General features: G+C 71.9%; 51 protein-coding genes and 3 pseudogenes (2 of these 54 running past the window's edge). 28 read left to right on the forward strand and 26 right to left on the reverse strand.

The window, feature by feature from the left end; translation table 11 throughout:
• The 6 genes from ACFSL4_RS05700 to mftA all read right to left on the reverse strand — a co-directional run.
• On the reverse strand, positions 1-267 hold the 5' end (the start) of the coding sequence (locus ACFSL4_RS05700) for a mycofactocin-coupled SDR family oxidoreductase (RefSeq protein ID WP_381079166.1). It extends 519 nt beyond the left edge of the window; 267 of the gene's 786 nt are visible here — the first part of the coding sequence; the start codon lies at positions 265-267; its stop codon lies beyond the left edge, outside the window.
• A complete protein-coding gene (gene mftE, locus ACFSL4_RS05705) occupies positions 264-1022 on the reverse strand; it encodes a mycofactocin biosynthesis peptidyl-dipeptidase MftE (RefSeq protein ID WP_381079168.1) in 759 nt (252 codons plus the stop codon). Before mftE ends, ACFSL4_RS05700 begins: the two co-directional genes overlap by 4 nt.
• Before the next feature lie 33 nt (positions 1023-1055).
• Positions 1056-2249 carry a pre-mycofactocin synthase MftD gene (mftD, locus tag ACFSL4_RS05710; RefSeq protein ID WP_381079170.1) on the reverse strand — a complete coding sequence of 398 codons (1194 nt, stop codon included), beginning with the start codon at positions 2247-2249 and terminating at the stop codon, positions 1056-1058.
• Positions 2250-2318: 69 nt separating this feature from the next.
• A complete protein-coding gene (gene mftC, locus ACFSL4_RS05715; RefSeq protein ID WP_381079172.1) occupies positions 2319-3551 on the reverse strand; it encodes a mycofactocin radical SAM maturase in 1233 nt (410 codons plus the stop codon).
• A complete protein-coding gene (mftB, locus tag ACFSL4_RS05720) occupies positions 3548-3841 on the reverse strand; it encodes a mycofactocin biosynthesis chaperone MftB (protein WP_381079174.1) in 294 nt (97 codons plus the stop codon). Before mftB ends, mftC begins: the two co-directional genes overlap by 4 nt.
• A 10-nt stretch (positions 3842-3851) precedes the next feature.
• On the reverse strand, positions 3852-3980 hold the full coding sequence (gene mftA / locus ACFSL4_RS05725) for a mycofactocin precursor MftA (protein WP_381079176.1): 129 nt from the start codon (positions 3978-3980) through the stop codon (positions 3852-3854).
• Positions 3981-4362: 382 nt separating this feature from the next.
• On the opposite strand from mftA, the gene mdo reads away from it, so the two are divergent.
• From mdo to mftM, 4 genes are all read left to right on the forward strand, one after another.
• Entirely contained in the window at positions 4363-5655 is a 1293-nt protein-coding gene (gene mdo / locus ACFSL4_RS05730) for an NDMA-dependent methanol dehydrogenase (RefSeq protein WP_381079178.1), read from the forward strand.
• A gap of 73 nt (positions 5656-5728) precedes the next feature.
• Positions 5729-6955, forward strand: coding sequence for an AAA family ATPase (locus ACFSL4_RS05735; RefSeq protein WP_381079181.1), 1227 nt, complete (start codon positions 5729-5731; stop codon positions 6953-6955).
• A gap of 21 nt (positions 6956-6976) precedes the next feature.
• Positions 6977-8512: a VWA domain-containing protein gene (locus ACFSL4_RS05740; RefSeq protein WP_381079183.1), complete on the forward strand. Its 1536-nt coding sequence runs from the start codon at positions 6977-6979 to the stop codon at positions 8510-8512.
• Positions 8513-8555: 43 nt separating this feature from the next.
• Positions 8556-9494: a mycofactocin oligosaccharide methyltransferase MftM gene (gene mftM / locus ACFSL4_RS05745; RefSeq protein ID WP_381079185.1), complete on the forward strand. Its 939-nt coding sequence runs from the start codon at positions 8556-8558 to the stop codon at positions 9492-9494.
• Between the two features lie 39 nt (positions 9495-9533).
• On the opposite strand, the gene ACFSL4_RS05750 is transcribed toward mftM, so the two are convergent.
• Genes ACFSL4_RS05750 through ACFSL4_RS05760 form a run of 3 tightly spaced genes read right to left on the reverse strand, consistent with a single transcriptional unit; the run spans position 9534 to position 12874 of the window.
• Positions 9534-10202 (reverse strand): MadR family response regulator transcription factor, encoded by a 669-nt coding sequence (locus ACFSL4_RS05750; protein ID WP_381079187.1) that lies wholly within the window; start codon positions 10200-10202, stop codon positions 9534-9536.
• Positions 10192-11568 (reverse strand): MadS family sensor histidine kinase, encoded by a 1377-nt coding sequence (locus tag ACFSL4_RS05755; RefSeq protein ID WP_381079189.1) that lies wholly within the window; start codon positions 11566-11568, stop codon positions 10192-10194. The genes ACFSL4_RS05750 and ACFSL4_RS05755 overlap by 11 nt, the downstream gene beginning before the upstream one ends.
• Before the next feature lie 31 nt (positions 11569-11599).
• Positions 11600-12874 carry an iron-containing alcohol dehydrogenase gene (locus ACFSL4_RS05760; protein WP_381079191.1) on the reverse strand — a complete coding sequence of 425 codons (1275 nt, stop codon included), beginning with the start codon at positions 12872-12874 and terminating at the stop codon, positions 11600-11602.
• A 231-nt stretch (positions 12875-13105) separates the two neighbouring features.
• Here ACFSL4_RS05760 and ACFSL4_RS05765 point away from each other — a divergent pair, with 231 nt between their 5' ends.
• The 3 genes from ACFSL4_RS05765 to ACFSL4_RS05775 all read left to right on the forward strand — a co-directional run bounded on the left by ACFSL4_RS05765 (position 13106) and on the right by ACFSL4_RS05775 (position 16481).
• Entirely contained in the window at positions 13106-14341 is a 1236-nt protein-coding gene (locus tag ACFSL4_RS05765) for a transcriptional regulator (RefSeq protein ID WP_381079193.1), read from the forward strand.
• A 218-nt stretch (positions 14342-14559) separates the two neighbouring features.
• The gene (gene exaC, locus ACFSL4_RS05770; RefSeq protein WP_381079195.1) at positions 14560-16077 is read left to right on the forward strand and encodes an acetaldehyde dehydrogenase ExaC; all 1518 of its coding nucleotides are present in this window, start codon (positions 14560-14562) and stop codon (positions 16075-16077) included.
• Entirely contained in the window at positions 16077-16481 is a 405-nt protein-coding gene (locus tag ACFSL4_RS05775) for a DUF779 domain-containing protein (protein WP_381079197.1), read from the forward strand. Before exaC ends, ACFSL4_RS05775 begins: the two co-directional genes overlap by 1 nt.
• Before the next feature lie 187 nt (positions 16482-16668).
• Here the strand turns inward: ACFSL4_RS05775 and ACFSL4_RS05780 are convergent, their stop codons facing one another.
• From ACFSL4_RS05780 to ACFSL4_RS05795, 4 genes are read right to left on the reverse strand one after another with little or no spacing between them, the layout of a single operon-like run.
• Complete coding sequence (locus ACFSL4_RS05780; RefSeq protein WP_381079199.1) at positions 16669-17811, reverse strand: XdhC family protein; 1143 nt, start codon at positions 17809-17811, stop codon at positions 16669-16671.
• Entirely contained in the window at positions 17804-19942 is a 2139-nt protein-coding gene (locus ACFSL4_RS05785) for a xanthine dehydrogenase family protein molybdopterin-binding subunit (protein WP_381079201.1), read from the reverse strand. Before ACFSL4_RS05785 ends, ACFSL4_RS05780 begins: the two co-directional genes overlap by 8 nt.
• Complete coding sequence (locus ACFSL4_RS05790; protein ID WP_381079203.1) at positions 19939-20931, reverse strand: FAD binding domain-containing protein; 993 nt, start codon at positions 20929-20931, stop codon at positions 19939-19941. Before ACFSL4_RS05790 ends, ACFSL4_RS05785 begins: the two co-directional genes overlap by 4 nt.
• On the reverse strand, positions 20928-21482 hold the full coding sequence (locus tag ACFSL4_RS05795) for a (2Fe-2S)-binding protein (protein ID WP_381079205.1): 555 nt from the start codon (positions 21480-21482) through the stop codon (positions 20928-20930). Before ACFSL4_RS05795 ends, ACFSL4_RS05790 begins: the two co-directional genes overlap by 4 nt.
• Positions 21483-21763: 281 nt before the next feature.
• On the opposite strand from ACFSL4_RS05795, the gene ACFSL4_RS05800 reads away from it, so the two are divergent.
• Complete coding sequence (locus tag ACFSL4_RS05800) at positions 21764-22342, forward strand: TetR/AcrR family transcriptional regulator (RefSeq protein ID WP_381079207.1); 579 nt, start codon at positions 21764-21766, stop codon at positions 22340-22342.
• 170 nt (positions 22343-22512) lie between these two features.
• Positions 22513-23253, forward strand: a complete 741-nt coding sequence (locus tag ACFSL4_RS05805; protein WP_381079209.1) for a class I SAM-dependent DNA methyltransferase — start codon at positions 22513-22515, stop codon at positions 23251-23253.
• Positions 23254-23290: 37 nt separating this feature from the next.
• Here the strand turns inward: ACFSL4_RS05805 and ACFSL4_RS05810 are convergent, their stop codons facing one another.
• On the reverse strand, positions 23291-23713 hold the full coding sequence (locus ACFSL4_RS05810; RefSeq protein WP_381079211.1) for a secondary thiamine-phosphate synthase enzyme YjbQ: 423 nt from the start codon (positions 23711-23713) through the stop codon (positions 23291-23293).
• A 164-nt stretch (positions 23714-23877) separates the two neighbouring features.
• On the opposite strand from ACFSL4_RS05810, the gene ACFSL4_RS05815 reads away from it, so the two are divergent.
• On the forward strand, positions 23878-24963 hold the full coding sequence (locus ACFSL4_RS05815) for an NAD(P)-binding domain-containing protein (RefSeq protein WP_381079213.1): 1086 nt from the start codon (positions 23878-23880) through the stop codon (positions 24961-24963).
• Positions 24964-25021: 58 nt separating this feature from the next.
• On the opposite strand, the gene mltG is transcribed toward ACFSL4_RS05815, so the two are convergent.
• A complete protein-coding gene (gene mltG, locus ACFSL4_RS05820; RefSeq protein ID WP_381079215.1) occupies positions 25022-25849 on the reverse strand; it encodes an endolytic transglycosylase MltG in 828 nt (275 codons plus the stop codon).
• A 43-nt stretch (positions 25850-25892) separates the two neighbouring features.
• Complete coding sequence (locus ACFSL4_RS05825) at positions 25893-27698, reverse strand: ABC transporter ATP-binding protein (RefSeq protein WP_381079217.1); 1806 nt, start codon at positions 27696-27698, stop codon at positions 25893-25895.
• Between the two features lie 153 nt (positions 27699-27851).
• On the opposite strand from ACFSL4_RS05825, the gene ACFSL4_RS05830 reads away from it, so the two are divergent.
• From ACFSL4_RS05830 to ACFSL4_RS05845, 4 genes are all read left to right on the forward strand, one after another.
• Positions 27852-28322 carry a MarR family winged helix-turn-helix transcriptional regulator gene (locus tag ACFSL4_RS05830; RefSeq protein WP_381079219.1) on the forward strand — a complete coding sequence of 157 codons (471 nt, stop codon included), beginning with the start codon at positions 27852-27854 and terminating at the stop codon, positions 28320-28322.
• 340 nt (positions 28323-28662) lie between these two features.
• Positions 28663-30453 (forward strand): ABC transporter transmembrane domain-containing protein, encoded by a 1791-nt coding sequence (locus ACFSL4_RS05835; RefSeq protein WP_381079221.1) that lies wholly within the window; start codon positions 28663-28665, stop codon positions 30451-30453.
• Positions 30450-32273, forward strand: a complete 1824-nt coding sequence (locus ACFSL4_RS05840) for an ABC transporter ATP-binding protein (protein WP_381079223.1) — start codon at positions 30450-30452, stop codon at positions 32271-32273. The genes ACFSL4_RS05835 and ACFSL4_RS05840 overlap by 4 nt, the downstream gene beginning before the upstream one ends.
• 251 nt (positions 32274-32524) lie before the next feature.
• Entirely contained in the window at positions 32525-32995 is a 471-nt protein-coding gene (locus ACFSL4_RS05845) for a DUF5709 domain-containing protein (protein ID WP_381079225.1), read from the forward strand.
• A 103-nt stretch (positions 32996-33098) separates the two neighbouring features.
• On the opposite strand, the gene ACFSL4_RS05850 is transcribed toward ACFSL4_RS05845, so the two are convergent.
• Complete coding sequence (locus ACFSL4_RS05850; protein ID WP_381079227.1) at positions 33099-33893, reverse strand: metal-dependent hydrolase; 795 nt, start codon at positions 33891-33893, stop codon at positions 33099-33101.
• Between the two features lie 142 nt (positions 33894-34035).
• On the opposite strand from ACFSL4_RS05850, the gene ACFSL4_RS05855 reads away from it, so the two are divergent.
• Both ACFSL4_RS05855 and ACFSL4_RS05860 read left to right on the forward strand, forming a co-directional pair.
• Complete coding sequence (locus tag ACFSL4_RS05855) at positions 34036-36549, forward strand: DEAD/DEAH box helicase (RefSeq protein WP_381079229.1); 2514 nt, start codon at positions 34036-34038, stop codon at positions 36547-36549.
• Between the two features lie 19 nt (positions 36550-36568).
• On the forward strand, positions 36569-37441 hold the full coding sequence (locus ACFSL4_RS05860) for an acyl-CoA thioesterase (RefSeq protein ID WP_381079231.1): 873 nt from the start codon (positions 36569-36571) through the stop codon (positions 37439-37441).
• A gap of 621 nt (positions 37442-38062) precedes the next feature.
• Here ACFSL4_RS05860 and ACFSL4_RS05865 read toward each other — a convergent pair.
• Positions 38063-38476, reverse strand: coding sequence for a roadblock/LC7 domain-containing protein (locus ACFSL4_RS05865; RefSeq protein WP_381079233.1), 414 nt, complete (start codon positions 38474-38476; stop codon positions 38063-38065).
• Positions 38477-38572: 96 nt separating this feature from the next.
• Between ACFSL4_RS05865 and ACFSL4_RS05870 the strand changes: the two genes are divergently transcribed.
• Positions 38573-39013 (forward strand): PPOX class F420-dependent oxidoreductase, encoded by a 441-nt coding sequence (locus ACFSL4_RS05870; RefSeq protein WP_381079235.1) that lies wholly within the window; start codon positions 38573-38575, stop codon positions 39011-39013.
• A 42-nt stretch (positions 39014-39055) separates the two neighbouring features.
• On the opposite strand, the pseudogene ACFSL4_RS05875 reads toward ACFSL4_RS05870, so the two are convergent.
• Positions 39056-39148 (reverse strand): annotated as a pseudogene (locus ACFSL4_RS05875) (ATP-binding protein); the annotation flags it as partial.
• Positions 39149-39377: 229 nt separating this feature from the next.
• On the opposite strand from ACFSL4_RS05875, the gene ACFSL4_RS05880 reads away from it, so the two are divergent.
• Positions 39378-39977, forward strand: a complete 600-nt coding sequence (locus ACFSL4_RS05880; RefSeq protein WP_381079324.1) for a class I SAM-dependent methyltransferase — start codon at positions 39378-39380, stop codon at positions 39975-39977.
• Between the two features lie 3 nt (positions 39978-39980).
• Here ACFSL4_RS05880 and ACFSL4_RS05885 read toward each other — a convergent pair whose 3' ends face one another.
• Positions 39981-40739: an alpha/beta fold hydrolase gene (locus ACFSL4_RS05885; RefSeq protein ID WP_381079237.1), complete on the reverse strand. Its 759-nt coding sequence runs from the start codon at positions 40737-40739 to the stop codon at positions 39981-39983.
• A gap of 117 nt (positions 40740-40856) precedes the next feature.
• Here ACFSL4_RS05885 and ACFSL4_RS05890 point away from each other — a divergent pair, with 117 nt between their 5' ends.
• The gene (locus ACFSL4_RS05890; protein WP_381079239.1) at positions 40857-41390 is read left to right on the forward strand and encodes a PadR family transcriptional regulator; all 534 of its coding nucleotides are present in this window, start codon (positions 40857-40859) and stop codon (positions 41388-41390) included.
• Here the strand turns inward: ACFSL4_RS05890 and ACFSL4_RS05895 are convergent.
• The gene (locus tag ACFSL4_RS05895) at positions 41367-42272 is read right to left on the reverse strand and encodes an oxygenase MpaB family protein (protein ID WP_381079241.1); all 906 of its coding nucleotides are present in this window, start codon (positions 42270-42272) and stop codon (positions 41367-41369) included. The genes ACFSL4_RS05890 and ACFSL4_RS05895 overlap by 24 nt on opposite strands.
• Before the next feature lie 387 nt (positions 42273-42659).
• On the opposite strand from ACFSL4_RS05895, the gene ACFSL4_RS05900 reads away from it, so the two are divergent.
• Together ACFSL4_RS05900 and ACFSL4_RS05905 are read left to right on the forward strand one after the other, a co-directional pair.
• Positions 42660-43514: a hypothetical protein gene (locus tag ACFSL4_RS05900; protein ID WP_381079243.1), complete on the forward strand. Its 855-nt coding sequence runs from the start codon at positions 42660-42662 to the stop codon at positions 43512-43514.
• Positions 43515-43777: 263 nt separating this feature from the next.
• Positions 43778-44950, forward strand: a pseudogene (locus tag ACFSL4_RS05905) (tannase/feruloyl esterase family alpha/beta hydrolase); the annotation flags it as partial.
• Positions 44951-44972: 22 nt separating this feature from the next.
• Here ACFSL4_RS05905 and ACFSL4_RS05910 read toward each other — a convergent pair.
• Positions 44973-45155, reverse strand: a complete 183-nt coding sequence (locus ACFSL4_RS05910) for a hypothetical protein (protein ID WP_381079245.1) — start codon at positions 45153-45155, stop codon at positions 44973-44975.
• A 536-nt stretch (positions 45156-45691) separates the two neighbouring features.
• Between ACFSL4_RS05910 and ACFSL4_RS05915 the strand changes: the two genes are divergently transcribed.
• Positions 45692-46633, forward strand: coding sequence for a ferritin family protein (locus ACFSL4_RS05915; protein ID WP_381079247.1), 942 nt, complete (start codon positions 45692-45694; stop codon positions 46631-46633).
• A gap of 162 nt (positions 46634-46795) precedes the next feature.
• On the opposite strand, the gene ACFSL4_RS05920 is transcribed toward ACFSL4_RS05915, so the two are convergent.
• Both ACFSL4_RS05920 and ACFSL4_RS05925 read right to left on the reverse strand, forming a co-directional pair.
• Entirely contained in the window at positions 46796-47350 is a 555-nt protein-coding gene (locus tag ACFSL4_RS05920) for a hypothetical protein (RefSeq protein ID WP_381079249.1), read from the reverse strand.
• Between the two features lie 248 nt (positions 47351-47598).
• Positions 47599-48089 (reverse strand): annotated as a pseudogene (locus ACFSL4_RS05925) (LLM class flavin-dependent oxidoreductase); the annotation flags it as partial.
• Positions 48090-48344: 255 nt separating this feature from the next.
• Here ACFSL4_RS05925 and ACFSL4_RS05930 point away from each other — a divergent pair.
• Positions 48345-48701, forward strand: coding sequence for a DUF6233 domain-containing protein (locus ACFSL4_RS05930; RefSeq protein WP_381079250.1), 357 nt, complete (start codon positions 48345-48347; stop codon positions 48699-48701).
• A gap of 13 nt (positions 48702-48714) precedes the next feature.
• Here ACFSL4_RS05930 and arsM read toward each other — a convergent pair whose 3' ends face one another.
• Positions 48715-49506, reverse strand: a complete 792-nt coding sequence (arsM, locus tag ACFSL4_RS05935) for an arsenite methyltransferase (protein WP_381079252.1) — start codon at positions 49504-49506, stop codon at positions 48715-48717.
• Positions 49507-49783: 277 nt separating this feature from the next.
• On the opposite strand from arsM, the gene ACFSL4_RS05940 reads away from it, so the two are divergent.
• Positions 49784-50086, forward strand: a complete 303-nt coding sequence (locus ACFSL4_RS05940) for an SHOCT domain-containing protein (protein WP_381079254.1) — start codon at positions 49784-49786, stop codon at positions 50084-50086.
• Positions 50087-50310: 224 nt separating this feature from the next.
• Here the strand turns inward: ACFSL4_RS05940 and xylA are convergent, their stop codons facing one another.
• Positions 50311-51477 carry a xylose isomerase gene (gene xylA, locus ACFSL4_RS05945; protein WP_381079256.1) on the reverse strand — a complete coding sequence of 389 codons (1167 nt, stop codon included), beginning with the start codon at positions 51475-51477 and terminating at the stop codon, positions 50311-50313.
• A gap of 117 nt (positions 51478-51594) precedes the next feature.
• On the opposite strand from xylA, the gene xylB reads away from it, so the two are divergent.
• The 4 genes from xylB to ACFSL4_RS05965 all read left to right on the forward strand — a co-directional run.
• Complete coding sequence (gene xylB / locus ACFSL4_RS05950; protein WP_381079258.1) at positions 51595-53040, forward strand: xylulokinase; 1446 nt, start codon at positions 51595-51597, stop codon at positions 53038-53040.
• Between the two features lie 17 nt (positions 53041-53057).
• A complete protein-coding gene (locus tag ACFSL4_RS05955) occupies positions 53058-54266 on the forward strand; it encodes an ROK family protein (RefSeq protein WP_381079260.1) in 1209 nt (402 codons plus the stop codon).
• A gap of 281 nt (positions 54267-54547) precedes the next feature.
• Positions 54548-55099: a hypothetical protein gene (locus tag ACFSL4_RS05960; protein ID WP_381079262.1), complete on the forward strand. Its 552-nt coding sequence runs from the start codon at positions 54548-54550 to the stop codon at positions 55097-55099.
• A protein-coding gene (locus ACFSL4_RS05965; RefSeq protein WP_381079264.1) for an acetamidase/formamidase family protein crosses the window boundary here: on the forward strand, positions 55096-55564 show its beginning. The gene runs 545 nt beyond the window's last position; 469 of the gene's 1014 nt are visible here — the first part of the coding sequence; its start codon is at positions 55096-55098; its stop codon lies beyond the right edge, outside the window. Before ACFSL4_RS05960 ends, ACFSL4_RS05965 begins: the two co-directional genes overlap by 4 nt.

Below are 55564 nucleotides of genomic sequence, written 5' to 3' on the forward strand. Positions count from 1 at the left end.
TCCGCCGAACTCGCTCTCGGCCGACGCGACGGCCAGGCCCAGCGCGCCCGCGTCCCGGACGTCCGCCCGGACGCTTCGGACATCCTCGAACTCCTCGGCCAGCGCGTCGAGCCGGTGCGGCTCTGCGAGCGGATAGGGCACGTCGGGGTCGTCGGCGCAGCGGTCGACGGCGACGACGGCCCAGCCGTCACGGGCCAACTGCCGGACGGTCGCCGCGCCGATGCCGCCGGCGGCGCCGGTGATGACGGCGACCCGGCGCCCGGTCACCGTCCGCCCCCCGTCCGGGCGGTGACCGGGCGCCGCTCGGACATGCCGAGCCGGCCCTGCGGGGAGACCTGCCAGTCGCGGATGTCGCAGGCCAGCCGGTCGGCCATCCGGTCGAGGAGCCGTTCGCCCTCGGCGGGCCCGGCTCCCGCCGGATCGCCGAGGACTCCGGACGGGCTGACACTGCGTACGGTCTCGGCGACCAGCCGGTCCATCAGCAGGTGGACCGGCTCGGTGGGCCCGGCGGCGGCCCTGTCACCGCGCACGGCCGAAGGCCGCAGCCGCAGCATCAGGGAGGTCTCGGTGCGGGCCGCGTGGGCGTCGCCGTCCGGCGGCAGGCACGGCCACCAGGCCGCGTCGCGGCTCTCGCCGCGCAGTCCGCGCACGGCGCCGGCCAGGCCGGCCAGGTTGCCGCCGTGGCCGTTGACCACCAGCAGGCGGCCCGCCCAGCGCAGCAGCGAACGGCCGGTCTCGGTCAGCAGCAGTCGCAGCGCGGCGTGCCCGAGGGAGACCGTGCCGGGGAAGCCCTCGTGTTCGCCGCTGGCGCCGTAGGGCTGGGGCGGCGCGATCACCAGGTCCAGTTCGCCGGCCAGCCGGGCCGCGGCGCGCTCGGTCACGGCCGAGGCCACCGCCGAGTCGGTGTCCAGCGGAAGGTGCGGGCCGTGCTGCTCGCAGGAGCCGAGGGGCAGCAGCACCAGGGGGCTGCGGCCCTCCAGGTCGGGCCAGGCCAGGTCCGACAGGCGCGTCGCCGCCGTCATGGCGCACCGCCCGTCACGGCCTCGGGCCCCATGTCACACCGTCCCCGGTGCGCCGGAGGCCACGCCGAGAATACGGGTGAAGCCGGGCGGGACGACCACGTCGTCGGGGGTCAGTTCGTGGACGGACGAGTGCCCCAGGCCGAGCAGTGCGGAGTCGATGCCGCGGCTGAGGACGTCGAGGACGTTCTCCACTCCGCTCTGGCCTCCCGCCGCCAGTCCCCACAGGTAGGCGCGGCCGATCATCACCGCCCGGGCGCCGAGCGCCAGCGCCTTGACCACGTCGCTGCCGCGGCGGACGCCGCCGTCAAGCAGCACCTCGACCTGGTCGCCGACCGCGGCCGCGACGGCGGGCAGGGCACGAATCGGTGCCGGGGTCGCGTCGAGGTTGTTGCCGCCGTGGTTGGACACGGAGATCGCGGTGACGCCCGCGTCGGCCGCACGGCGGGCGTCGTCCACGCGGCAGATGCCCTTGAGCAGGAACGGTCCGTCCCACTGCTCGCGCAGCCAGCGCACATCGTCCCACGACGGCGGGGGCGTCTGCATCCACTCGCCGTAGGCGCCGAAGAACGTCGGCGCGTCCTGGCCGGCCTCGGCGAGGTTCGGTGTCGTCAGGTCCGGGAGGCTGCGGGACTTCACGAAGTCCCACAGCCAGCGCGGACGGGCCAGTGCCTCGGGGGCGAACCGCGCCATGGCCTTGAGGTCGAGCCGTTCGGGGATCGCGGGGCTGCCCCAGTCGCGGCCGTAGGAGAAGGACCAGTCGAGGGTGACGATCAGTCCCTTGGCCCCCGCTTCGCGGGCGTACTCGATCCGCCGCTCCATCGAGTCCTTGGAACCCATCCAGTACATCTGGAAGAAGGTCCGCGGGTTCGCGGCCGCGACGTCACGCAGCGACTTGCTGGCGAACGAGCTGAGGCCCATCGCGGTGCCCCGCGCCGCGGCGGCGCGCGCGACGGCCACCTCGCCGTCCGGGTGCACGGCCTGCACGCCGGTCGGGGAGATGATCACCGGCAGGTCGATCTGCTGCCCCATGACGGTCGTGGACTTCTCGCGCTTGGCCGACAGCCCCGCCACGTGCGGGGCGAAGCCCAGCTCGGTGAAGGCGGTGGTGTTGTCGTCGTAGGAGACGCCCTTCTCGGATCCGGCGAGCAGCGCACTGTAGACGGACTTCGGCAGCCGCTTCCTCGCTCGCCGCTGGGCCTCGGCGACCGTCTCGATCCACCCGCTCATGTTCGTCCTCTTTCGTGTCGTGGGCCGGCCGCACCGTGTGTGGGGCCGGCGGTGCGGTGGTACGGCCGGTCACATCGGTTCCAGGCCGGCCAGGGGGCTCTCGTCGCAGCAGCGGCCCGGGCTGGGGGCACCTCCCAGCGGTAGCCGGGGGAGACTGCGGACGGCGGGCATCCCCAAGGGCACGGTGCGGTGCGAGTGGTCGTTGCCCTGGCGGGGAAGCGCGGAGCGGTCGGTGTCCGCGAGCGCGGCGGCGCCATGACCATGGACGCACTCCGGGTCGGGTCCGTCGAGCGGCAGGCCGGTGAAGAACTTCGCGGCCATGCAGCCGCCCTGGCAGGCGTCGTACGCCGCGCAGCCGGCGCAGGCTCCCGCGGTGGAGGGCCGGCGCAGACCGCGGAACAGCTCGGAGTCCCGCCACACCCGCTCGAAGCCTCCCGGCGCGCGGACGGTGCCCGCCCTGAACGCGTCGTGGATGGCGAACGGGCAGGCGTACACGTCGCCCACCGGGTCGATCAGGCACACCACGCGCCCGGCTCCGCACAGGTTGAGTCCGGGCAGCGGCTGGGAGCCGAGCGCATTGAGGTGGAAGAAGGAGTCGCCGGTGAGCACCTTCTCGCCGTGGCCCACGAGCCAGGTGTAGATCTCGCGCTGCTGCTCCACGGTGGGGTGCAGCTCGTCCCACACGTCGGCGCCCCGTCCGGAAGGCCGCAGCCGGGTGATGCGCAGCTGGGCACCGTACCGGTCCGCCAGTGCCGCGAAGTCATCCAGCTGCGGCACGTTCTGACGGGTCATCACAACCGAGATCTTGAAGTCCCGGAAGTCGGCCGCCGCGAGGTTCTCCATCGCGCGCACCGCCATGTCGTAGGAACCCCGGCCGCGCACCGCGTCATTGACCTCGCGGGTCGCGCCGTCCAGGGAGATCTGCACATCGACGTAGTCGGTGCCGGCCAGCCGCCGGGCGCGTTCGGGCGTCAGCCGCAGTCCGTTGGTGGAGAACTTCACGCCGACCTGGTGGGCGATCGCGTAGTCGAGCAGTTCCCAGAAGTCGGGGCGGACGGTGGGCTCGCCGCCGCCGACGTTGACGTAGAACACCTGCATGCGCTGGAGTTCGTCGATCACGGACTTGATCTCGTCCGTGGACAGCTCGGCCGGGTCGCGCCGTCCGGACGAGGACAAGCAGTGCGCACAGGAGAGGTTGCACGCGTACGTCCATTCCCAGGTCAGGCAGATCGGGGCGTGCAGTCCGCCCTTGAACTGCTCGACGAGGGCGGGGACGGGCGTGGCTTCATGGGTGACGGTCACCGCTGCGGCTCCGCTTCACTGGGTTCACTGGGGATGATCATCTCGGCGGCGGCGAGCGAGGCCAGCGCGCACCGGAGGGCGTCCCGGCGTCCCTCCGGCACGCCCGCCAGCGCCTCGCGCACGCTGCCGTGACCGCCCAGGCCGCGCACCAGCTCGACGAGCTCGGGTGCCTTCAGGAACGACAGTCGGCGGTTGCCGAAGTGGTACGCCAGCGCCCCGAAGGGTTCGGGGCGCAACGCGACGTCGGGGCTGAGCCGGTAGGGCCGGGCGGCGTCGAAGGGCGAGGGCATGGCGGTACGCCTAGTAGACGCCGCACATGCCGTCGATGGAGACCTCCTCGACGAGGACCTCCTCGGTCATGTCGTCCGCGGTCGCCGCGACGCTGTCGTCCTGCTCGACGGTACGGGTGTCGTTCTGCACGGCGGGCATGGCAGTCCTCCTGGAGCGGGGGCGGGAAGGGCGGGGATTCCGGGCCGCGGCACACGGGCCGGACAGCACTCGACGCTAGGCCGGACGTCCCCGCGTCTCGCCCTGCTTTCGGCCGCCCTCGCCCTGTCCGGTCGGACAGGTGGCCCGCCCCGCGGCCGGTCACCGCGGGGCGCCCCCTCCGATCGGGCAGGGCACGTCCCCTCCGTCCGCGCCCGCCTGCCGCCCGAGCGGCCGGTATCGCCGTTGCGGTGCGCTCCCCGAGGGTGATGCACGCCGCCAACTTCCGGCGCGTCCGTGCTCCACCCCGGACCTCTGCGCCGCCGGCCACGGAGCAGCCGTCGCAGTACACGCGCTTCACCGCGCGGAGAGGACAGTCGCGATCATGCAGGTCGAAGAACTTCTCAAGCCGTTTCCCATCAAGGAGTTCCACCCCTTCCCCCGGGCGCTCCTCGGGCCGGGTGCGCACGAACTGATCGGCCCGGAGGCCAAGAAGCTGGGCTTCCGGCGCACGCTGGTGATGACCACGGGGCTGCGCGGCAGCGACACCGTGCACAAGATCGTCGAGTCGATGAAGTACCACGGTCTCGAAGTCGTCCTGTACGACAAGGTCGAGTCGAACCCCAAGGACTACAACGTCATGGACTCCGTGGCGCTGTACCAGGAGAACAAGTGCGACTCTTTCGTCACCATCGGGGGCGGCTCCTCGCACGACGCCTGCAAGGGCGCCCGCATCTCGGTCGCCCACGACGGCCGCAACGTCAATGACTTCGAGGGCTTCAACAAGTCCGAGAACCCCAAGAACCCGCCGCACATCGCCGTGTCCACCACGGCGGGCACGGGGTCGGAGACCTCGTGGGCGTACGTCATCACCGACACCACGACCGACCCCGACAACCCCCACAAGTACGTGGCGTTCGACGACGCGTCGGTGGCCACGCTCGCGATCGACGACCCGACGCTGTACTACGACTGCCCGCTCGACTACACCGCGCAGTGCGGTTTCGACGTGCTCGCGCACGCCTCCGAGCCGTATGTGTCGCGGCTGAACTTCCAGCCGTCGCTGGGCAACGCGCTGCACGCCATCCGGCTGACCGCACAGCATCTGCGGCAGGCGGTGTGGAACGGCCAGGACCTGGCCGGGCGCGAGGGGATGATGTACGCGCAGTACATCGCGGCGCAGGCCTTCAATTCCGGTGGCCTCGGCATCATCCACTCCATCTCGCACGCGGTCAGCGCCTTCTACGACACCCACCACGGACTCAACAACGCCATCGCGCTGCCGCGCGTGTGGGCGTTCAACATGCCGGCCCACTACGAGCGTTTCGCGGACATCGCCGAGGTGATGGGCGTGGACACGCACGGCATGTCGAAGGTCAAGGCCGCCGAGGCGGCGCTCGCGGCGGGCATCCGGCTGCTGCGCGACGTCGGCATCCCGGAGAGGTTCGTGGACGTCAGGCAGGACACGTACTCCAAGAACCGGCTCGGTCAGGGCCCGACGAAGTTCTACGAGCAGGCCAAGGTGATCACGGGCGACGCCGGTGACGTCGACCGCATCACCAACCACGTCCTCGGTGACGCCTGCACCCCGGGCAACGCCAAGGAGTGCACGTTCGACACCGTCCGGCCCGTCGTCGAGCACTGCATGACCGGCGACCTGGACGACCTGCTCAGCTGAGCCCTTCCCGCCCGGGGGCGGGGAACGGACCGAGGTCGCCGTTGCCCGCCCCCGTCTCCCCGACGGAGGACCCGTGCCCGCCACACCCGACCGCCCCGCCGCATTCACCTCGGTCGAGAACGTCACCGAGCGTTTCGCCGACCACGGCTACATCGCCGACCGCCGGCTGGCCACGACCGTGTTCCTGCTGACCCGGCTGGACAAGCCGGTGCTCCTGGAGGGCCCGGCCGGCGTCGGCAAGACCGAACTGGCCAAGACCCTCGCCGCCGCCACCGGGCGCAGGCTGCTGCGCCTGCAGTGCTACGAGGGCCAGGACGAGAGCCGCGCCCTGTACGAGTGGGACTACGGCAAGCAGTTGCTGTACACGCAGATGCTGCGGGACAAGATCGGCGACCTCACCGCCGACGCCCCCGACCTGGCCTCTGCGGTGCAGCGGATCGAGGAGGAGGACAGCGTCTTCTTCTCCGACCGGTTCCTCGCGCCGCGCCCGCTGCTGGACGCCGTCCGCGGGGAGGAGCCCGCCGTCCTGCTCATCGACGAGGTGGACCGGGCGGACGAGGCGCTGGAGGCGGTGCTGCTCGAGTGCCTGGCCGAGTACCAGGTGTCGGTGCCCGAGATCGGCACGTACGCCGCGAAGATCCCGCCGTACGTCGTGCTGACCTCCAACAACACCCGCGATCTGTCGGCCGCGCTCAAGCGCCGCTGTCTGCATCTCTTCCTCGACTACCCCGACGCCGAGCGGGAGCTGGAGATCCTGCGCTCCAAGGACACCGGTCTGCCCGAGGCCGCCGCCCGCCATCTGGTCGAGGTGGTGCGCGGGCTGCGCGAGCTGGAGCTGCGCAAGAACCCCAGCATCTCCGAGACCGTGGACTGGGCCCGCACCCTCGCCGTCCTGGGTGTCGGGGAACTCGACCCCGGGGTGCTGGCCGACACAGCCAACGTCGTCCTCAAGTACGAGCGGGACCTGCACCGCGCGCTGGACGTCCTGCCGCGGCTCGTAGACCCCAACCGCGTGCTGCCCGAGCCGGACCACCACCACGACGGGCACGGTCGTCACCACGACGGGCACGGCCACCACCCCCATCAGCCGGGCGGGCACCACCACGGCCACCGCGACGCACCGCACGAGCAGCCCGACGAGGCGGACGGGCGCGCCCTGCGGGCGGCGATGGACCGGCAGGGCCGGCACGACGAGGGCTACTACGGGGCACCGGGATCCGGCCCGACGCGCCGCCCCGAGCCCGGTGCCGGGCAGGGTGCCCGCGCCTTCGCCGCCATAGCCCGCCGGCGCACCGACTGACTCGGGACAGGGGAGGCGGGTATGGAAGCCGGTGTGCACCGGTTCGTACGGGTGCTGCGGTTGTTCGGGCTGCGCGTGTCCGTGGCGGAGGCCATGGACGCGATGCGTGCGTCCGCCCAGCCCGGGGTGCTGGGCCGGCGCGGGACGCTGCGTGAGGCGCTGCGCATGACGCTGGTCAAGGACCGCCGCGACGAAGAACTGTTCGACGGACTCTTCGACGCGTTCTTCTCGCTCCGCCCGGTGGCCGGGGATGCCGACGGCCATGGCCACGGTCACGAGCACGACGACCTGGCCGACACGGGCGAACTGGAGTCGTACACCGTCTCCGACGAGCCGTCCGAGACCCCGCAGCAGGGGCACAGCCACGGCAAGCCGGCCGACATCCGCGACTTCTTCGACCAGCAGGACCTGGCCCAGCAGTACAACCTGCACCAGGAGGCCAACAAGATCGACCTGGCCTCGATGACCGACGAGATCGTGCTGTCCGAGGACGGCGGCAGCGACCCCTCGGACCGCGGCCCGTCCGTCCAGCTGGAGACCGAGCGGCTGCACGGCGCCGGCGTACCCGGGCAGCTCGCCGCGGCGACCGGGCAGCCCATCGACACCGAGCTGACCGTCGCCCGGCAGGACACCCTGCCCGGCCGGCTCGCGACGGAGTCCGACGACCCCGGCGGAAGCGACCTCCAGGCCCTGCGCCGTCGGCCGACCGGGGTCATCGACGACCTGCCCGAGCTGCTGAAGCGCCACCTCGACCGGCTGGCGGAACTGCAGTCGGTGGCGGTGGAGTCCGCCCGGATCGCCGAGCGGGCCCGCGTCGAGAGCGTCGACGAGGACGAACGCACCCGGCTGGAGGAGACCCTGCGCCGGGTCGGCCGCTCCCTCCACGGCGCGCTGACCAGCCGCAAACGCATCACCCCGCGGGGGCGCGTCCATCCCGGCCGCACCATGCGCCGCAACATGCGCTACGACGGCGTGCCGTTCCGGCCCGTCACCGTCACCCGTGCCGAGGACCGGCCGCGTCTGGTGGTGCTGGTGGACGTGTCGCTCTCGGTGCGGACGACCGCTCGCTTCACCCTGCACCTGGTGCACGGGCTGCAGTCCCTGTTCGGGCAGGTCCGCTCGTTCGCCTTCGTCGAAGAACCGACCGAGATCACCGAACTGTTCACCGAACACCCGCTGGAGCGGGCGCTGGGCCTGGTCTTCGACGGCCTCCCGGCCGGCGGGCTGCTCGACGTGGACGCGAACTCCGACTACGGCAGGACGTTCGAGCTGTTGCTGGCCGAGCACGCCCCCGCCCTGGGCAGGCGCACCACCCTGCTGGTGCTGGGCGACGGACGCGGCAACGGCAACGCCCCGGGGCTGCGCGCCTTCGAGGAGATCACCCGCAGGGTGCGGGAGACGATCTGGCTCACCCCCGAACCCCGGTTCTCCTGGGGCCTCGGCTCCTGCGACCTGCCGCGCTACGCCGAGCACTGCGACCGCGTGCAGGTGGTCGCCGACCTCGCGGGGCTGCAGCGCACGGCGCACCGGATGGCGGCGGAGGCGACCGGGCGATGAGCACCGCCGACCACCTTCCCCCGGCCCTCCTGGAGCTGCCGTCGTGAGCGTCCCCGGCCTCCGCATCGCCGTCGCCGCGCGCCGTATCGACCCGCTCGCGCCCCAAGCGCCCGGCCTGTACGCCGATCACCTGGTGCGCGTCCTGCGCGAGCAGCCGCTCGCCGACGGCACCGCCCAGGTGCCGGTCGTGCGCACCGAGCACTTCAGGCTGCGCCGCCGCGGCCGCCGCGTGGAACTGGGCCACTGGCTGCGCCCCGACCAGCTGGACAACGATCTGGCCGGGCTCCTCGCCGAGGAGTTGTTCGCGCCCGGCTGGCTGTCCGGGAGCGACATCTTCGAGCGGGTCTTCACCGGCGTCGTACGCTCCTGCGTGGACGGTCCCCTGCCCGCATGGGCCACCTTCTACGACAACACGCTCACCCGGATCCGGGAGTGCTGGCGCCGGCCGGCCGCGGCCACGCACTCCTCGATCGCGGGCTTCGCCCCCGTCTACCGCCGCACCCTGGACCTGGTCGGCGCGGGCAGCGTGCTCGACCTGGGGTCCTGCTTCGGCTTCCTGCCCCTGCTGCTGGCCGGGCGCCCCCAGAACACCGTCATCGCCTCGGACCTGGCGGGGGGCACCATGCGGCTGCTGTCCGCGGTGGCCCGCGTGCGGGACGTGCGGCTGGACACGCTCGCCTGCGACGCGGCGCGGGTGCCGCTGCCCGACCGCTCGGTGGACACCGTCACCGTCATCCACGTCCTGGAGCACCTGGATCCGGAGCACGGCGAGGCCGTGGTGCGGGAGGCCCTGCGGCTGGCCCGGCGCCGGGTGGTGGTGGCGGTGCCGTACGAGGACGAGCCGACCGCCGCCTACGGGCACGTCCGCTCCTTCGGCCGGGGCACGCTCGCGGCCCTGGGACGCGGCACGGGCCTGCCGGCCACGGTGGGCGACCACCACGGGGGCTGGCTGGTGATCGACGTGGGGCGACCCGCCGGGTGACCCGCCGGGCGGCCCTTCGGTGCGGCCCCTGGGCGGGCGTCAGATCACGCCCATCTTGCTGGCCTCGTAGACGACCTCCGCGCGACTGCCCGCGTCCATCTTGCGCATGATGTTGCGCACGTGGAACTTCACCGTCGTCTCCGAGATGTACAGTTCCCCGCCGATGTCCCGGTTGCTCAGGCCGCGCGCCAGCAACTGCAGCACCTTCACCTCGCGTTCGGTGAACCTGGGCTGCTGCTCGGGCTGCACGCGCATCGAGCGCACCATCGCGGCGGCCGCGTGCGAGTCGAAGGCGCTCTCGTTGCGGGCCACGGCGCGGATGGCCCGCAGCAGTTCGGTGGTGTCCACGTCCTTGACGACGTAGCCGCGCGCGCCGTGCTGGATCGCGGCCACCACCAGGCTGTCGTCCAGGAACGTGGTGAGCACCAGGACCGCGAGATGGGGGTGACGGCGCGTCAGCCGTGCGCACAGGTCGAGTCCCTCGGTGTCGGCGCCGGTGGACAGCTTCAGGTCCAGCAGCACGATCGCGGGGTGCACACGGTCGACGACGGCCTCCGCCTCGGCGGCCGTGCTGGCCTCGCCCACGACCTCCAGGTCGCTTTCCCGGTCCAGGATCGACCGCAGCCCGTGCCGGACGATCGCGTGGTCGTCCACCAGGACGATCCGCAGCGTGCCCACGGGGGTGGTGAGGTCCTGTTCAGCGGCCATCGGCTGCCTCCTGATCGACGCGCACCGGCAGCGGGATGCGCACCCGCAGCAGGACGCCGCCCATGCGCGAGCGGCGGATGGACAGGGTGCCGCCGAGCTCCTCCGCCCTGGCGACCATGTTGGCGAGTCCCCGGTGGCGCCCCGACAGGTCGGCGGCCCGGGAGAGTGCCAGTGCCCGCCGCAGCTGCGCGGGGTCTCCGGTGCCGTCGTCGGACACGCTCAGCGTGACGGCGTCCGGCAGGTACCGCAGCCGCACCAGCGCCCGGCCCGCCTTGCCGTGCGTGGCGGAGTTGAACAGGGCCTCGCCGGTCAGCCGCAGGACGGACTGCTCGGCCTGCGGCCGCAGCGGCACCGGGGTGCCCTGGACGGACACACGGACGTCCAGCGCGGTCGGCAGGTGCACCGTGGAGAGCCGCTCCAGCATGACCGGGAGCGGTCCGGTCGGCTCCTGCGAGGAGTGGTGGAGCGCGTAGATCGAAGCGCGCAGCCGCTCCACGGCCTGCCGGCTGAGGTCCTTGGCGTCGGCGAGCCGCCCGGCGATCTCCGCCGCACGACCGCCCATGGACTCCAGCTCGGCCCGGCACACCTCCACGGTCATGCCCGCGCTGAGCACGTACTGGGCGACGCTGTCGTGCAGTTCACGGGCGATGCGGTGCCGTTCGTCGTCGAGCGCCTGGTGCTGCATCACGTCGAACAGCCGCGCCTGCGTCTGGGCCAGTTCCGCGTTGCGCGCGGCGAGGTCCCGGGCCTGGCGCTCGGCGGCCTCCGACAGCTCCTCGGTGCGCCCGCGCAGCGCGGTCGCCGCGTGGAAGAGGTAGGTGTTGTGCAGCGCCACGGCGGCCTGGTTGGCCAGGACGCGCAGGATCGCGAGGTCGGTGTCGGCCACCTCGACTCCGGCGCCGGGCTGCGCGGCGATCCCGCCGACGGGTTCGTCGTCCAGGGTCATCGGGGCCCGCACCCAGGCCCGGTCGTCGGCCGACGTGGCCGCCTCCCACGGCCGGGTGCGCAGCACCCGCAGATGTCCTCGCACCTCGGCGGGCAGCAGGGTCTCGTCGTCGATCAGCACGTCGTCGGCGTACAGCAGGAACCGCGGCCGGGCCGCGCGCAGCGCGCCGTCCGCCACGGCCAGCAGCAGCCAGCGCGCCTGCAGGTGGTCGGCCGCGGTCCGCACGACCGCCTCGACCAGTGCCCGGGGCCCCTCGGCGGTGCGGACCAGGGCGCGCGAGATGCCGTCCAGCGCCTCGACGGTGCGCTCCAGCCGCTCGGTGGAGCGCACATAGGCCGGGTAGAACGACCGCTTGCCCGAGCGCAGGCCGGTGAGCACTCCCAGGTCCGCGGTGCGCGGGGACGGTTCGGGCACGGTCATGCGGCCCGCCTCACCGGGCATCCGAAGCGCTTCACAGCGCCGCGCGGAACAGCGTCTCGACGTCGCGGACGCCGACGTTCCGGGGGTTGGTGGCCATGCAGGCGTCCTTCAGCGTGGTACGGGCCAGCACGGGCACGTCGGAGTCGGCGACGCCCAGGCTGGCCAGTCCCTTGGGCACGCCGACGTCGTCGGCCAGGGCCCGCACGAGCTCGGCGAGGCGCACCGCCACCTCGTGCGGGGGAACGCCCTGGGTCGGTATGCCGGCCGCCTCGCCCAGCGCCACGAACCGCTCCGGCCACGCCTGCGCGTTGAACCGGATGACGTGGGGCAGCAGCACGCCGTTGACCACGCCGTGCGGGGCGTCCAGCAGGCCGCCGACCTGGTGGCTCATGGCGTGCGTGGCGCCCAGGATCGCGTTGGTGAAGGCCATCCCGGCCTCCAGGGACGCCTGGGCCATGGCGAGCCGGGCGCCGAAGTCCTTGGGCAGCACCTGGGTGCGCACCAGGTTCCGGGTGATCAGCCGGACCGCGTGCAGGGCGTGCGTGTCGGTGAGCGGGTTGTGCGCCCGGGACACGAACGCCTCGATGGCGTGGGTCAGCGCGTCCAGGCCGGTCGCCGCGTTCAGCCAGTCCGGCATGGTCGTCAGCAGCCGCGGGTCGATGACCGAGATCTCCGGCACCAGGGTACGGCTGACGATGGTGATCTTGATGTGTTCGGTGGTGTCGGTGATGACGGCGAACTGCGACACGTCCGCGCCGGTGCCCGACGTGGAGGGCACCATCACGGTGGGTGGAATCGGCTGCACGACCTCGTCCACACCCTCGTAGTCGAGGATGCGTCCGCCGTTGCCCGACAGGATCGCCACACCCTTGGCGGCGTCGATGACGGAACCGCCGCCCACGCCCACGATGACGTCGCTGCCGCTCTCGGCGTACCGCTGGAAACCGGCCTCGACCTCGCGCTCCTTCGGGTTGGGCGTGACGTCGTGCCACACCACGGGCCGCAGGCCCACCCGCCGCAGATGACCGACCGCCTCGTCGACCCAGCCGGCCTCGATCAGCCCGGGGTCGGTGACGAGGAACGGCCTGCGGGCGCCGAGCCGCAGCGCGCAGTGCCCGAGTTCGGCGAGCGAGCCCGGGCCGAAGACGATCTCGGGGACGTGGAACTTGGCCAGCCGCGTGGACCGGCCCAGGGGCGCGCCGCCCGCCGGCTGCGGCCCCACCAGCTCGCACTGGTACTCGTCACGGCTCCACTCGGCGGTGGGATCCCCACCACCGGTCGTCATGACGCCTGACGCGAGCGACATGCGACCTCCCGGGCCCGTTCCCTTGCGTGAAGTCCGCACCACGTGTGCGACCTTGATTTTAGCGCTCACTTGTCCGATAACTGTCGTCCATACGAGGGCCAAGGTAGGCGGGCGAGCCCGGGTGCGCCACCCGTCCGTCCGGAGGGGGTTCCCCGTCCGATCGGACAGGTGCGCTCGGCGCGGCCTGGGCGGACAATGAGCGATCGTCCCGGTACGACGGCAGGAAAACACATGTCACAGCGCAGTGACCTCCGGCGGCGCAGGGCCACACTGGAGGACGAGTGGTCCCGCTGGGTGCCGCATCTGAAGCAGGCCCGGCGGTCGCCGGGCGGCGGGACACTCCGGCCGGAGGTCTCCGAGTCGTGGGCGCGCTCCCTCACCAGCGTGGACCCGGACCGGGACAGCGCCCCGGCCTCCGACGGGCGCTCGGTCGCCCAGCGGTGGGCCGCCTCACTGCTGCGCCGGCCGGTCGACGACCTCTCCGGCGAACTGCACAGCATCGCCGACGACGCCGGGTTCGTCACCGCGGTCACGGACGAGTCGGGCACCATCCTGTGGACCTGCGGCGGGCAGACCATGCGGCGCCGCGCGGAGCGGGTCAACTTCGCGCCCGGCGGCCGCTGGGACGAGACGGCGATGGGCACCAACGCCCTCTCCCTGGCCCTGCGCACCGGCCGGCCCAGCACCGTCTTCTCCGCCGAGCACCTGGTGACGGCCCTGCACGGCTGGGTCTGCTACTGCGCGCCGGTGCGCGCCCCGGACGGCCGGATCCTGGGCGTGCTGGACCTGTCCACCAGCTGGGACCGTTCGCACCCGCTGGCCATGTCCACGGTGCGTACGCTGGTGTCCGCCATCGAGAGCAGGCTCCGTACGGAGATGCCCGCACCGCGCTCGCCGGACCCCGCCCCGGTGCGGCTGACCGTGCTGGGCGCGGAGCGGGCCGAACGCGGCGGCGTCCCGCTGCCCGTGCGCCCGCGCCAGCTGGAGATCCTCACGCTGCTCGCGCTGGAACCCGACGGCTTCACCTCCGAGCGCCTCCGGGACGCCCTGTACGGCGACCGACCCGTCACGGCGTCCACCTTCAAGGCGGAGGTCTCCCATCTGCGCCGGGCTCTCGGCGGCGGCATCGCCACCCGCCGCTACGCCCTGACCGCGCCCGTCTCCTGCGACGCCGTCGACGTCCTGCGCGCCCTGAAGAACGGCGACATCGCGACCGCCCTGCGCCACTACCGCGGCCCGCTGCTGCCCCGCTCCGAGGCTCCGGGCATCCTCGAATGGCGCGCCCATCTGGAGGTCGCGGTGCGGGAGGCCGTACTGGCCAGCTCCGGGCCCGAGGCCGCCTTGTGGTATGGGGAGAGCGCCCCGTACGACGCGGAGGTGCACGAGCACGCGCTGCGCCTGCTGGCCCCGGACGACAAACGCCGTCCGATCGCGGTGGGCCGCCTCAGCACCGCCCTGCGCGCCTGACCGCGGCGGCCGCCCGGCCTGCGCGTCCTGGACCCGGGACGGCAGGGCCGGGGCCGGGACGCGCAGGCCGGGGCCGGGACGCGCAGGCCGGGGCCCTCCGGTCCGCGGCGGGTCCCGCGGCACCAACCTCGCGCCAACCTCACGGAGTCAGAGTCAGCGGTGTCACGGCGGCCCCGCCCGCCGTCCCCCCCACTCGCCATCCACCGAGGAGAGCCGCCATGGTGTACGCGCAGCCCGGAACAGAAGGCAGCGTCGTCAGCTTCGCCCGCCGCTACGACAACTTCATCGGCGGCGACTGGGTCGCCCCCGTCGAGGGCCAGTACTTCGAGAACCCGTCGCCGGTGGACGGCAAGGTGTTCTGCGAGGTCGCCCGTTCGTCCGCCGCCGACATCGAACTGGCCCTGGACGCCGCCCACGCCGCGGCCGACCGCTGGGGCCGCACCTCCGTCACGGAGCGGGCCAACCTCCTCAACCGGATCGCGGACCGCATCGAGGAGAACCTCGAGAAGATCGCCGTCGCGGAGACCTGGGAGAACGGCAAGCCCATCCGCGAGACCCTGAACGTCGACATCCCGCTCGCCGTCGACCACTTCCGCTATTTCGCGGGCGTGGTGCGCAGCCAGGAGGGCACCGTCGGTGAGATCGACGCGGACACCGTCGCCTACCACTTCCACGAACCGCTGGGCGTGGTCGGCCAGATCATCCCGTGGAACTTCCCCATCCTAATGGCCGCGTGGAAGCTCGCCCCGGCCCTGGCGGCGGGCAACTGCGTGGTCATCAAGCCGGCCGAGCAGACCCCGGTCAGCCTCCTGGTGGTCATGGAGCTGATCGCCGACCTGCTGCCGCCCGGCGTGCTCAACGTGGTCAACGGCTTCGGCGTCGAGGCCGGCAAGCCGCTGGCCTCCAGCCCGCGCATCGCCAAGATCGCCTTCACCGGTGAGACCACCACCGGCCGGCTGATCATGCAGTACGCGTCCGAGAACATCATCCCGGTCACCCTGGAGCTGGGCGGCAAGAGCCCGAACATCTTCCTGCCCGACGTCATGGACACGGATGACGCCTACCTGGACAAGGCGGTCGAGGGCTTCGTGATGTTCGCGGTCAACCAGGGCGAGGTGTGCACCTGCCCCTCCCGGGCCCTGATCGCCTCTTCGATCTACGACGAGTTCATGTCCCGCGCGCTGGAGCGCACCCGGGCCATCAAGGGCGGCAACCCGCTCGACCCGGAGACCATGATCGGCGCCCAGGCCAGCAACGACCAGTTCGAGAAGATCCTCTCCTACATCGACATCGGCAAGCAGGAGGGCGCCGAACTGCTCACCGGCGGCTCGCGGCGCGGTGTCCCCGGCCTGGAGGGCGGCTACTACATCGAGCCGACCGTGTTCAAGGGCACCAACGACATGCGGATCTTCCAGGAGGAGATCTTCGGCCCGGTCGTCTCGGTCACCACCTTCGACTCCCCCGAAGAGGCCGCGAAGATCGCAAACGACACCCTCTACGGCCTCGGCGCCGGCGTGTGGAGCCGCAACGGCAACCTCGCCTACCGGCTCGGCCGCGAGATCAAGGCCGGCCGTGTGTGGACCAACTGCTACCACGCCTACCCGGCGCACGCGGCCTTCGGCGGCTACAAGGGCTCCGGCATCGGCCGCGAGACGCACAAGATGATGCTCGACCACTACCAGCAGACCAAGAACCTCCTGGTCAGCTACTCGGAGCAGAAGCTCGGATTCTTCTGATGGGCACGCGGGTGACGCGGGTCGAGCTGACCGCCGCCGCCGAGGAGCTGCTGCGGAGGCTGACGGCCCGTCACGGACCGGTGATGTTCCACCAGTCCGGAGGCTGCTGCGACGGCAGCGCGCCCATGTGCTACCCGCGCGGCGAGTTCCGGGTCGGCGGCGCCGACGTCCTGCTCGGACACGTCGCCGGGGACACGCCGTTCTGGATGGGTGCCGACCAGTACGCGTACTGGCGGCACACCCACCTCACCATCGACGTGGTCCCGGGCCGGGGCGGCGGCTTCTCCCTCGAAGCCCCCGAGGGGGTGCGCTTCCTGCTCCGGTCCCGCATCCTCACCGACGAGGAGTGGGCGCGCATCGCCGCGGAACCGCCCCTGCCGACCGGGGCCGACACCGCCGGCTGAGCCCGCGGCCGCCCGACGGCGGGCACACGACGGCCACCGCGCCGCCGCAGGCGGTGGTGCAGACGGGGCCGGGCACCTGGTGTCCGGCCCCGTCGCCGCGTACGGAGCCTCGGAAGCCCGAGGAACGGGCGAGTCCCTGGCCGCGGCACACCCCGGGCGGGCCCAGGGCCCGGGGGGCGCCTGCCCCTCAGGCCGCCGCGGCAGCGCCCGTCTCGTCGCGGTCACGGTGGATCGGCGTCCGAGAGCCGGTGAGCGGCACGCCCGTCCCTCCGCGTCTCAGCGCGACGATCTCCGCCGCGATGGACAAAGCGGTCTCCTCGGGCGTACGGGCGCCGAGGTCGAGGCCGATCGGCGACCTCAGCCGGGCCAGCTCCCGCTCGCTCATCCCGGCCTCGCGCAGCCGCCGGTCGCGGTCCCGGTGGGTGCGGCGCGAGCCCATCGCGCCGACGAAGGCGACCGGCATCCGCAGTGCCTCCCTCAGCAGCGGCACATCGAACTTGGCGTCGTGGGTGAGCACGCACAGGACCGTGCGTCCGTCGGTCGCGGTGCGCCGCAGATAGCGGTGCGGCCAGTCGACCACGATGTCGTCGGCCTCGGGGAAACGGGCCCGCGTGGCGAAGACGGGGCGGGCGTCGCACACGGTCACTTGGTAACCGAGGAACTTCCCCACGCGCACGAGCGCCGCCGCGAAGTCGATCGCCCCGAAGACGATCATGCGCGGCGGTGCCACGTTCGACGCGACGAACAGCGTGAGCCCGCCGGGGCAGTGCGATCCGTCCTCGGAGAGGGCGACCGTGCCGGTGCGGCCGGTGTCGAGCAGGGCACGGGTCTCGGCCGCCGCCGTCCGGTCCAGTTCCTCGTGACCGCCCAGCCCCCCTTCGCACGACCCGTCGGGGCGCACGAGCAGGGCCGTGCCCAGAAGTCCGGCCGGGCCCCGGACCACCTGGGCGAGGGCCGCGGGCTCGCCCCGCGCGGCGGCCGACAGCGCCGAGCGGAACACGGCCCGGACGGGCGCTTCCGCCCGGACCGGCGTGATCAGGACGTCGATGATCCCGCCGCAGGTCAGCCCGACCGCGAAGGCGTCCTCATCGCTGTAGCCGAACCGCTCCAGGACGGTCTCGCCGTCCCGGAGCGCCTGGACGCACAGGTCGTACACCGCCCCTTCCACACAGCCCCCGGAGACCGAGCCGATGACCGTGCCCGCCGCATCGACGGCGAGGGCCGCGCCGGGAGCGCGCGGCGCGCTGCCGCCCACGGAGACGACGGTGGCGACGGCGAAGTCCCGGCCCTCTTCGGCCCAGCGGCTCAGTTCCTCGGCGATGTCAAGCATGCGGTGCCTCCGCGTCCGCCCGCAGGACACGGTCCGGACGTATCGGCAGGCTCCGGTGACGGACGCCGGTCGCGTGCCAGACCGCGTTGGCGATGGCCGCCGCGGCTCCCACGATGCCGATCTCCCCGATGCCCTTGATCCCGACCGGGTCCTCCGGGTCCGGGTCGTCGATCCAGTCCGCCTCGATGAGCGGTACGTCGGCGTGCGTGGCGACGTGGTAGCCCGCGAGGTCGGCGCCGACATGGCCGCCGGAGGCGCGGTCCCTGACCGCCTCCTCGTGCAGGGCCATGGAGATGCCCCAGGTCATTCCGCCGACGAGCTGGCTGCGCGCCGTGAGCGGGTTGACGATCCGGCCCGCCGCGAAGATGCCGAGCATGCGTCGGATGCGCACCTCGCCGGTGGTGACGTCCACGGCGACCTCGGCGAACTGTGCTCCGAAGGAGTGGCGTTCCTTCTGCGCGAGGGCCTGGACGGCGGCGGAGGTGTCCGAGCGCACCGTGATGCCCTCGGGCGGGATGCCTGCGCCCAGGGCGAGCCGCTCGCGCAGTTCACCGGCCGCGGCCGTGACGGCCCAGGCCCAGGAGCGGGTGCCCATGGAACCGCCGGCGATCATCGCCGGTCCGAAGTCGCTGTCGCCGATGTGCACGCGGACGCGGTCCGGTGCCGCGCCGAGGGCGTCGGCGGCAACGAGGGTGAGCGCGGTCCGCGCCCCGGTTCCGATGTCGGAGGCGGCGATCCGCACGGTGAAGGTGCCGTCCGCCTCCGCCGTCGCGGTCGCGGTGGACGGTGCGGCCCCGGAGGGGAAGGAGGCCGCCGCCGTGCCGGTGCCGAGCAGCCAGCGTCCTTCCCGGCACAGGCCGGGACGCGGGTCCCGGTCCGCCCAGCCGAACCTTCGGGCACCCTCCCGGAAACAGGCCATCAGGTTGCGGCCGCTGAACGGCAGCCCGGACACGGGCCCCCGCTCGGGCTCGTTGCGCGCGCGCAGCTCGATCGGGTCGACGCCGCACCGCTCGGCGAGTTCGTCGAGCGCCGCCTCCAGCGCGAACGATCCGGGCGCCTCCCCCGGCGCGCGCATGAACGTCGGTGTGGGCACGTCGAGCCGCACGAGCCGGTTGGCCGTGTGGTGGGCGTCGGCGTCGTACATCACCCGTGCCACCCCGGCGCTCGGCTCGATGAACTCGTGCACGGTGGAGGTGAGGCTCAACGAGCTGTGCTCCAGCGCGCGCAGCCGCCCGTCGGTGTCGGCTCCGAGCCGGATCCGCTGGGTCGTGGGGCTGCGGTAGCCGGCGAGCGAGAACATCTGGCGGCGGGTCAGGACGACCCGGACCGGACGCTGGAGCACGGTCGCGGCCATCACCGCGGCCACCTGGTGCGCGCGCAGCCCCTTGCTGCCGAAGCCGCCGCCGACGTGCTCGGAGCGCACCCGCACCGAGGAGGGATCGAGCGAGAACATCTTCACGAGCTCGTCCGCTACCCATGTGCTGCCCTGGTTGGAGTCGATGACGTCCAGCCGGCCGCCGTCCCAGTGGGCCGTCGCCGCATGGGGCTCCATCATGCTGTGGTGCTCTTCCGGCGTCGTGTACTGCGCGTCCACGACGACCGCGGACGCGGCGAGTTCCGACTCCAGGTCGCCCTTCTCCGTCACCGCCGGCATGAATCCGTCCGCCGGATAGCCGTCCGGGTGCGCGGCCGGGAACGCGACGTCGTGCGGCCTCTCGTCATAGTGCACCACGAGCGCTTCAGCGGCCGCCCTGGCCTGCTCGGACGTCTCGGCGACGACCAGCGCCACCGGCCAGCCCATGTGCGGCACCCGGTCGTGCTGGAAGAGGGCGGCGGTCGGGTCCGGCCGGACCCCCAGGACGCCGACGTGGTCGATGTCGACGCGCGGGGCGTTCTGATGGTGCAGGACGGTGAGCACCCCGGGCATCCCGAGGACGGTGCCGGTCTCCATCGAGCGGATGCGGCCGCGGGCGACGGTGGAGAGCACCAGCCAGCCGTGGGCGAGGTCGGCGAAGGGGACCTCGCCCGCGTAGCGGGCCGCTCCGGTGACCTTGTCGCGGCCCTCCACACGGGTGTGCGAGGTGCCCACCGAGCCCCTCGCCGTTCCGGTACCGGTCGTGGCCGTGGTCATCGGGCGGCCTCCTCGGCGAGTTCGGTCAGCACGGCCACCATGAGGTTGCGCATGAGTGTCACCTTGTATCCGTTGTGGGGCAGCGGCCTGGCCGCCGCCAGTTCGGCGTCCGCCGCGGCGGCGAAGGTCTCGCCGTCGGCCGGTGCCCCGGTCAGCATCCGTTCGGCCGTACGGGCCCGCCACGGCCGCGACGCGACCGCCCCGAGGGCCAGGCGCACATCGCGTACGACGCCGTCCCGGACGTCCAGCGCGGCGGCGAGCGAGCCGATCGCGAAGGCGTACGAGGCGCGTTCGCGCACCTTCCGGTAGCGCGAGCGGGCCGCGACCGGGGCGGGCGGCAGGGCGACGCCGGTGATCAGCGCCCCGGCGGGAAGGGCGGTCTCCAGGTGCGGGGTGTCGCCCACGGGCAGGTAGAACTCGGCGAGCGGCAACTCGCCCGGACCGTCGGCCGTTTCGTACGAGACGACGGCGTCGAAGGCCGTCAGCGCCACGCCCATGTCCGAGGGGTGGACGGCCACGCAGTGGGCGGAGGCGCCCAGGATCGCGTGGTTGTGGTGCTCGCCCTCGACGGCGGGACAACCGCTGCCGGGGACACGCCTGTTGCACGGCTGGGTCACGTCGCTGAAGTAGCCGCAGCGGGTGCGCTGGAGGAGGTTCCCGCCGACCGTTGCCATGTTGCGCAGTTGCCCGGAGGCGCCGGCCAGCACGGCCTGAGTCAGCGCCGGGTAGCGGCGGCGCACATCGGGGTGGGCGGCGAGATCGCTGTTGGTGACGGTCGCGCCGATGCGCAGCCCGCCGTCCGGTGTCGGCTCGATCCGTCCCAGGGGAAGTTCGCGCACGTCGATGAGCCGGGCGGGCCGCTCCACGCCGCTCTTCATCAGGTCGACGAGGTTGGTGCCGCCGCCGAGGAAGCGTGCGTCCGAATCGGCGCCCAGCAGCGCGACCGCGCCGGCGACGTCGGACGCCCTGCGGTAGTCGAACTCCCTCATGCCACGGCCTCCTCGGTCTCCGACGCCGTCGCGGCCGCCCGCTCGATCGCCTGGACGATCGACACGTATGCGCCGCAGCGGCACAGGTTGCCGCTCATCCGCTCACGGATCTCATCGGCGGTCAGCGGTGGTGGCCCCGCCTCGGGCCGGACGTCGTCGGTGACGGCGCTCGGCCAGCCCGCCGCGTGTTCCCCGATCACCGCGACGGCCGAGCAGATCTGCCCCGGCGTGCAGTAGCCGCACTGGTAACCGTCGAGGTCGAGGAACGCCTGCTGAACCGGATGCAGCCGGTCGCCCTCGGCCACACCCTCGATGGTGGTGATCTCGCGTCCCTCGGCCGCCACGGCGAACTGCAGGCAGGACACGGCCCGGCGTCCGTCGAGCAGGACGGTGCAGGCACCGCACTGCCCCTGGTCACAGCCCTTCTTGCTACCGGTCAGATCGAGTCGCTCGCGCAGGGCGTCGAGCAGGGTGGTGCGGTGGTCGACGGACAGCGTGTACTTCTCGCCGTTGATGTTCAGGGTGATGGCGCTGGACGTCGATGGGGCCATGATCAGCCTTCTTTCACGTATCCGGACACGTCGCGGGGACGGTCCGGCCGGCGGACGGGTCAGGAGACAAGGAAATGGCGCTGTACGTAGCGATGGTGCGTCGAAGACATGCAGGATGCGGGGATAGGGACGCCGACGGTGGCGGCCACCAGCTGCCCACTCCGGCCGCGTCCGCCCTTATGGTGGACCTAACCGGACAGCTGTCCGCTATCGAGAAACCTAACGGACAACTGTCCGGTTAGCAAGAACGGGCTCGGCCAGGGAGCCCGGAGGGAGGACGAGTGCAGCAGAAGAAGGGCACGCCCTTGCGCTCGGATGCGCAGCGAAACCGCGAGCGGATCCTTGCAGTGGCGCTGACCGAGCTGACACAGTGCGCGGACGTGCCACTGAGCGTGATCGCCAAGAAGGCGGGCGTCGGGCAGGGCACGTTCTACCGCAACTTCCCCAGCCGCGAGTCGCTCGTGCTCGAGATCTACCGCCACGAGATGCAGCAGGTCGCCGACAGCGCGGCCCAGCTGCTGGCCTGCCTGGAGCCCGACCGGGCCCTGCGCGAGTGGATGGACCGCCTCGCCGAGTTCGCCATGGCGAAGGCCGGCCTGGCGGATGCGATCCGGCTGGCCACCGGTGCGCCGGGAGCCCAGGCGAAGCCGGGGCACGCGCCGGTGACCGCCGCGGCCGAACTCCTGCTCCGCGCCAACGAGGAGGCCGGCACCATACGCCCGGGCGTCACCGCGGACGACTTCATCCTCGCCATCGCCGGCCTGTGGCAGCTCGATCCCCGCAGCGACTGGCGGCCGCGCGTCACCCGGCTCCTGGACCTCGTCATGGACGGACTGCGCGCGGGGGCACCCGGGCGCTGAGCACCGCCGGGCGGACGCGCGCCGGTCGCCGGCGAGCGGCGCGCGTCCGAGATGGGACCGGCGCCTCGCGCACCCGGGGACGTTCCAGCGCGGGGACCGGATCGTACCCGGAGGCGGTGAACGGCAATTGCGTCGACAGCGCCCCTCGGCACCCGGCACAGTGGGCGCCCATGACGAGCAGTGAGCTGTGGACCCGCGCGACCGCCGACCGCTACGACGCCGAGGAGACCGAGATGTCCTCGGCCGCCGTTCTCGGGCCGACGGTCGACTTCCTCGCCGAACTCGCCGGCGACGGCCGGGCACTGGAGTTCGCCATCGGAACCGGAAGGGTGGGCGTCCCGCTCCGGGAACACGGCGTGCCGGTGGCGGGCATCGAACTGTCCGAGCACATGGCGGCGGTCCTGCGGCGCAAGGTCGACGAGGACACGCTGCCGGTCGTCATCGGGGACATGGCCACGACCGCCGTACCGGGTGAGTTCACCCTGGTCTACCTCGTCTACAACACCATCACCAACCTGCTCACCCAGGAAGAGCAGGTCGAGTGCTTCCGCAACGCCGCGCGTCATCTGAAGTCCGGCGGTCGCTTCGTCGTCGAACTGAACGTGCCGCCGCTGCGGTTCCTGCCGCCCGGGCAGGTCGCGGTGCCGTTCGACGTCTCCGAGCGGCATCTCGGCTTCGACACCTTCGACCTGGTCGAGCAGATGCTCGTCTCGCACCACCTCACCCGCGACGGCGACGACGGCCGCTACCGCCGCGGCGCGTCCCGGCACCGGTACGCCTGGCCGGCGGAGCTCGACCTGATGGCGCGGATCGCGGGGCTCCGGCTGGAACGGCGCGTCGCGGACTGGGACGGGTCACCGTTCACCCAGGACTCCGCGAAACACATCTCCGTGTGGCACAAGCCGGCCTGAAGCCGGCTCCCTCCCCTCTCGGACGGCCGGCGGTGGACTATCCGAGGAACGACAGACGGACCTGACGGTCGGGATTGTCCCGGTTCGTGTCCACCAGGCACACAGACTGCCATGTCCCCAGCTCCAGTCGGCCGCCGATGACCGGCAGCGTCGCGTGCGGCGGAACGAGGGCCGGGAGAACGTGGTCGCGGCCATGGCCCGGGCTTCCATGGCGGTGCTGCCACCGGCCGTCCGCCGGGAGCAGCGTGTGGAGCGTCGCGAGGAGGTCGTCGTCGCTGCCGGAACCCGTCTCGATGATCGCCACGCCGGCCGTGGCGTGCGGCACGAAGACGTTCAGAAGGCCGTCACGGCCGTCGGCCGCCTCCCGGACGAACGCCGCACAGTCACGGGTCAGGTCGACGACCGTCTCCGAGGATCCGGAGGCGACATGGACAACGCGGGTGCTGAAGGCATCGGGCATGCCTCCATCCTGGCCCATGCGTCCGTCTCCCCACCGGCCGATGGCCCGTCCGGCCCGCCGGCGTGGCGCGTCGGCCCTCCCGGCGTGGGGGTGTTCGCTCCGGTCGTACGAGCGGGCGCCGGCCGCCGGGGAAGATCCGCGACCGCGGCACGGTTGCCGGAGACATGAACACCACCGGAGTGCGCGACGTCGGCGTGGTCGTCATAGGTGCCGGTCAGGCCGGGCTGTCCAGTGCCTACCACCTGCGACGCACCGGATTCACGCCGGACCACGACTTCGTGGTGCTGGACCGCTCCCCCGGTCCGGGCGGTGCCTGGCAGTTCCGCTGGCCCTCTCTGACGTACGGCAGGGTGCACGGGATGTACGCGCTGCCGGGCATGGAACTGGCGAACGCCGATCCGGCACGGCCGTCGTCCGAGGTCCTCGCCGAGTACTTCGACGCGTACGAGCGCGCCTTCGGCCTGCGGGTACGGCGGCCGGTCGACGTCCGCGCCGTGCGCGAGGGCACCGGCGGGCGGCTGCTCGTGGAGACGACCGCCGGGACGTGGTCGACGCGGGCGCTGATCAACGCCACGGGCACCTGGGACCGGCCGTTCTGGCCGCGGTACCCCGGACAGGAGACCTTCCGGGGGCGGCAGCTGCACACGGCCCGGTACCCGGGTCCCGACGCTTTCGCCGGACAGCGAGTGGTCGTCGTCGGTGGCGGCGCGTCCGGCACCCAGAACCTGATGGAGATCGCCCCGTACGCCGCCGCGACCACATGGGTGACCCGGCGTCCGCCGGTGTTCCGTGAGGGTCCGTTCACCGAGGAGGCGGGGCGGGCGGCCGTGGCGCTCGTGGAGGAGCGGGTGCGGCAGGGCCTGCCGCCGCGGAGCGTGGTGTCGGTGACCGGACTGCCGCTGAGCGACGCTGTCCGGCGGGCGATCGCGGACGGGGTCCTGGACCGGCAGCCGATGTTCGACCGGATCGTGCCCGATGGCGTGGAGTGGTTCGGCGGACGGCATGTGGACGCGGATGTGATCCTGTGGGCGACCGGCTTCCGCGCCGCGATCGGCCATCTCGCGCCTCTGCGGTTGCGCACGCCGGGCGGCGGCATCCGGGTCGAGGGAACACGGGTGGTGTCCGATCCGCGGATCCATCTGGTCGGGTACGGCCCGTCGGCCAGCACGATCGGCGCCAACCGGGCGGGCCGCGCGGCCGTACGGGACATCAGGCGGCTGCTGGCGGGGGACCCTGCCGCCGCGGCATGAGGCGTGGCGGTGCCGACGGCCCGTTCGGACGTCCGAGTCGTACGCCGGTCCCCTCCGCTCAGGGGGATGCGGGGCCGCCGCGCAGCCGGTTGAACTCGGCGACGTTGCGCTGCTGCTCGTCGTAGCTCGCTGTGAACCGCGTGTCGCCCGGCTTCACAGTGACGAAGTACAGCCAGTCGCCCGGTGTCGGGTTGAGTGCGGCACGCATCGCGTCCTCACCGGGATTGGCGATCGGGGTCGGCGGCAGGCCCCTGTGCCGGTAGGAGTTGTAGGGGCTGTCGATCTCCGTGTCGTCCCTCGTGGTGGTCAGGGTGAAGCGGTTCATCGCGTAGTTGAGGGTGGAGTCCATCTGCAGCGGCATGCCGCGCTCCAGACGGTTGAAGATCACACGGGCCACCTTGCCCATGTCCGCCTCGGTCGCCGCCTCGGACTGCACGATGCTCGCGACGGTGACGGCCTGATGGAGGCTCATCGCCCGGCGCTGGGGGCCCGCGGCGATCGCACGGAGCCCGAGCCGCTTGTTCGCGGTGTCCACCATGTACCGCAGCAGAGACTGGGGAGTCGATGTCCCGTCCACCGGATAGGTCGCCGGGAAGAGGTAGCCCTCGGGGTTGCCGCGCGCGTCGCGCGGCAACCTGAGACGGGCCTTGGCCAGGGACTTCTTCGTGGCACCCGGCGGCAGCCCAAGGGCCCTGTCGACGGCCGCGTAGACCTGCCCGGCGCGCCAGCCCTCCGGGATCACGAGGGAGGCACGGGGCTTGTGCTCACCGCGCAGGATCAGCACCACCACCGCGGTGGCCATGGCCATGGTTCCGATCACGACGACGGCGACCAGCCCCCGGCGCGTCAGTCGCCTGCGCCTCCGTGGCGGTGTGTTCGCCTGCATGCGGGCACGGTAATCCCCCGGCGGACATAAATACGGCATATCGTCATCTGGTCGACTCCAGTCGGGCGTCCCGGCGGACCAGGGCCGCGTACCGTCCGTCCGATTCCAGCAGCTCCTCGTGCGTGCCCCGTTCGACCGTGCGCCCCGAGTCGAGGACGACGATCTGGTCGGCGCCCCGGACGGTGGACAGCCGGTGGGCGATGGTGAGCGTCGTGCGGTTGGCCGACAGCGCGTCGATGGCCTCCTGGACCGCGTGCTCCGTCCGCGTGTCGAGTGCGCTGGTCGCCTCGTCGAGGATGAGGACCGGCGGGTCGCGCAGGATGGTGCGGGCGATCGCGAGCCGCTGCTTCTCGCCGCCCGAGAAACGGTGCCCTCGCTCGCCGACCACCGTGTCGTAGCCGTCCGGCAGCGAGGCGATGTGGTCGTGGATCTGTGCCGCCTTCGCCGCCGTGTACAGCTCCTCGTCGGTGGCGTCCGGCTTGGCGAAACGCAAGTTGTCGGCGACGGAGGCGTGGAAGAGATACGTCTCCTGGGAGACGACGCCGACCGCGCGGGCGAGCGTGTCGAAGTCCAGGTCGCGCACGTCGACGCCGTCGAGGGTGACGCGCCCGCCGGTCACGTCGTACAGCCGTGGCACGAGATGGCCGAGGGTGGACTTCCCGGCGCCGGTCGGGCCGACCACGGCGAGGCTGCCGCCCGCGGGCACGGTGATGTCGATGCCCTGGAGGATGGAACCGCTCTTGTCGTCGTAGTGGAACTCGACGTCCTCGAAACGGATCTCCCCCTTGATCCGGTCCAGCCGGACCGGATCATCGGGTTCGGTGATGTCGATGGGCAGGTCGAGGTACTCGAAGATGCGCTGGAAGAGTGCGAGCGAGGTCTGGAGCTGCACCCCGGTGGACAACAGGCTGACGGTCGGCCGGAAAAGACCCTGCTGCAGCGAGACGAACGCGACGAGCGTGCCGATCGAGATGGACGGTCCACCGAGCTGGAGCGCCATGCCCGCGGTCCAGTAGATGACCGCGGGCATGGCGGCCATGACGATCGTGATGACGGCCATGCGCCAGCGGCCCGCCATGTTGGACTTCACCTCAAGACCGACAAGGCTCTCGGACTCCTTCTCGAAGGACCGTGTGAGCGAGTCGGCGCGGCCCATCGTGCGCCCGAGAAGGATGCCGCTGACGGAGAGCGACTCGGTGACCGTGGCGGCCATCGCGGCCATCTGCTTCTGACGCTCGGTGGCGATCTTCTTGCGTTCGTTGCCGACGCGGCGGCTGATCCAGACGAACAACGGCAGCAGGAGCAGTGAGACGACGGTGAGCCGCCAGTCGAGGGCCACCATCGCGACGACGGTGGCGACCACGCTGGTGAGATTGGAGACCAGGGAGGTGACGGTGGAGGTGACCGTCGCCTGCATGCCTCCGATGTCGTTGGCGATGCGGGACTGGACCTCACCCGTCCGGGTGCGGGTGAAGAAGGCGAGCGACATGCGCTGGAGCCGGCCGTAGACAGCGGTGCGCAGGTCGTGCATGACGCGCTGGCCGACCGTCGTGGAGATCAGGGTCTGCAGCACACCGAAGACGCTCGTGACCACGGCGCTCAGGATCATGCCGAGCGCGAGCAGGCTCAGCAGACCGGTGCGGCCCTGTGGGATCGCGACGTCCAGGATCTCCTTCAGCAGGAAGGGCGTGGCGACGGAGACCAGCGAGGATGCGCCGACCAGCAGCCCGACGATCGCGAGGCGGCCGCCGTACGGCTTGAAGAGCTTCAGGATGCGGCGCACCTGCCGCGGCTGCTCCGGCGAGCCGCCGGGGGAAGGGGTCCACGTGGTGGATCGGTCGGGGTGCATGGGCTCCTACGGGGGTGGGGCAGCGGCTGCCCGGGGTCGGGCGGCGCTGCGGACGGCACGCCGGCAGCGGCGAGGCGACGGACCGACGATTCACGGATCCTAGCTCATTGTTACCTATGCTCACAATGAATGAGGTCCTGATATGGTTCCCGCATGACCGCCCCCGATCCCGACGGCCTGCTCGCGGAGCAGTTGCTGCGGCTCACCCGCCGGGTCCACCGCATCCAGAAGCGCCACCTGGAGCGAAGCGACCTGGGCATCACACCCGCCCAGTCCCGGCTGCTGCGCACCCTCGCGCACTTCGGCTCTCCGCCCCGCATGGCGGATCTCGCGGAGCGCCTGGAGGTGGTGCCGCGCGCGGTGACCACGCTGGTCGACGGCCTGGAGCGGAGCGGCAAGGTGCGCCGGATGCCCGATCCCACCAACCGGCGGGTGATCCGGATCGAGCTCACCGACAACGGCCGAAAGGCGCTGCGCGAGCTGCGCGGTGCGCGCAGGTCCGCCGCGGAGGAGATCCTCGCCCCTTTGACCGATGAGCAGCGCCAGGTGTTCGGCGGGCTGCTCGACACCTTGATCGACGGCGGCGACGCGCCTGCCGCTCCGGGACCCGGGCACCGCTGCTGACGTCGAGCGGTGTGGACGCCCCGGCTCCCCGGGCCCACGCCTGCTGCGCCCCCTGTGCCGCGCGGCCGACCTCACCACGACCGGACGGCGCCCGCCTTGTGCGGTGCCCGCTGTCGCCCGAACGGCCGTACTCCGATTTCACCGCTCGCCTGCACACGCCCCCATGACGGCGTCGTGCCGGGAGCCGGATCCCGCCGCCCGGTCGGAAAACCGTTTGCCTCCGACCACACTCCGACGCGAACCTTTCACGGTTTGTTGCGGGTCCCCGCGGACGTTGGCGCGCACCGCCGCCCGCGCCGCACGCCCGGAATCCACCCCTGACACGAGCCCCTGGGACGTCATGCAGATTCACGACCTTCCGTATCCCGACCCGGGTGTGCCGGACGCGCGCTCAGGTCCCCGGTTTCTGTGGTGGCTCGGCCGTAATCAGCTGGGCGGACAGGCCAGATCCCTCGCATGGGGGCTGCTGCACTTCCTGTCCGTCTGCGGGCTGCCGTTCTGTGTGGGCCTGGCCGTCCAGGCCGTCGTCGACCGCTCGGGCGCGCGGCTCGCTCTGACGGGTGGGCTGCTCCTGGTGTGCGGAGCCGGCATCGCGCTGGGCGACACCATGCTGCACCGCACCGCGGTCACCAACTGGATCACGGCGGCCGCGCGGGTGCAGCAGCTCCTGGCCCGCCGGACGGCCCATCTCGGCTCCGCCCTGACCCGACGGGTCGCGGCCGGTGAGGTGGTCGCGGTCTCCACCGGCGACGTCGAGAAGATCGGCTGGTTCGTGGAGGCCGTCTCACGCTTCGGCGCGGCCGCGGTCACCGTCGTCGCCGTCTGTGCCGGTCTCGTCGTCTACCAGCCCGCGCTCGGCGTCGTCGTGGCCGTGGGCGTGCCGGTACTGGTGCTCGCCGTGCTACCGCTGCTGCCCCGGGCGACCCGGCGCGCCGACATCCAGCGCGAGAAGGCGGGCCGGGCCACCGAACTGGCTTCGGACACCGTGGCGGGGCTCAGGGTGCTGCGCGGTATCGGCGGCGAGGAACTGTTCCTGGACCGCTACCGCCGGGCCTCGCAGGAGGTGCGTACGGCGGCCGTGCGCAGTGCCCGGATGTGGTCGCTGATCTCGGCGGTGCAGGTGCTGCTGCCGGGCCTGCTGATGATCACGGTGGTCTGGCGCGGGGTGCAGCTGGCCCGCGAGGGCCGGATCGCGATCGGTGAACTGGTCACGGTGTACAGCGCGGTCATGCTGCTCACCTATCCGCTGCAGCACTTCCAGGAGATCGCCATGGCGTACTCCTTCTCGCGGCCGTCCGCCCGGCGCGCGGCCCGGGTGCTGTCGCTGGAGCGCGCCACGGACTTTGCAGGCTCCCGCGAGGCATGCGTCCCGGTCGGTGACCTGTACGACCCCCGGACCGGGCTGCTCGCGCCCGCCGGGAGGCTCACCGCCGTGGTCTGCGGCAACCCGGACGCGGCCGGCGTGCTGGCCGAACGGCTGGGCGGCCATCCCGTCGAGGAGGGCACCTCGGTGCTCCTGGGCGGCGTCCCACTGGACGAACTGCCGCTGGATTCCGCGCGTACGGCGGTCCTCGTCCAGGACAAGGACCCGGTGCTGCTGTCCGGCTCGCTGAGGGAGCTCCTGGACGTGCCCGCCTCGGACGCCGTCAGCGCCGGGGATGCCCTGGCCGCCGCGCAGTGCGACGACGTCCTGGACGCGCTCACGCAGGCGTCGCGGGCCGGCGAGAGCCCGATGGACGCACGGATCACCGAGCGCGGACGGTCCCTGTCCGGGGGGCAGCGCCAGCGGCTCGCCCTGGCCCGGTCGCTGATCACGGACCCGCAGGTGCTGGTCCTCGACGAACCGACCTCCGCCGTCGACTCGCACACGGAGGCGCGGATCGCCGAGGAACTGCGCCGGCTGCGGGCGGGCCGCACGACGGTCGTGTTCACCTCGTCCCCGCTGCTCCTGGACCGCGCGGACCGGGTCGTGCTGGTGCACGAGGGCGAGGTGGCGGCGGTCGGCCTGCACCGCGAACTGCTGCACGCCGAGCCCCGTTACCGCGCGGTCGTGACCCGCGAGACCGACGACGAGGCCGCCCGCCACAGCGGCGTTTCGGCCGAACTGGAAGAGATCGAGGAGAGCGCATGATCGGCGTGGCGCCACCGGCGTACGACCCGGCGGCACCGACGGCGGCGGACACCCTGCCCGTCGGCGCCCCCGCGACCGTACGCGCCTATGTGGCCGAGCTGTTCCGCCGGCACCGCCGGTCCTTCGTCCTGCTCATCGTCGTGAACACGGTCTCCGTCGTCGCCTCGATGGTGGGCCCGTACCTGCTGGGCGGGCTGGTGGAGCGTGTGTCCGCCGGGGCGGGGGACCTCCGTCTCGGCTCCACCGTCGCGCTGTTCGTCCTGGCGCTCGTCGTCCAGGCCGTGTTCGTGCGACTGGTGCGGCTGCGCGGTGCCGTGCTCGGCGAGCGTATGCTGGCCGATCTCCGGGAGGACTTCCTCGTACGGTCGGTGGGGCTGCCGCCGGGGGTCCTGGAGCGGGCCGGGACCGGTGATCTGCTGTCCCGGATCACCACCGACATCGACCGGCTCGCCGACGCCATGCGCGAGGCCGTGCCACAACTGGCCATCGGCGTGGTGTGGGCGCTGCTGCTGCTCGGCGGCCTGGCCGTCACCGCCCCTCCGCTCGCTCCCGCCGTGCTCGTCGCGGTGCCCCTGCTGGTGATCGGATGCCGCTGGTACTTCAGGCGGGCGCCGTCGGCCTACCGCTCCGAGGCCGCGGGGTACGCGGCCGTGGCCGCCGTCCTCGCCGAGACCGTCGACGCGGGGCGCACCGTCGAGGCCCACCGCCTCGGACATCGGCGCATCGAGCTGTCCGACCGGCGGATCAGGGAGTGGACCGCATGGGAGCGGTACACGCTGTGGCTGCGGTCTGTGCTCTTCCCGGTCATCAACCTCACCCACACCATGGTGCTGTCCTCGGTCCTGATGATCGGCGGGGTGTTCGTCCTGCAGGGCTGGATCGGCGTCGGCCAACTGACGACGGGCGCGCTCATCGCGCAGATGCTCGTCGAGCCGGTGGGCCTGATCCTTCGCTGGTACGACGAGCTGCAGGTCGCCCAGGTGTCGCTGGCCCGGCTGGTCGGGGTCCGCGACATCGAGCCGGACGCGGGCGACACGTCACTGGCCCCCGAGGGACGCGACGTAGAGGCCGACGAGGTGCTCTTCGGTTACCGCGAGGGCGTCGACGTGCTGCGCGAGGTCTCCCTGGAGGTGGCGCCCGGGACCCGGCTCGCCCTGGTCGGACCCTCCGGCGCGGGCAAGTCCACCCTGGGCCGGCTGCTCGCCGGGATCTACGCGCCGCGGGCCGGCCGGATCACCCTCGGCGGCGCGGAGCTTTCCCGGATGCCCGCCGAGCGGGTGCGCGCACACGTGGCCCTGGTCAACCAGGAGCACCATGTGTTCGTCGGCTCCCTGCGCGACAACCTGCTGCTGGCCCTCCCCCACTCGCGTCTTCACACGAGCGGGGCGGTGGGAACCTCCGCGGAGGCCGTCGACGTCGAGCTGTGGGCGGCGCTGAACGCGGTCGGCGCGGGCGGCTGGGCGCGGGCACTGGACGACGGTCTGGACACCGAGGTCGGCTCCGGCGGTCTGGCGCTCACCCCGGCGCAGGCGCAGCAGATCGCGCTGGCCCGGCTGGTGCTCGCCGATCCGCACACGCTGGTCCTCGACGAGGCCACCTCGCTCCTCGACCCACGCGCGGCCCGCCATCTGGAACGTTCCTTGGCCCGTGTCCTGGACGGCCGCACGGTCGTCGCGATCGCCCACCGGCTGCACACCGCCCAAGACGCCGACGTCATCGCCGTCGTCGAGAACGGGCGGATCAGCGAGCTGGGCAGCCATGACGAGCTGGTCGCCGCGGACGGGGCGTACGCCGCGCTGTGGCGGTCCTGGCACGGCTGACGTCGGCCTCGCGCCGGGGCGGACCTGCGCGGCTCGGCCGCCGGTTCCGGCCTGCTTCCACTGCCCGGCGCCCATGTCGCCGCTGCCGTTGCGCGGGGACGAAGGGGGGTGGAAGGCTGGATGTGGAACCGGCGCGGGGGGAGTGCCGGAACCATCCGGTCCGGGAGGGCGCGGTCCGCGCCGGGCGGTGCCCCCACGTCCGCCGTCTGGCACGGCGGCTTCCGGTTCCGCCGCACCACCTGGAGGTACCCGTGGACAGCACCGACGGATGGGGAGACGACGTCTACCAGCCCGACGGATCCGAGGTGCAGGACGACGCGGGGCTGCTCGACGCCGAGGACACCCTGGACACCGACGGAGTCAGCAACCCGCTCGACCGCGGATGGTCGCCCCCGGAGCGGCCGTGGGCGGTGGAGCACACGGGCGTGACCGCGGCCGAGAGGCAGCGCGGCGAGACCCTGGACGAGCGGCTCGCCGAGGAGGTCCCTGACATCACGGTCCCGTACGGCGACGGCATAGGCGACAGCGCGGACAGCGACGGCGAACCTCTCGACAACGAAGTGGGCGACGCCCGCTCCGGCCGGCTTGTCGCCCCCGACGAGGGGGCGCACGAGGACGAGGAAAGCGGCTTGATCGCCACCGACGTGGGCATCGACGGTGCGGCGGCCTCAGCCGAGGAGGCGGCCGTGCACATCGTCGACGAGGACACCCTGTCGGGCTGAGGACGCCCGCCCGGCACCACCCGGGGACACCAGGGGACGCCCCCATCTCCCGGTGCGCGGCCCGGACGGGGCGAACCAGCAGGCCCCGCGTCGGCCGGCGTCCTCAGATGACGTTGAGCGCCGCCGCGCCGCCCACCCCTCCGAGCAGCATGAACACCGGCATCAGCACCTTCAGCTCGACCCAGCTGCCCGCCCGGAACCGCATCGCCTTCGGCGGTCCCAACGGGTACCAGCGCTTGCGGCCCACCGGTATCGGCCACAGGATCGGGCAGCCGGACACCGTCAGCGCGTCCCCGATGTCGTGCACCAGGGCGCCGAGGACGATCGGAAGGCCGAGCCACAGGTACTCCTGCCCCGGAGCGGTGAACAGCCAGTCCGAGCCGTTGCCCGGTTTGTCGAGGATGCCCGCGAGGATCCACGCGCTCGTCGCGGCCAGCAGCCACACCAGCACATCGCTGCTCGAACCACGCGCCGCCCGCCACAGCAGCCCTTCGATGGCCAGCACCATGTGCACGAAGAGGATGGCCAGCACCGCCCACCGGCCGCCCGCGATGGCGGCCACGGATGTGCCCGCACCGATCAGCACCGCCCACAGCCACGTGTGCGTCAGCGTGCGGTGGCCTCCGGACCGGCGCGGGTCGCCGGGCTTCCGGGACGCCTTGTAGACGGCGTAGGACAGCTTGTCGACGATCTCGCACAGCCAACGGGAGAGAGGGCCGAAGGCTCGCGAAATGGTGGCCGCCTTGTGGTCCAGATCCGGGGCCAGCGCGGCACCCGCGCAGACGAGAGCGCCGACGAGGAGGACCGGCCAGGGCATCGGGTGCCCCGCCGCCGCGGCGGCCGCGCCTACCCCGAGCCAGGCCGCGGCCCCCGACAGTGAGTGTGCTGGTCCCATCATCCCGCTCTCCGCCCCATTCCTTGTGCAGCGCCGGCCCGTTGCGGGCGCACTGACGCTTCGTCGGCGCCACAGCGTAGCCCTCGTGATCTTCGGATCGGCAGCGGATTCCCCCATCGGGTGCCGGGGCAGGCAAGATGGGGACGTGACCCTCATCGATCAGCTCCCGCCGACCGCAGACCCCGACGCCCTCTACGAAGCCTTCGAGTCGTGGGCCCAGGAACGTGGTCTCACCCTCTATCCACATCAGGAGGAGGCGCTGATCGAGGTGGTCTCGGGAGCGAACGTGATCGTGTCGACTCCCACGGGATCCGGAAAGAGCATGATCGCCGCGGGTGCGCACTTCGCGGCGCTCGCCCGGGACGAGGTCACCTTCTACACCGCGCCGATCAAGGCCCTCGTCTCGGAGAAGTTCTTCGAGCTGTGCAAGCTCTTCGGCACGGAGAACGTCGGCATGCTCACCGGCGACGCGTCCGTCAACGCCGACGCCCCTGTGATCTGCTGTACGGCCGAGGTCCTCGCCTCGATCGCGCTGCGTGACGGCAGGCAGGCCGATGTGGGCCAGGTCGTGATGGACGAGTTCCACTTCTACGCCGAGGGGGACCGCGGCTGGGCGTGGCAGATCCCGATCCTGGAGCTGCCGCAGGCGCAGTTCATCCTGATGTCGGCGACCCTCGGCGACGTCTCGATGTTCGAGAAGGACCTGACGCGCCGCACCGGCCGCCCGACGGCGGTGGTGCGCTCGGCAACGCGTCCGGTGCCGCTCTCGTACGAGTACCGGCTCACTCCGCTCACCGAGACCCTCACCGAGCTTCTGGAGTCCCGGCAGGCCCCCGTCTACATCGTCCACTTCACCCAGGCGCAGGCCGTGGAGCGGGCGCAGGCGCTGATGAGCATCAACATGTGCTCGCGCGAGGAGAAGGACGAGATCGCGCAGCTGATCGGCAATTTCCGCTTCACCACCAAGTTCGGCCGCAACCTCTCCCGCTATGTGCGTCACGGCATCGGGGTCCATCACGCCGGCATGCTGCCCAAGTACCGGCGACTCGTGGAGAAGCTGGCCCAGGCCGGTCTCCTGAAGGTCATCTGCGGCACGGACACCCTCGGCGTCGGCGTCAACGTCCCCATTCGCACGGTGCTGTTCACGGCGCTGACCAAGTACGACGGCAGCCGGGTGCGCACCCTGCGCGCCCGCGAGTTCCACCAGATCGCGGGCCGCGCGGGCCGCGCCGGGTTCGACACGGCGGGCCTCGTCGTGGCTCAGGCGCCCGAGCACGTCATCGAGAACGAGAAGGCGCTCGCCAAGGCCGGCGACGACCCGAAGAAGCGCCGCAAGGTGGTACGCAAGAAAGCGCCGGAGGGCTTCGTCGGCTGGACGGAGAACACCTTCGAGAAGCTGATCGCCTCCGAGCCGGAGCCGCTCACCTCGCGCTTCCGGGTCACCCACACGATGCTGCTGTCGGTGATCGCCCGGCCGGGCAACGCCTTCGAGGCGATGCGCCATCTGCTGGAGGACAACCACGAGCCTCGCAAGCAGCAGCTGCGGCACATCCGGCGCGCCATCGCGATCTACCGCTCGCTGCTGGACGGCGGCATCGTCGAGAAGCTCGACGCGCCGGACTCCACCGGCCGCATCGTGCGCCTCACGGTCGATCTCCAGCAGGACTTCGCGCTGAACCAGCCGCTGTCGACCTTCGCACTGGCCGCGTTCGAGCTCCTCGACCCCGAGTCCCCTTCCTACGCCCTCGACATGGTCTCCGTCATCGAGTCCACGCTGGACGACCCGAGGCAGATCCTTGCCGCCCAGCAGAACAAGGCGCGCGGCGAGGCCGTGGCCGCGATGAAGGCGGACGGTGTCGACTACGAGGAGCGCATGGAACGGCTGCAGGACGTGACGTACCCCAAGCCGCTGGAGGAACTGCTCTTCCAGGCGTACAACACCTACCGCAAGAGCCACCCGTGGGTCGGCGACCACCCGCTGTCGCCGAAGTCGGTGATCCGCGACATGTACGAACGGGCCCTGACGTTCACGGAGTTCGTCTCCTTCTACGAGCTGGCTCGCACGGAGGGCATCGTGCTGCGTTACCTTGCCGGCGCCTACAAGGCCCTCGACCACACCGTCCCGGACGACCTGAAGTCGGACGACCTGGAAGACCTGATCGCCTGGCTCGGTGAGATGGTGCGCCAGGTCGACTCCAGCCTGCTGGACGAATGGGAGCAACTGGCCAACCCGGAGGAGGTGACGGCCGAGGAGGCGCAGGAGAAGGCCGACGAGGTCAAGCCCGTCACCGCGAACGCGAGGGCGTTCCGCGTCCTGGTCCGCAATGCCATGTTCCGCCGCGTGGAACTCGCCGCCCTCGACCAGATCGAGGAACTCGGCGACATGGACGCCGAATCCGGCTGGGACGCCGAGGCATGGGGCGCGGCCATGGACAAGTACTGGGACGAGTATGACGAGTTGGGCACCGGACCCGATGCCCGGGGCCCGAAGCTGTTGATGATCGAGCAGGAGCCGGAGAACGGCCTGTGGCGTGTCCGGCAGACCTTCGCCGACCCGAACGGGGATCACGACTGGGGCATCAGCGCCGAGGTCGACCTCGTGGCCTCCGACACGGAGGGCCGCGCCGTGGTCCGGGTCACCGACGTCGGCCAGCTGTGAACACAGGAGAGGCCCGCCCATGACGAACCCGGCCGACAGGCTCGTCGACCTGCTCGACCTGGAGCAGGTCGAGGTCAACATCTTCCGTGGCCGCAGCCCGCAGGAGTCACTGCAACGCGTCTTCGGCGGCCAGGTGGCCGGCCAGGCACTGGTCGCCGCCGGCCGCACCACGGACGGTGAACGCCCCGTGCACTCCCTGCACGCGTATTTCCTGCGCCCAGGCGTCCCGGGCCTGCCCATCGTGTACCAGGTCGAACGGATCCGTGACGGGAGGTCCTTCACGACCCGCCGGGTCACCGCCGTGCAACAGGGCCGCACGATCTTCAATCTGACCGCCTCCTTCCACAGGCCTGAAGAGGGGAGCTTCGAGCACCAGTTGCCGCCGGCCCGCAAGGTGCCCGGCCCGGAGTCGCTGCCGACGGTGGCGCAGGAGGTCCAGGAGCATCTGGGCGCGCTGCCGGAGACGCTGGAGCGGATGGCCCGGCGCCAGCCCTTCGACATCCGCTACGCGGACCGGCTGCGCTGGAGCGCCGAGGAGGTCAAGGACGCGGAGCCACGCAGCGCGGTGTGGATGCGGGCCGTCGGTCCGCTGGGGGACGACCCGCTCGTGCACACCTGCGCGCTGACGTACGCGAGCGACATGACGCTCCTGGACGCGGTCCGCATCCCCGTCGAACCACTGTGGGGGCCGCGCGGCTTCGACATGGCGTCGCTGGACCATGCCATGTGGTTCCATCGGCCGTTCCGCGCGGACGAGTGGTTCCTGTACGACCAGGCGTCCCCGATCGCGGTGGGCGGCCGCGGTCTGGCCCGGGGCCGCATCTACGACCTCGAGGGACGCCTGCTCGTCTCGGTCGTCCAGGAGGGCCTGTTCCGCAGACTCGCCCGGTGACGACACCTGTGTCTCGGTACGGGCCCTGCCTGACCGCGGCAGCGCCGGTCAGGGGTTTCTGCGGCGCAGCCACCCGAGCATGCCTCGCGGCCGGATCGGCTGGTGCCGGACGGCCGGGGCATGACGGGCGAGCAGTGGTCCGGGGCACGCGCCTCCTCACGGGCAGGCGTGGTACCGGCGCCCCTCATGGTCTCGCGGTCGGCCGTGGCCCTGTGCGGCGCGGCGCTGCGGCGTACGGCCGCGGTCCCGTGGACAGTGGTGCCACCGGGATCGCCGTGTTCCCGGTCCAGTTCCCGTGCGGCGCCGCGCAGCGCCGGCGACGGCCGCCGCGACACGGAACCCGCGCCGGTGCCGACGGCTTCAGCGGTGGTGGACGTGATCGTCTGTCCGGACATGGCGGTTCTCCCCCGTGGGCTGTGTGCGAGCGCCGTGTGCGCCCGTCTGGGAAAGAACCGTAGCCGGATCGCCCGATCCCGGAGCGGCCCTGTGGATAACTCCACTCCCGCACCGTTTCAGCAGGTCAGGCCGCTGGTCTCCGGGTATGTGATGTAAAAGTCCGGGGTCTCGGTCGGCGAGTGCCCCCGCGGCCGGAGTCGCACGGGCGTCCCGGGCCCGAGCGGGTCAGAGGTCCCCGTTCGCAGTGTGCTCCCGCTGCCGCGCGTCCACGGCGAGGTGCTCCCCGACCCGGTTCACCAGCAGCGTCATCTCGTACGCGATCTGGCCGATGTCCGCCTCGGCGGCGCTGAGCACACACAGACAGCTGCCGGGGCCGGCCGCGGTGACGAACAGGATCGCGTCATCGAACTCGATCATCGTCTGACGCACCCGTCCTGCGCCGAAGTGACGGCCCGACCCCTTGGCCAGGCTGTACAGCCCGGACGAGACCGCGGCGAGATGCTCGGCGTCCTCGCGCCGCAGACCGGTGCTCGTGCCGGTCACCAGTCCGTCGTTGGACAGCACCAGCGCGTGGCGTATGTCCTCCACACGCTCGGTCAGATCGTCCAGCAGCCAGCCGAGTTCCGTGTTCTGCGCCATGGTCCGTTCTCCCCGTGATGTCGCTCCCCCCCTGGCCGGAGGTTCCGATCAGCCAGCCTTCACCACAGCCGCCGTCCCGGCAAGCAGGATGGGTACATGGCTCAGAAGATGACCGACGGGGAGTGGCGGGCCTTCGTCTCTCACGGCTCCCTCACCGGGAAACCCTCCACCGTGCGTGCCGACGACAACCCGCATGTGACGCCGGTCTGGTTTCTGCTGGATGGCGACGACATGCTCTTCACCACCGGCAGGCAGAGCGTGAAGGGACGAAACCTGGCCAGGGACGGCCGGGTCGCCCTGTGTGTGGACGACGACCGCCCCCCGTACGGCTTCGTCGTGCTGCAGGACCGGGCCGGGCTGTCGGAGGATCTCGAACGAGGTCTCGACGAGGTCCGGTACTGGGCGACCCGGCTCGGCGTCCGGTACATGGGCGCGGAGCGGGCCGAGGAGTTCGGCTTCGGCAACGGCGTCCCGGAGGAGCTCCTCGTCCGGGTGCGGGTCGAGAAGGTCCTCGCATACGCGGCCGTCGCCGACTAACGGCGTCATCCCGCTAGCGGCGTCATCCCGCCGACTGGAGCGCCGGGCGGTGTGCATCCGCACGGTGCACTCGACGAGACGGGCCGGCACCTCCGTCCCGAGGCCGCGGTCCCTGGCGTCGCACAGCACCACGGGAACGGTGCCGACGGCAGGTCGGCGCACGTACATCCCTGCAAGTCGGCATCATGGCGACGTCCGGTTGCATCCGGCGGCCCAGACCGCCACGAGAGCGAGGTGACCGGCTATCGTCCGTCGGATGTACGAAGGGGCCCACGACTCGGCTCGGGTCCGCGCCCACGGTGCGCGTCACGCGCGAACATGTGCGCAGCGGCGGCCGCCGCGAAGGTGAGGGATCATGCAGAACATGAGCAACGACCACACACACGTCCAGGAGTTCTTCACCGCGCGCGCAGCCCACTGGGACACGCGGTTCCCCGACGACGGCCCGGCATACGCCGCAGCGGTCGCCGCACTCGGCCTGCGCGAGGGTGATCGCGTGCTCGACGCGGGCTGCGGCACGGGCCGGGCCCTTACACCCCTGCGTGCGGCCGTGGGCCCTTCGGGGGTGGTCCTGGGAGCCGACCTGACCCCTGCGATGCTGGAGGCCGCCATACGGGCCGGACGGAACCGCGACGGGCGGCTGCTGCTCACCGACGTGACCGCGCTTCCCCTGCGTTCGGGGTCCCTCGATGCGGTGTTCGGGGCGGGTCTGATCTCCCACCTGCCTCACCCGGAGGAGAATCTGCGGGAGTTGGCGCGTGTCGTGCGGCCCGGCGGCCTGCTCGCGCTGTTCCATCCGATCGGCCGGGCCGCCCTCGCGGCCCGCCAGGGCCGGCAAATCACCCCGGACGACCTGCGTGCCGAGTCCAAGCTCCGCCCGCTGCTGGCCGGTTCCGGCTGGCGCATGACGTCGTACGTCGACGAGGACTCCCGTTTCCTCGCCCTGTCCGTCCGCGAGGGCTGAGTCTCAGCGGCGTCCCGCCACCTCGGCCACCAGAGCATCGGGGTTGTCGAACATGACGTTGTGTCCCGCGCCCGGCACGGTCACCACGCGGACCCCGGTGGCCTCCAGGCCCTCCCTGTCCTCGAGTTCACCGCTCAACTCGCCCTGAAGGTAGACGCGATCCACCGTCAGGGCCTCGAGCATGCGGCGCATCGTGGGGCGTGTGCCGCGCACCAGGTGCACGGCCGTGCGATGGAGGGCGAGCGGATCGGCCAGCCGCATGGTCGCCGCCCAGGTGGGAGCGATCTTCTCGAGCACGCGCGCGTGGCCGCCGTCGTCCACGTACTCGTCCTCCGTGTACGCGGCGATGCCGCTGCTGCCGGCGCCGAGCGGCGGATGCGGATCGAGGTTGGCCTCGATGAGCACCAGTCGCGACACGAGGTCGGGTCGTTGATGGGCGAGCACGACGGCCACTGCCCCGCCCATGCTGTGCGCGACGAGCTCGGCGCCGGCGACCTGCGCCTCGTCCAGTGCGGCGGCCAGCGCGTCGGCGTGGTCCTCCAGGGTGTAGGCGAACCCTGGGGGGCGGTCACTGATCCCGTGTCCCGGGAGGTCGACGAACAGGGTGCGCCGGCCCGCCAGTTCGGGCCGCGCCGCGATGTGCGCGGAGTAGACCGTGGACGCCGCGCCCAGTCCGTGCACGTACACGCGCGCGGGTTCCGCGCCGGCCGTCTCGGTCCACCGGATCAGATTTCCGTCGCCGTCGAACTCGGCCTGTCTCATCGGCTTCCCCTTCGCGTGTCCCTTGTGGCGTCGGCGCTCATGGCCCAGCCAGGAGAATACATCGAACTCGATGTATTACGAACTCTAGGTACAACGACAGTGCGGCAGAATGCGGGCATGCTGGAGCTCGCCATCCTCGGTTTCCTGTACGACTCCCCGCTGCACGGCTATGAGCTGCGCAAACGCATCACAGCCTTGACGGGGCACGTACGCCCCGTCGCGGAGAGCACTCTGTACCCCGCGATCAAGCGACTGGAGAAGGCCGGACTGCTGGCGCGGGCCACGCAGCCGGGCTCGGTCGCGGCACCACGGCACGTTCTGACGCTCACGGAGGAAGGCAAGCGGCAGCTGCGCCGCCGGCTAGCGGAGCCGGCGCAGCGCGACATCACCGACGAGAACCGCTGGTTCACGGTGCTCGCCTTCCTCAGGCACCTGGAGGATCCGGCGGCACAGGCGACCGTCCTGCGCCGCCGGCTCGCCTTCCTGGAGGAGCCCGCGAGCTTCTTCTACGAGGGCGAGCGGCCACTGCGCGCCGAGGAACTCGACGATCCCTTCCGGCGTGGCATCCTCACCATCGCGCGCGCCACGAGCCGGGCTGAGCTGGAGTGGCTGCGGACGACGCTCGGCTCACTCGCCGGGATCGGTCGCTGAACTCCGCCCCGGCCGGACGGGGCAGCCCCTGACGCCGGGGACCGGACGGGTACCCAGGTCGGCGATGCGGTAGCCGTTCGGATACCCCTTGATCTCCCAGTTCTGCCGGGCGTGGTGCGGAGCTCGGCGCGGGGGCATGAGGCGGACGAGACGGCCACGGGCCCGGACCGCGCGGCGCACCAGCGCGCCTGTGGTGGCGCTCGGCGGCTCGTACCTAAACGCCTTCAGGAGCGCGTCGTCGAGAAGGGAGAGCGTCGTTCGGCGCAGGAGGGGTGCGAGCGGGCGCGGATACCAGGAGGCCATCAGGGCGAGGGTCGCGTCGGACACGCGACGGGCAGCCGGGTCCCATGCGAAGTGGGCCTCCTCGTAGGCGTCGAGGCACGCCTCGAACTCCTCGTACGTCCCCGGGACGTCCCGGATGCCCATGTGCCGCCCCAGGGTGCGGTAGTGCACCGCGGAAGCGATCGTCTCGTGCCGGGACAGCCTGCGCCATCCGTAGGCGTCGATCCACCGCTTGGGCATCACCACGAAGGTGCAGAGCACGTACCGCATGTCGTCATTGCCGATGTCATAACTGCGATGCATCTGGTTGATGCGGCGGATCGCGGTGCGGCCCTCGTCGGTGTCGAAGCCGTGCTCGACGACCGCGTCGAGGAGCAGCGCGGTGTCGTCGTACCGCTTCTGCGTGCGGTCCGTGAGCTCCGCGGTCTCGGCGAGCAGTCGGCCGATGCCGGGGACCGCGTAGGTACGGTAGAGAGCCAGCTCCAGGGCGCGGGTGTAGTCCCAGGGGAACTCGTAGGCGACGCTGAGCCGGTAGACCTCCAGGGCGTCCCTCTCGGGGTCGAGGCGCCGCAGCTGTTCGAGTCTCTCGAAGCGCCTCACCGTCTCGTCCCCCTTCTGCCGCCGAGCTTCAACTCTACGTTGAGAGCGGCAGGGGAACAGCCTGTTCGTCCCATGTGCCGGCGCGCGCCGAGGACGAGCAGGACCGCGTGGACGGGCCCCGTATCGCGGGTGTCACCCGCAACCCTGTCGTTCGGCGTGAGCGAGCTGGCGTGCCGGGCGGTCGGCCTCGCACGGCAGCGGGACGAGTCGCCTCGGACAGTGGTGTGCAGGCTGCCCGGCCTGCCCGCCGTCCGATACCGGTTCCACTCGGTCGTTTCGTCTCGTTCAATCGGGCAACCGCAGCTCTTCGTGCCATTCGCACTCGTGACAAGCGGCTCGCGGGCGCATTAGGGTGCGCCGACGGATGGAACCGATGGGGAGGGTGGCATGGCCGGGACGGACGAGGACGCCGTCGCCGCCGAGGACGACGCGCTGTATGTGCTGACGGCGGTTCTGCTGACGCCCGCGCAGTTCCCCAGCGTGCTGGGCGACGACTATCCCGAGGCCTGCGCGGCGCTCGATCTGCCGCCCCTCGCCGACGGCTACGGCCTCGTGCTCGGTCAGGACGGCGACGGCGCGCGCTGGACGGTGGTCATCGACGACGTGTCACTGGTGGCCGTGGCGATCGCGTCGTGGGACTGCGGAATGGAGTACGAACTGTCGCCCGACGAGCGGACAGTCGTCGCCGCTCTGCCGGGCTGGCCGCTGGCCGTGGCCGTCGCCGCGCCCGGCATACCCGCCCCGCACGATCCCTCGCCCGAGCTCAGCGACCGCGAGCCGCTCTCCCCGCCGGACACCGACATCTGGGGGCCCGCCCAACGCCGTCTGGGCGCGGACGAGATCGCGCTCCAGTGGGCCGTGTGGCGCGAGCAGATCGACGACGCCGACTTCGCACCCGCAGACGGCGCGGCCACCGCCGAGGAGGGTGCGAAGCCCGAGGAGGGTACGAAGCCCGAGGAGGGTGCGAGTGGGGCCCGCAGCGGCATCCGCCGGGTCCTCACTGAGGCGCGCGCCTACGTGGACGCTCCCCCGCCGTTGGGCCGGGTCCGCTCCTCGTTCGCCCCGGGGGGTGCCCGCACGCTGCGCGCCGACGGACCCGGCTGGTCCATGGTGGCCAGGACGGACGACATCGCGTTCGTCCTGCTCGACGAGGAGCCCGGCGAGGTTCTCCCGGTGGGCCGGGGCCCGGAACTGCCCGGGCTGCTGGATGCGCTCGACAAGATGGCGGTGCGTCCGGCCTGAGGCGGCGGGACGGCGAGCGGCACAGAACGGGGTGGTCAGGGGTTGCCGTGTGAAACCCCATAGGGACATCAGTGCCCGTGTGGTCCGCACCCGTGGTCGGTGGGCTTCCGTGGTCGCAGCATGGGGCCGCCCTGCGCTCCCCTCATGCCCCGTAGGCCCCTCATGCGCCTGTTCCCGCAGCGTCGCGCTGCTCACCGCCGCTCTGCCGAGCTCCGCCCTCACCGGCCCGCGGCCGCCACCGACGGTGGCCACTGCGCAGGGCGCCGTACACGGACATGGCGGACCAGACGGGTCTGACCGCCAAGGCCACCCGCAATCCTTCCGGTGTGCCGGGGCTCCAGGTCGACGGATACTTCCCGGACGACTCGCGCCTCAACTCCGCGCACGGATGGCAGTACAAACGCCCAGTTCGCGATCCGGCTGCCGGACCACTGGAACGGCGGTCTCGTCCTCACCGGCGCCCCGGGCACCCGCAAGCAGTACGCGGCCGACACGGCGATCTCGGACTGGTGATCGCGCAGGGCTACGCGTACGCGGCCACCGACAAGGGCACCAGCGGGCCGGCCTTCTACCGCGATGGGACCCACCCCGGGGATGCCGTGGCCGAGTGGAACCGGCGCACGACACAACTCACCGTCGCGCCAAGCGCGCGGTGGCACAGCGCTACGGGCGGCCTCCGGCGCACATACGTGACGGGTGTCTCGAACGGCGGCTACCTGACGCGCCGACGACGGGGGCACCACCCCGAACTGTACGACGGCGGCGTGGACTGGGAGGGCACCCTGTGGACCACGGCCGGTCCCGGCCTCCTGAACGTCACGGCCGACGGCCATGGGCCGGATCCTGGGATCGGCCCGGGACGAGGATCTCTACACGGTCGGGTTCGCGCGCGGGTCCGAGTTCCTGTGGCCGTACCACGAGAAGGCGTACTGGGGTGTCACGCAGAAGATCTACCGCGCCGAGTTCGATCCCACGTAGGGCGCCGCCCGCCCCGGCGCGTCCGCCGGCTCCAAGACGGAGCAGACCCTGGCGCCCTGCCGGTCGGACGCGGCCTACGACTACGCGATACGCCCCGCGTCCGTCCATCGCGCGGTGGCCCGGGTCACCCTCACCGGGCGGACCGGAAAACCGATCATCACGCTGCACGGTGATCTGGACGCCTGCTGCCGAAGGCCACGGACTCGGATGTGTACGCGCGGATGGTGGAGCAGAGCGGGCGCGGGCGGCTGCACCGCTACTACACCGTCGAGGGCGGCACCCACGTCGACGGGCTGTACGACAGCCACCCCGATCGGCCACGGCCCATCCTGCCCTGCTACCGGGCGGCCTTCGGCGCGCTCACCGCGTGGGTGGACCGGGGCGAGCAGCCGCCCGCGGACGGTACCGTCAGCAGGCCCGCGGGCGGCGACATGGTCGGCTCCAGCGCACTGGCGGGAAGCGCTTCGGGTCACCAGCCCCTCAGCGACCGAGTTCCTTGCGTGCCACTCGGCGCAGCCTGCGCCGCTGGGAGGGGTCCAGGGTGAGGTACGCGGCGGTCGGGACTCCCAACACGATCAGGAGGGCGGCCCACCAGGGCAGCCAGATCCACAGGATGAGCCCGACCACCACTCCCCCCGTGGCAATCTTCGCGTTCTTCGACATGTGTCGCCTCCTTCGCGGCTGCTGCCGCTCTCTGCTCTGAGAACGGGCGCGCGCGGCACGCGGTTCCGGCCCTCGGCCCTGACAGGACCCTGAGCCGGACCCTCAGTCATCCCTGAGAAACCTCCCCGGCGCGGGCCACCGGGGAGGTGTGCGGGAAGCCGGTGGAGAACCGACGTCGTGGCCCGGAGTGCTGTACCCCGTGTCGCCTTCCGGCTGCGCCGTTCCACCGCAGTGAGGCTGCCGGCCGTGGTCTCGGCCCGCCGTCCGGGCGCACCCGCTTCCTCTCCGCACCCGCCCTCCTCGCTCGCCGCACCCGCCGTCCCAGCCACGCGGCTGCGGTCCCGGCCGCACCCGCCGCCTCCGGCGTGGTGACCGTGCGACCAGTATCCGCCGGTCACACGCACCACGGCATGAGACGTCGTGCCAGACCCGCTCCTCGGTCACCTCACCCGAATGCCACGGCCTGTTCGCCGCGCTCCTCACTTGTTGGTGTGATGCCTGGGGGGCTTCAACGGTCCGATTGGGAGGTCCGCGTGATGCCTTGTCCGATACGCGCCCTGACGACGGGCGCTTTCGTCCTGACGCTGAGCATGTCCGTGGGAAGCGCCGCCTCGGCCGTGCCCGATGACTCGATCGGCGCACTGCACGCACAAACACGTACCGACCTCGACGCGTCGATGCGTGGCGAGGCATACGCGTACGCCTCGTACTCCTTGTTCGCCGCGCAGGCCCGAAAGCAGGGTCTGGCGTCGGTGGACGGCCTGTTCCAGCGGACCGCGAAGGTGGAACTGGGTGAGCACTTTGCGGAGGAGGCCAGGCTGAGCGGCCTGGCGGGCAGCGACGCCGCCGACCTCCAGGCGGCCCTCAAGGGTGAGGCATACGAGTCCCAGACGATGTATGCCACCTTCGCCAGGCAGGCCAGACAGGACGGTGACGCCTCCGCCGCCGAAATGTTCGACGAGCTGGCCCGGGACGAGGCCGCTCACCACTCCGCGTTCACCAAGGCTCTGGAGGCGGTCCGCACCGGCAGGGGGAGCATCCCGGCACCGCCCTCCGCCGCGGCGGAGGCCGTACAGGCCGGTGCGCCCAGGGTCCGCGCGGCCCGGACCAAGACCGACCTCGACACCGCCATGCACGGTGAGGCGCTGGCGGCCGCCAAGTACACCCAGTTCGCGAAGGCCGCGACCGCACACGGCAACCAGGCGCTGGCACGCCTGTTCAACGGCATCGCCGAGATCGAACTGCGCGAGCATTTCGCGGGTATGGCAAAGCTGGCGGGCACCGTCGGTACCACGCGTGAGAACCTCACCAAGGCCATCACCGGCGAACGGTACGAGTCCGAGAGCATGTACCCGGCCTTTGCCCAGCAGGCGCGGGCAGCCGACGACAGCGCGGCCGCCAAGCTCTTCGCGCACAACGCCGAGGACGAGGCCGCCCACGCGCGCAGCTTCGAGACCGCCCGTTCGGCCCTGCGCTGACCGGACGGTGCCCGGGCACCGCGGGCGGCAGCCCAGCGACACCCGGGGCTGTGCGCGATGCCACGGTGACGACTTACCGTGGAATGCGGGGGCAGAGAGCGGAACCCCGGCCCGATTCCGGCAGGCCGGGGTTCTCGCCATACATCACAACAGTCGACTCGGTCACTTACCGTAGTCGTTGCGGTCGTAGCCGCCGCGGCCGTAGCCGTAGCCGTAGCCGTAGCGGAAGTAGTCCTCGACCACTCGGAAGCTGCCCACCACGCCGTCGCGGACGCGGAGGCCGCCCCGGACGTGTCGGGGGTAGAGCCCGTTGCTGGAGCTGTACGGGCCGATGGTGGCGACGGGCGAGCCGTTGTCGCACGTGGCCCCGTTGAAGACCTCGACGGTCTTCCAACTGTCGTTGCGCACGTTGAGGCTCTTGGAACCGAGGCCGCTGACCACCGTGATGCAGCCACCGGCGTGGGCGGAGTAGGTCCGCTCGTTGATGTGGATGCGGCCCACCCTGTAGTGGCGGTAGCCATGCCTGCCCTTGCCCTTGTCCTTGTCCTTGCTGTTGCCGCCGCCGCCCTGGGGGGCCGCGGCGGGGACAGCGGCGGCCTGGTTGACCGCGGCCGCCTGGGCCGGCTCCGAGGCGGCCGAGGCGTAGGTGATACCAGTGGCCACCAGGGCCGCACCAGTGGCGACCGCGGCGGTAACGGCGATGGAACGCGTTGCCATGTCACTTCTCCTGTCTGAGACACGTCGACTGTGAGCCGATGCGTAAGTGAACGTACATAAGATCCCAATTTCTGGCGTATAGGACATACCGAAAATCTGATGAACAATGCGATTGGAGTAATCCTGGCGCTGCCCGCCGCGCCCGTACGTGCCCCCCACGCACCTCGGCGATCAGCACAGTCACTCCGGCAGCCGCGTCAGGACCCGAAAGGACCAGAACGTCAAACTGCTTGATAGGAAAATGAGTTGGATGGTGCCGCGGCGGCGAGGAAGACGTCGCCCCAGCGCGCGACACGCTCGAGCGCGGCGGGCTTGAAGCCGCCGAAGAGCGCCTCGGGTCCCCCGTCGCGTGCGGCGCGGGCCCGATCGTGCCCACGCCACCACCGCACGGAGCACCGGACCACAGGCCGGGCATCACCGCCATCTGCCCATCGAGACGCCGGCGGGTACGCGTGTCGACGTCCGTGACCTGACGGTCGTCGCCACGCCCGCCGACGCCGAGACCGAGGACCAGACGACCACCGGTCACACGGTCCACGGTGGCCGCCTGCTCGGCGAGCACGGCGGTATCGCGCGACGGGGCCAGCAGGACCTCGGTCTGGACGCGGAGGCGCGAGGTGGCGCCGGCGAGGTCGAGCAGACCGAGCGCGCCGAAGGGGTCGGCGTCGGCGCGCCGGGCCCGTGTTGAAGGGTGCTGGAGGACGGGAGGGGACGGTGCCGGGACGGCGTGATGCGGCATGACACGTCGACGGTCGCGGATCGGCGCCGTGACGAGGATGCGGTGCCCCCTGAGAGCGGAACGCCCGGCGGGACACCGTCCTTGGGCGGGCGCAAGGCGACTCGCGCCCCCTCAGTCCGCAGCAGATGACACAGGCACCGCCGAGAGCGCCCTGCGGCTGCGGGAGCTCTTCACGGAGCCGCCGATCCGGAAACACACGCCCCAGCCCGCGGGGGTCACCTGTGGAGGCAGCCACTCACCCCTAGAATCGAACGTGTGAACGAAAGATCGCCGTCCCGTCTGGAGCTGCTGCGCTTCGCGCGCCGCGTGATCGTGCAGCAGGCGACGGCGGCCCTGGCGCAGATCGACCAGTGGATCGCCGACGAGGAACGGCGGGAGACGGAGCGGCATACAGGTGAGGCACGACGCCCCCGGACGCCCGAATGGCTCATGGAACGGGGCATTGGCACCGGGAGCCCGCCGACACGGATCCACAAGGGCGACTGCCACATGGCCAAGGGTGTCCGCGTCAAGGCGATCACGGAGGAACAGGCGCGGCAGGCGTTGTACGCGCACATCGCGGCCTGCCCGCACTGCGATCCGGACACGGCACTCCAGGTCGTCCCGGAGTAGGCGTCCGCGCCCCTCAGGCCGTCCGCACCTCCGCCGCCGCACCCTCCGTCGCCGCACCGAGGGGCTTGGCGGCGCGGACGATCGCCGAGTGCATGCCGTCGGCGACCGTGTGCGTCGGGGTGATCTCGACGTTCGCGAATCCCGCCCCCTCCAGGCCCGCACGATACTCCGCGAAGGACAGCGCACCGGCGATGCAGCCCGCGTGGTCGCCGCGCTCGGCCCGCTGCCCGGGCGTCAGGGCGTCGTCGGCCACCACGTCCGACACACCGAGCCGACCGCCGGGCCGCAGCACGCGGAACGCCTCGGCGAACACGGCCGCCTTGTCGACGGACAGGTTGATCACACAGTTCGAGATGACCACGTCGATGGTGTTCGCCGGCAGCGGGATGGCTTCGATGGTGCCCTTGAGGAACTCCACGTTCGTGGCACCGGCCTTCTTGGCGTTGGCCAGCGCCAGAGCGAGCATCTCGTCGGTCATGTCCAGCCCGTACGCCCTGCCGGTGGAGCCGACCCGGCGGGCCGAGAGCAGGACGTCGATACCGCCGCCGGAGCCGAGGTCGAGGACGCGCTCGCCCTCGCTCAGTTCGGCGACGGCGATCGGGTTGCCGCACCCCAGGGAGGCCGCGACCGCCTCGGCGGGCAGGGCGTCACGCTCATCGGCCTCATAGAAGGCGGCACCGAAGGTCTCATCGACCTCGACCGGCTCGGACCCACAACACGCGATGCCGCCCTCGGACACCTGCGCGGCCGCTGCGGCGTACCGCTGCCGGACGGTTTCACGCAGGTCGGTGGACTGCTCGCTCATGACTCACTCCTGACTGACGGGGCCGGCGGGGCGAGGCGGACCCCGGCACACGCCTGTATCGATGCTCGTTGATGCAAACACTGCCCTCTGAATCGAAAAACGTCAACATAGAAGCACATCGAAACAGTCGCGTCCCTCCACCCCTGCGGACGAGGGACCAGGCATCCGGACCCCGGCCGGGTGCCAGGCGCCTCGGCATCGGGGCCGAAGGGCCCTGGCGTCCCCGGCCACCCCGCACGGACAGTGAAGGAGGAAACCTCCTGAGGAGGTGAGGACAATGATGTACTGGGACGGCGGCGGCTGGGCCTGGATGGCCTTCATGCCGCTGGTGTGGATCGTGCTGATCGGCCTCATCGTGTGGGCCGTGATCCGCCTCGCGCAGCATGGTGGTCACGGCGCCGAGCAGCATCGCTGGGAGCCGCCGCAAGAGACACCGGAAGAGCGTCACTGGGGGCTGCCACGCGAGACACCGGAAGAAGTCCTCGACCGGCGCTTCGCTTCCGGTGAGATCGACGCGGACACCTATACGGAGGGCCGCGAACGCCTTGCCGCCCACAGGCCACCCCGTCGGCCGGACTGACGGACGACCGCCGACGCGGGCCGTCGTCCACACCGCTCACCGCGACGCCGCCGGCTCGGCGAAGGGGGAGCCGATGCCGCCCGGGACGTCGCTCAAGAGGTCGCCGGGATCCCGGACGGCAGTCTCGGGTCCGGGGAGGCCGGTTGTGCCCCCCTAAGACTGGCCGCTGCCCCAGAAGACGGGCCGAACCCACCATCCGAAGGCGGCATGCCTCCCGGCGGCCGTCAGCCGCGCGCACCCAGCAGATGGTCCATGGCCAGCTGGTCCAGGCGCTCGAACGCCATACCGCGCGCGGCGGCCGCCTCCACGTCGAACTCCTCGAAAGCACTGCGGTCGGCGAGCAGGGACTGAAGTCCGTCCGCGGCGGTCGGCTGTGCCAGCTGGTCCAGACGTGAGGCACGCAGGGCCTCCTGCACCTCGGGGTCCGCACGGAAGGCCGCCGAGCGCTCCTTGAGGATGAGGTAGTTGCGCATGCAGCCCGCGGCCGAGGCCCATACGCCGTCGAGGTCCTCGGTCCGCGGCGGCTTGAAGTCGAAGTGGCGCGGCCCGCCGTACCCGGCGCTCTCCAGGAGGTCCACCAGCCAGAACGCGGCACGCAGGTCGCCCGCACCGAAACGCAGGTCCTGGTCGTACTTGATGCCGGACTGGCCGTTGAGGTCGATGTGGAAGAGCTTGCCCGCCCACAGGGCCTGAGCGATGCCGTGCGGGAAGTTCAGGCCGGCCATCTGCTCGTGGCCCACCTCGGGGTTGACGCCGTACAGCTCGGGCCGCTCCAGTCGCTCGATGAACGCCAGGGCATGTCCGACGGTGGGCAGCAGGATGTCGCCGCGCGGCTCGTTCGGCTTGGGCTCGATGGCGAAGCGGAGGTCGTAGCCCTGGGAGGTGACGTACTCGCCGAGGAGATCGAACGCCTCCTTCATACGGTCGAGCGCGACGCGCACGTCCTTGGCCGCACCGGACTCGGCGCCTTCCCGGCCGCCCCAGGCGACGTACGTCTTCGCGCCCAGTTCCACCGCCAGGTCGATGTTGCGGATGGTCTTGCGCAGGGCGTAGCGGCGTACGTCCCGGTCGTTGGCGGTGAACGCGCCGTCCTTGAAGACGGGGTGGGTGAAGAGATTGGTGGTGGCCATCGGCGCGGTCATCCCGGTCGTGTCGAGGGCCTGCCGAAAGCGCTTGATGTGCGACTCGCGCTCACTGTCGGAGGCCCCGAAGGGGATCAGGTCGTCGTCATGGAATGTCACTCCGTAGGCCCCCAGCTCGGCGAGGCGCTGCACCGTCTCGACCGGGTCCAAGGCGCGCCGGGTTGCGTCGCCGAACGGGTCCCTTCCCTGCCAGCCGACGGTCCACAGACCGAAGGTGAACCTGTCCTCGGGGGTGGGCTGGTAGTTCATGCCGCGGCTCCTTGCTCGCTGAAGACTATTTCGTCATGGCGCTTAACAAATTAGTATGCGAACGCATCTGTGGGAAGAGACCCAGGTGTCTTCGGTACCGCGGAAAGGGAGAGCCCGATGTCAGCAGCCGAGGGTCCGCTCGTCGTCGGGGTGGACTCGTCCACCCAGTCCACCAAGGCCCTGGTCGTCGACGCTTCGACCGGACGGGTGATGGCGAGCGGCCAGGCACCGCACACCGTCTCGTCGGGCGCGGGCCGCGAGAGTGATCCCCGCCAGTGGTGGGACGCCCTCTGCGAGGCTCTGCGCCAGTGCGGCGAAGCGGCCCATGAGGCCACCGCCGTGTCGATCGGCGGCCAGCAGCACGGCCTCGTGGCCCTGGACGCGCAGGGCGACCCGGTGCGCCCGGCCCTGCTGTGGAACGACGTGCGTTCGGCACCGCAGGCGCGCCGACTGGTGGAGGAACTGGGCGGCCCCAAGGCGTGGGCGGAACGCACCGGGAGCGTGCCGGGCCCGTCCTTCACAGTCACGAAGTGGGCCTGGCTGGCCGAGAACGAGCCGGAGACCGTCCGCACGACAGCGGCCGTGCGGCTGCCCCACGACTACCTGACCGAACGCCTCACGGGTCAGGGCACCACCGACCGCGGTGACGCCTCCGGGACCGGCTGGTGGGCGTCCGCGACGGAGTCGTACGACCAGGAGACACTCGCCCGCGTGGGCCTCGATCCGGCCCTGCTGCCGCGGGTGGTCCGCCCGGGAGAGGTGGCCGGCACGGTGCGCGACACCCATGACCTGCCCTTCTCCAAGGGCACCCTGGTCGCGCCGGGCACAGGGGACAACGCGGCCGCCGCACTGGGCCTCGGACTGCGCCCCGGAACCCCCGTGCTGAGCCTGGGCACATCCGGCACGGTGTACGCGGTCTCACGGCGACGCCCCGCCGATCCGACCGGCACCGTGGCGGGCTTCGCGGACGCGCACGGCGACTGGCTGCCGCTGGCCTGCACCCTGAACTGCACGCTCGCCGTCGACCGGATCGCCGCCCTGCTGGGCCTGGACCGTGAGGCCGTCGAGCCCGGCACGGGTGCCACGCTGCTCCCCTATCTCGACGGCGAGCGCACCCCGGACCTCCCGCACGCCTCCGGGCTGTTGCACGGCCTTCGGCACGACACAACGGCCGGGCAACTGCTCCAAGCCGCGTACGACGGCGCGGTGCACTCGCTGCTCGGCGCCCTCGACCTGGTGCTCGACACCGACGCGGACCGCACGACTCCCCTGCTGCTCATCGGGGGCGGCGCCAAGGGCAGGGCGTGGCAGGAGACCGTACGCCGGCTCTCGGGGCGTCCCGTCCAGATCCCGGAGGCCAGGGAACTGGTCGCGCTCGGGGCCGCCGCGCAGGCCGCCGGACTGCTGACGGGCGAGGACCCCGCCGCGGTGGCCCGGCGCTGGGACACCGCCCGCGGGCCGGTGCTGGGGGCCGTGGAGCGGGACGAGTCGACGCTCACCAGGATCGCCGGGGTACTCTCCGACGCGGCACCGCTGCTGGAGCGGGAGCCGGACCGGCGCTGACGGGATCCGAGGGAGGCATGACCGCACCACTGCACGAAGCCCATCCGTCCAGCCCCGGCCGCCGGCTGCCCGACACGCAGCAGGGCATGCGCCGCCGCAATCTGGCGCGGGTCATGCACACCGTGAGCGCCGAGGGGCCGCTGTCGCGTGCCGCTGTCGCCTCACGGATCGGGCTGACCCGGGCCGCGGTCTCCACGCTGGTCGACGAGCTGATCCGCTCCGGACTGCTCGAGGAGCTGGGGCCGGAACGGCCCGGCCGGGTGGGGCGGCCGGGGTCTGCCCTGGCCGTCAGCGGACGCGGCCCCGCCGGGATCGGCGCGGAGATCGGTGTGGACCACCTCGCGGTGTCCGCGGTCGATCTGCGCGGAGGGGTACGGGCGCGCGCGGTGCGGCACGGCACGAACCGCGGCCGCGCCCCCGGGCCCGTACTCACCGAACTCACCGCACTCGTGGAACGGGTCGTCGCCGAGGCGGAGCGGGAGGGCCTGTGGCCGGCGGGCCTCGCCGTCGCGGTGCCCGGCCTGGTCGCGCGCGACGCCCGGACCGTGGTCCGCGCCCCCAACCTCGACTGGCACCACGTCGATCTCGGTACCCTGCTGCCCGCCGGACTGCCGCTGACCGTGGACAACGAGGCCAACTTCGGCTCGCTCGCGGAACTCTGGCTGGGCGACTCCACTCCTCGCGACTTCCTGCACGTCTCGGCGGAGATCGGCATCGGTGGCGCGGTGGTCGTGGACGGACGGTTGCTGCGCGGCACACATGGTTTCGCGGGTGAGCTGGGCCATGTGCCCGTGCGTCCGGAAGGACCGGAGTGCGCATGCGGCGGGCGCGGTTGTCTGGAGCAGTACGCCGGTGAGGAGGCGGTACTGCGCGCGGCCGGGCTGACGCCGGGCGAGGACCGCGTCGACATGCTGGCCGAGCGCGCCGCGCAGGGCGACAAGGACGTGTGCCGGGCCCTGCACGACGCCGGTACCGCCCTCGGTGTCGCGCTCACGGGGGCGGTCAACCTGCTGGACCCAGAAGCGGTCGTGCTCGGCGGAGCACTCGCCGCGCTGGCGCCCTGGCTCCTGCCGTCGCTGGAGCGGGAGCTGGCCCGGCGGACGGCCGGCCCGCCCTGTGCCGTGACCGTCTCGCGGCTGGGTTCCGAGGGGCCGTTGCTGGGTGCCGCTCACTCGGTGGTGCGAGCCGTGCTCGACGATCCTGCGGCGATCGCCGAGCGGGGGTGACGGGCCTTCCTCGCCGGTGGCTCTCGGTATCCGGGGCCCTCCTCCACGGCGTTTCCCTCCAACGGGTGGCGGGGTTATCCACAATTCCGTCGCTGTCCACCGAAGACGCCGCGCTCTTCCTGCCCAACAGGCCAGCCCCGTACCGTGATTCACGCCAGGCGCAGCCGTCGGACAGGGCTGCGCGGAGTCGAATCGGGGGTTCCCATGACGGGGGAGAACGTTCTGGACTGCGGCGTGAGGCGATCGGGCTGCGTGAGGTCTCGTTCCAGAGCGTCACGGCGATGGCGCCCGCGGCAGCGGCCGCCGCGTCCATTCCCTCGGGCGCGGCCTTCGCGGGCGGCAGCCTGCCGCTGTCCGTGCTCATCGCACTGGTGGCCTGTCTGTTCACCGCGCCGTGCGTGGCCGAGCTGGCACGGCAGTTGCCCGCCGCGGGTTCGGTGGCGGCCTATGCGGCGCAGGGTCTGCATCCGGCGGTCGGCTTTCTCGTCGGCTGGGGCATCGTGGTGAACCTCGCCTGCGCGGGCTACTTCCTGCGCCGCAGACGGGAGTTGTTCAAACCGGTGCGGCATCTGCTGTTCCCGCTGCTGTGGATCGCCGCCTTCGTGCCTGCATTGCCGACTGCGGCGGGCCTGCCGGTCTTCGACTTCGTGACCGCTCCGACCGCGCCGGTGTCCTACACCGGCCCCGTCGTCGGTGTGTGGATGGCGGCCGGGGTGACGGTGCTGCTCGTCCTGGTGCGGCGCCGTCCCGGACGCATAGCCGAGACCGCCCGCGTCCATCTCGACAAGTCCCCGACATCCGACCTTCGGCCGAACGGAGCCGTCCAGCCATGACCGATCCCCGCATCCTGACCGTGCGGCCCGCGCCGGGCGAGTACGCCTGGACGTTCGGCGGCGCGCCGCCCGTCGCCCGGATCGCACCGGGCACGGTCCTCGATCTGTACACCGAGGACTGTTTCGCCGGGCGGGTGCGATCCGAAAAGGACCTGGTGTCCGAGGTGTGCGAGTTCCCCTTCCTCAATCCGCAGACCGGTCCGTTCCATGTGGAGGGCGCCGAGCCGGGTGACACGCTGGCGGTGCACTTCGTGTCGATCGAGCCGGCCCGGGACTGGGCGGCTTCGACGACGGTGCCGCTGTTCGGCGCGCTGACCTCCACGCACACCACGGCGACCCTGCAGCCGCCGTTGCCGGAGGCGGTGTGGATCTGGCAGCTCGACCGAGCGCGGGGCACCGCCGAGTTCAGCGCGCGCGACGGCGACATCCGGGTGGAGCTGCCCATGGACCCGATGCACGGGACGG

The organism is Streptomyces caeni, from assembly GCF_042678285.1.
Classification (GTDB): Bacteria; Actinomycetota; Actinomycetes; order Streptomycetales; family Streptomycetaceae; genus Streptomyces; species Streptomyces caeni.

Coding starts and splice junctions, on each gene's coding strand:
- mftE (WP_381079168.1), bottom strand. CDS start 1,022: ATGACGGCGGCGACGCGCCTGTCGGACCTGGCCTGGCCCGACCTGGAG.
- mftD (WP_381079170.1), bottom strand. CDS start 2,249: ATGAGCGGGTGGATCGAGACGGTCGCCGAGGCCCAGCGGCGAGCGAGG.
- mftB (WP_381079174.1), bottom strand. CDS start 3,841: ATGCCCTCGCCCTTCGACGCCGCCCGGCCCTACCGGCTCAGCCCCGAC.
- mftA (WP_381079176.1), bottom strand. CDS start 3,980: ATGCCCGCCGTGCAGAACGACACCCGTACCGTCGAGCAGGACGACAGC.
- mdo (WP_381079178.1), top strand. CDS start 4,363: ATGCAGGTCGAAGAACTTCTCAAGCCGTTTCCCATCAAGGAGTTCCAC.
- ACFSL4_RS05740 (WP_381079183.1), top strand. CDS start 6,977: ATGGAAGCCGGTGTGCACCGGTTCGTACGGGTGCTGCGGTTGTTCGGG.
- ACFSL4_RS05750 (WP_381079187.1), bottom strand. CDS start 10,202: ATGGCCGCTGAACAGGACCTCACCACCCCCGTGGGCACGCTGCGGATC.
- ACFSL4_RS05755 (WP_381079189.1), bottom strand. CDS start 11,568: ATGACCGTGCCCGAACCGTCCCCGCGCACCGCGGACCTGGGAGTGCTC.
- ACFSL4_RS05760 (WP_381079191.1), bottom strand. CDS start 12,874: ATGTCGCTCGCGTCAGGCGTCATGACGACCGGTGGTGGGGATCCCACC.
- ACFSL4_RS05765 (WP_381079193.1), top strand. CDS start 13,106: ATGTCACAGCGCAGTGACCTCCGGCGGCGCAGGGCCACACTGGAGGAC.
- exaC (WP_381079195.1), top strand. CDS start 14,560: ATGGTGTACGCGCAGCCCGGAACAGAAGGCAGCGTCGTCAGCTTCGCC.
- ACFSL4_RS05775 (WP_381079197.1), top strand. CDS start 16,077: ATGGGCACGCGGGTGACGCGGGTCGAGCTGACCGCCGCCGCCGAGGAG.
- ACFSL4_RS05780 (WP_381079199.1), bottom strand. CDS start 17,811: ATGCTTGACATCGCCGAGGAACTGAGCCGCTGGGCCGAAGAGGGCCGG.
- ACFSL4_RS05785 (WP_381079201.1), bottom strand. CDS start 19,942: ATGACCACGGCCACGACCGGTACCGGAACGGCGAGGGGCTCGGTGGGC.
- ACFSL4_RS05790 (WP_381079203.1), bottom strand. CDS start 20,931: ATGAGGGAGTTCGACTACCGCAGGGCGTCCGACGTCGCCGGCGCGGTC.
- ACFSL4_RS05795 (WP_381079205.1), bottom strand. CDS start 21,482: ATGGCCCCATCGACGTCCAGCGCCATCACCCTGAACATCAACGGCGAG.
- ACFSL4_RS05805 (WP_381079209.1), top strand. CDS start 22,513: ATGACGAGCAGTGAGCTGTGGACCCGCGCGACCGCCGACCGCTACGAC.
- ACFSL4_RS05810 (WP_381079211.1), bottom strand. CDS start 23,713: ATGCCCGATGCCTTCAGCACCCGCGTTGTCCATGTCGCCTCCGGATCC.
- ACFSL4_RS05815 (WP_381079213.1), top strand. CDS start 23,878: ATGAACACCACCGGAGTGCGCGACGTCGGCGTGGTCGTCATAGGTGCC.
- mltG (WP_381079215.1), bottom strand. CDS start 25,849: ATGCAGGCGAACACACCGCCACGGAGGCGCAGGCGACTGACGCGCCGG.
- ACFSL4_RS05825 (WP_381079217.1), bottom strand. CDS start 27,698: ATGCACCCCGACCGATCCACCACGTGGACCCCTTCCCCCGGCGGCTCG.
- ACFSL4_RS05830 (WP_381079219.1), top strand. CDS start 27,852: ATGACCGCCCCCGATCCCGACGGCCTGCTCGCGGAGCAGTTGCTGCGG.
- ACFSL4_RS05835 (WP_381079221.1), top strand. CDS start 28,663: ATGCAGATTCACGACCTTCCGTATCCCGACCCGGGTGTGCCGGACGCG.
- ACFSL4_RS05840 (WP_381079223.1), top strand. CDS start 30,450: ATGATCGGCGTGGCGCCACCGGCGTACGACCCGGCGGCACCGACGGCG.
- ACFSL4_RS05850 (WP_381079227.1), bottom strand. CDS start 33,893: ATGATGGGACCAGCACACTCACTGTCGGGGGCCGCGGCCTGGCTCGGG.
- ACFSL4_RS05860 (WP_381079231.1), top strand. CDS start 36,569: ATGACGAACCCGGCCGACAGGCTCGTCGACCTGCTCGACCTGGAGCAG.
- ACFSL4_RS05865 (WP_381079233.1), bottom strand. CDS start 38,476: ATGGCGCAGAACACGGAACTCGGCTGGCTGCTGGACGATCTGACCGAG.
- ACFSL4_RS05870 (WP_381079235.1), top strand. CDS start 38,573: ATGGCTCAGAAGATGACCGACGGGGAGTGGCGGGCCTTCGTCTCTCAC.
- ACFSL4_RS05880 (WP_381079324.1), top strand. CDS start 39,378: ATGAGCAACGACCACACACACGTCCAGGAGTTCTTCACCGCGCGCGCA.
- ACFSL4_RS05885 (WP_381079237.1), bottom strand. CDS start 40,739: ATGAGACAGGCCGAGTTCGACGGCGACGGAAATCTGATCCGGTGGACC.
- ACFSL4_RS05890 (WP_381079239.1), top strand. CDS start 40,857: ATGCTGGAGCTCGCCATCCTCGGTTTCCTGTACGACTCCCCGCTGCAC.
- ACFSL4_RS05900 (WP_381079243.1), top strand. CDS start 42,660: ATGGCCGGGACGGACGAGGACGCCGTCGCCGCCGAGGACGACGCGCTG.
- ACFSL4_RS05910 (WP_381079245.1), bottom strand. CDS start 45,155: ATGTCGAAGAACGCGAAGATTGCCACGGGGGGAGTGGTGGTCGGGCTC.
- ACFSL4_RS05915 (WP_381079247.1), top strand. CDS start 45,692: ATGCCTTGTCCGATACGCGCCCTGACGACGGGCGCTTTCGTCCTGACG.
- ACFSL4_RS05920 (WP_381079249.1), bottom strand. CDS start 47,350: ATGGCAACGCGTTCCATCGCCGTTACCGCCGCGGTCGCCACTGGTGCG.
- arsM (WP_381079252.1), bottom strand. CDS start 49,506: ATGAGCGAGCAGTCCACCGACCTGCGTGAAACCGTCCGGCAGCGGTAC.
- ACFSL4_RS05940 (WP_381079254.1), top strand. CDS start 49,784: ATGATGTACTGGGACGGCGGCGGCTGGGCCTGGATGGCCTTCATGCCG.
- xylA (WP_381079256.1), bottom strand. CDS start 51,477: ATGAACTACCAGCCCACCCCCGAGGACAGGTTCACCTTCGGTCTGTGG.
- xylB (WP_381079258.1), top strand. CDS start 51,595: ATGTCAGCAGCCGAGGGTCCGCTCGTCGTCGGGGTGGACTCGTCCACC.
- ACFSL4_RS05955 (WP_381079260.1), top strand. CDS start 53,058: ATGACCGCACCACTGCACGAAGCCCATCCGTCCAGCCCCGGCCGCCGG.
- ACFSL4_RS05960 (WP_381079262.1), top strand. CDS start 54,548: ATGGCGCCCGCGGCAGCGGCCGCCGCGTCCATTCCCTCGGGCGCGGCC.